Annotated in this window: 57 protein-coding genes and 1 other RNA gene; 20 read left to right on the forward strand and 38 right to left on the reverse strand. The window is 75.4% G+C overall.

Annotation, left to right across the window (positions count from 1 at the left end; translation table 11 throughout):
- Window positions 1-167 precede the first annotated feature (167 nt).
- On the forward strand, window positions 168-1,925 hold the full coding sequence (locus ACI79L_RS21215; RefSeq protein WP_456938688.1) for a class I adenylate-forming enzyme family protein: 1,758 nt from the start codon (window positions 168-170) through the stop codon (window positions 1,923-1,925).
- Between the two features lie 69 nt (window positions 1,926-1,994).
- The gene (locus ACI79L_RS21220; RefSeq protein ID WP_456938741.1) at window positions 1,995-3,047 is read left to right on the forward strand and encodes a potassium channel family protein; all 1,053 of its coding nucleotides are present in this window, start codon (window positions 1,995-1,997) and stop codon (window positions 3,045-3,047) included.
- Here the strand turns inward: ACI79L_RS21220 and ACI79L_RS21225 are convergent.
- Complete coding sequence (locus tag ACI79L_RS21225) at window positions 3,026-4,546, reverse strand: adenylate/guanylate cyclase domain-containing protein (protein WP_456938689.1); 1,521 nt, start codon at window positions 4,544-4,546, stop codon at window positions 3,026-3,028. The two genes, ACI79L_RS21220 and ACI79L_RS21225, sit on opposite strands and share 22 nt — an antisense overlap.
- A gap of 36 nt (window positions 4,547-4,582) precedes the next feature.
- On the reverse strand, window positions 4,583-4,759 hold the full coding sequence (locus tag ACI79L_RS21230; protein WP_456938690.1) for a hypothetical protein: 177 nt from the start codon (window positions 4,757-4,759) through the stop codon (window positions 4,583-4,585).
- Between the two features lie 95 nt (window positions 4,760-4,854).
- Between ACI79L_RS21230 and ACI79L_RS21235 the strand changes: the two genes are divergently transcribed.
- A complete protein-coding gene (locus tag ACI79L_RS21235) occupies window positions 4,855-5,232 on the forward strand; it encodes a YybH family protein (protein WP_456938691.1) in 378 nt (125 codons plus the stop codon).
- A gap of 52 nt (window positions 5,233-5,284) precedes the next feature.
- Here the strand turns inward: ACI79L_RS21235 and ACI79L_RS21240 are convergent, their stop codons facing one another.
- Window positions 5,285-6,142: an SDR family oxidoreductase gene (locus tag ACI79L_RS21240; RefSeq protein WP_456938692.1), complete on the reverse strand. Its 858-nt coding sequence runs from the start codon at window positions 6,140-6,142 to the stop codon at window positions 5,285-5,287.
- A gap of 235 nt (window positions 6,143-6,377) precedes the next feature.
- Between ACI79L_RS21240 and ACI79L_RS21245 the strand changes: the two genes are divergently transcribed.
- From ACI79L_RS21245 to ACI79L_RS21265, 5 genes are all read left to right on the forward strand, one after another.
- Window positions 6,378-8,255: a BCCT family transporter gene (locus ACI79L_RS21245; protein ID WP_456938693.1), complete on the forward strand. Its 1,878-nt coding sequence runs from the start codon at window positions 6,378-6,380 to the stop codon at window positions 8,253-8,255.
- 10 nt (window positions 8,256-8,265) lie between these two features.
- Entirely contained in the window at window positions 8,266-9,417 is a 1,152-nt protein-coding gene (locus tag ACI79L_RS21250) for an FUSC family protein (RefSeq protein WP_456938694.1), read from the forward strand.
- A 304-nt stretch (window positions 9,418-9,721) separates the two neighbouring features.
- On the forward strand, window positions 9,722-10,336 hold the full coding sequence (locus tag ACI79L_RS21255) for a hypothetical protein (RefSeq protein ID WP_456938695.1): 615 nt from the start codon (window positions 9,722-9,724) through the stop codon (window positions 10,334-10,336).
- Window positions 10,333-13,563, forward strand: coding sequence for a bifunctional cytochrome P450/NADPH--P450 reductase (locus ACI79L_RS21260; RefSeq protein ID WP_456938696.1), 3,231 nt, complete (start codon window positions 10,333-10,335; stop codon window positions 13,561-13,563). The genes ACI79L_RS21255 and ACI79L_RS21260 overlap by 4 nt, the downstream gene beginning before the upstream one ends.
- Window positions 13,564-13,628: 65 nt before the next feature.
- Entirely contained in the window at window positions 13,629-15,281 is a 1,653-nt protein-coding gene (locus ACI79L_RS21265) for an FAD-dependent oxidoreductase (RefSeq protein WP_456938697.1), read from the forward strand.
- Between the two features lie 15 nt (window positions 15,282-15,296).
- Here ACI79L_RS21265 and ACI79L_RS21270 read toward each other — a convergent pair whose 3' ends face one another.
- Complete coding sequence (locus tag ACI79L_RS21270) at window positions 15,297-15,983, reverse strand: TetR/AcrR family transcriptional regulator C-terminal domain-containing protein (RefSeq protein ID WP_456938698.1); 687 nt, start codon at window positions 15,981-15,983, stop codon at window positions 15,297-15,299.
- A 93-nt stretch (window positions 15,984-16,076) separates the two neighbouring features.
- Here ACI79L_RS21270 and ACI79L_RS21275 point away from each other — a divergent pair, with 93 nt between their 5' ends.
- Entirely contained in the window at window positions 16,077-16,778 is a 702-nt protein-coding gene (locus ACI79L_RS21275; protein WP_456938699.1) for a DUF4386 domain-containing protein, read from the forward strand.
- A 6-nt stretch (window positions 16,779-16,784) separates the two neighbouring features.
- Here the strand turns inward: ACI79L_RS21275 and ACI79L_RS21280 are convergent, their stop codons facing one another.
- The 5 genes from ACI79L_RS21280 to ACI79L_RS21300 all read right to left on the reverse strand — a co-directional run bounded on the left by ACI79L_RS21280 (window position 16,785) and on the right by ACI79L_RS21300 (window position 21,723).
- Entirely contained in the window at window positions 16,785-17,231 is a 447-nt protein-coding gene (locus ACI79L_RS21280; RefSeq protein WP_456938700.1) for an SRPBCC family protein, read from the reverse strand.
- Window positions 17,232-17,330: 99 nt separating this feature from the next.
- Entirely contained in the window at window positions 17,331-18,245 is a 915-nt protein-coding gene (locus tag ACI79L_RS21285) for an oxygen-binding di-iron domain-containing protein (protein ID WP_456938701.1), read from the reverse strand.
- Window positions 18,246-18,359: 114 nt separating this feature from the next.
- A complete protein-coding gene (locus ACI79L_RS21290; RefSeq protein ID WP_456938702.1) occupies window positions 18,360-19,514 on the reverse strand; it encodes an anti-sigma factor RsbA family regulatory protein in 1,155 nt (384 codons plus the stop codon).
- A gap of 20 nt (window positions 19,515-19,534) precedes the next feature.
- The gene (locus ACI79L_RS21295; protein ID WP_456938703.1) at window positions 19,535-20,383 is read right to left on the reverse strand and encodes an MEDS domain-containing protein; all 849 of its coding nucleotides are present in this window, start codon (window positions 20,381-20,383) and stop codon (window positions 19,535-19,537) included.
- Between the two features lie 212 nt (window positions 20,384-20,595).
- Window positions 20,596-21,723: a CapA family protein gene (locus tag ACI79L_RS21300; protein WP_456938704.1), complete on the reverse strand. Its 1,128-nt coding sequence runs from the start codon at window positions 21,721-21,723 to the stop codon at window positions 20,596-20,598.
- A 225-nt stretch (window positions 21,724-21,948) separates the two neighbouring features.
- Between ACI79L_RS21300 and ACI79L_RS21305 the strand changes: the two genes are divergently transcribed.
- The 3 genes from ACI79L_RS21305 (at window position 21,949) to ACI79L_RS21315 (ending at window position 24,329) form a co-directional block, all read left to right on the forward strand.
- The gene (locus ACI79L_RS21305) at window positions 21,949-22,839 is read left to right on the forward strand and encodes an SMP-30/gluconolactonase/LRE family protein (protein ID WP_456938705.1); all 891 of its coding nucleotides are present in this window, start codon (window positions 21,949-21,951) and stop codon (window positions 22,837-22,839) included.
- Window positions 22,840-22,901: 62 nt separating this feature from the next.
- Entirely contained in the window at window positions 22,902-23,912 is a 1,011-nt protein-coding gene (locus ACI79L_RS21310) for an LLM class flavin-dependent oxidoreductase (protein ID WP_456938706.1), read from the forward strand.
- Between the two features lie 6 nt (window positions 23,913-23,918).
- Window positions 23,919-24,329: a TIGR03668 family PPOX class F420-dependent oxidoreductase gene (locus ACI79L_RS21315; RefSeq protein ID WP_456938707.1), complete on the forward strand. Its 411-nt coding sequence runs from the start codon at window positions 23,919-23,921 to the stop codon at window positions 24,327-24,329.
- 91 nt (window positions 24,330-24,420) lie between these two features.
- Here the strand turns inward: ACI79L_RS21315 and ssrA are convergent.
- The 17 genes from ssrA to ACI79L_RS21400 form a co-directional block, all read right to left on the reverse strand.
- Window positions 24,421-24,794: a transfer-messenger RNA gene (gene ssrA / locus ACI79L_RS21320) on the reverse strand.
- Between the two features lie 153 nt (window positions 24,795-24,947).
- Entirely contained in the window at window positions 24,948-26,090 is a 1,143-nt protein-coding gene (locus ACI79L_RS21325) for a magnesium and cobalt transport protein CorA (protein WP_456938708.1), read from the reverse strand.
- 253 nt (window positions 26,091-26,343) lie between these two features.
- Entirely contained in the window at window positions 26,344-27,948 is a 1,605-nt protein-coding gene (locus ACI79L_RS21330) for an SLC13 family permease (protein ID WP_456938709.1), read from the reverse strand.
- Between the two features lie 48 nt (window positions 27,949-27,996).
- Window positions 27,997-28,530 carry a carboxymuconolactone decarboxylase family protein gene (locus tag ACI79L_RS21335; RefSeq protein ID WP_456938710.1) on the reverse strand — a complete coding sequence of 178 codons (534 nt, stop codon included), beginning with the start codon at window positions 28,528-28,530 and terminating at the stop codon, window positions 27,997-27,999.
- Complete coding sequence (locus tag ACI79L_RS21340; protein WP_456938711.1) at window positions 28,527-29,405, reverse strand: SCO6745 family protein; 879 nt, start codon at window positions 29,403-29,405, stop codon at window positions 28,527-28,529. Before ACI79L_RS21340 ends, ACI79L_RS21335 begins: the two co-directional genes overlap by 4 nt.
- A 10-nt stretch (window positions 29,406-29,415) precedes the next feature.
- Entirely contained in the window at window positions 29,416-29,859 is a 444-nt protein-coding gene (locus ACI79L_RS21345) for a GNAT family N-acetyltransferase (RefSeq protein WP_456938712.1), read from the reverse strand.
- Window positions 29,856-30,872 carry a GNAT family N-acetyltransferase gene (locus ACI79L_RS21350; protein WP_456938713.1) on the reverse strand — a complete coding sequence of 339 codons (1,017 nt, stop codon included), beginning with the start codon at window positions 30,870-30,872 and terminating at the stop codon, window positions 29,856-29,858. The genes ACI79L_RS21345 and ACI79L_RS21350 overlap by 4 nt, the downstream gene beginning before the upstream one ends.
- Before the next feature lie 45 nt (window positions 30,873-30,917).
- Complete coding sequence (locus ACI79L_RS21355) at window positions 30,918-31,289, reverse strand: VOC family protein (protein ID WP_456938714.1); 372 nt, start codon at window positions 31,287-31,289, stop codon at window positions 30,918-30,920.
- The gene (locus ACI79L_RS21360) at window positions 31,286-32,182 is read right to left on the reverse strand and encodes an amidohydrolase family protein (protein ID WP_456938715.1); all 897 of its coding nucleotides are present in this window, start codon (window positions 32,180-32,182) and stop codon (window positions 31,286-31,288) included. Before ACI79L_RS21360 ends, ACI79L_RS21355 begins: the two co-directional genes overlap by 4 nt.
- A 34-nt stretch (window positions 32,183-32,216) precedes the next feature.
- Complete coding sequence (locus ACI79L_RS21365) at window positions 32,217-33,374, reverse strand: serine hydrolase domain-containing protein (protein ID WP_456938716.1); 1,158 nt, start codon at window positions 33,372-33,374, stop codon at window positions 32,217-32,219.
- Between the two features lie 74 nt (window positions 33,375-33,448).
- Window positions 33,449-34,372, reverse strand: a complete 924-nt coding sequence (locus ACI79L_RS21370; protein WP_456938717.1) for an NADP-dependent oxidoreductase — start codon at window positions 34,370-34,372, stop codon at window positions 33,449-33,451.
- Window positions 34,373-34,382: 10 nt separating this feature from the next.
- Window positions 34,383-34,859, reverse strand: a complete 477-nt coding sequence (gene smpB / locus ACI79L_RS21375) for an SsrA-binding protein SmpB (RefSeq protein ID WP_456938718.1) — start codon at window positions 34,857-34,859, stop codon at window positions 34,383-34,385.
- A gap of 9 nt (window positions 34,860-34,868) precedes the next feature.
- Window positions 34,869-35,888, reverse strand: coding sequence for a hypothetical protein (locus tag ACI79L_RS21380; RefSeq protein ID WP_456938719.1), 1,020 nt, complete (start codon window positions 35,886-35,888; stop codon window positions 34,869-34,871).
- A gap of 108 nt (window positions 35,889-35,996) precedes the next feature.
- The gene (ftsX, locus tag ACI79L_RS21385) at window positions 35,997-36,881 is read right to left on the reverse strand and encodes a permease-like cell division protein FtsX (RefSeq protein ID WP_456938720.1); all 885 of its coding nucleotides are present in this window, start codon (window positions 36,879-36,881) and stop codon (window positions 35,997-35,999) included.
- Window positions 36,882-36,924: 43 nt separating this feature from the next.
- Window positions 36,925-37,614, reverse strand: a complete 690-nt coding sequence (gene ftsE, locus ACI79L_RS21390; protein WP_456938721.1) for a cell division ATP-binding protein FtsE — start codon at window positions 37,612-37,614, stop codon at window positions 36,925-36,927.
- Between the two features lie 138 nt (window positions 37,615-37,752).
- Window positions 37,753-38,865, reverse strand: coding sequence for a peptide chain release factor 2 (gene prfB / locus ACI79L_RS21395; protein WP_456938722.1), 1,113 nt, complete (start codon window positions 38,863-38,865; stop codon window positions 37,753-37,755).
- 48 nt (window positions 38,866-38,913) lie between these two features.
- Window positions 38,914-39,333: a hypothetical protein gene (locus tag ACI79L_RS21400; RefSeq protein WP_456938723.1), complete on the reverse strand. Its 420-nt coding sequence runs from the start codon at window positions 39,331-39,333 to the stop codon at window positions 38,914-38,916.
- Window positions 39,334-39,394: 61 nt separating this feature from the next.
- Between ACI79L_RS21400 and ACI79L_RS21405 the strand changes: the two genes are divergently transcribed.
- Window positions 39,395-39,682 (forward strand): DUF6343 family protein, encoded by a 288-nt coding sequence (locus ACI79L_RS21405; RefSeq protein WP_456938724.1) that lies wholly within the window; start codon window positions 39,395-39,397, stop codon window positions 39,680-39,682.
- 69 nt (window positions 39,683-39,751) lie between these two features.
- Window positions 39,752-40,651: an NADP-dependent oxidoreductase gene (locus ACI79L_RS21410; RefSeq protein WP_456938725.1), complete on the forward strand. Its 900-nt coding sequence runs from the start codon at window positions 39,752-39,754 to the stop codon at window positions 40,649-40,651.
- Here the strand turns inward: ACI79L_RS21410 and cutA are convergent.
- The gene (gene cutA, locus ACI79L_RS21415) at window positions 40,648-40,977 is read right to left on the reverse strand and encodes a divalent-cation tolerance protein CutA (RefSeq protein ID WP_456938726.1); all 330 of its coding nucleotides are present in this window, start codon (window positions 40,975-40,977) and stop codon (window positions 40,648-40,650) included. The two genes, ACI79L_RS21410 and cutA, sit on opposite strands and share 4 nt — an antisense overlap.
- 43 nt (window positions 40,978-41,020) lie before the next feature.
- Here cutA and ACI79L_RS21420 point away from each other — a divergent pair, with 43 nt between their 5' ends.
- Complete coding sequence (locus ACI79L_RS21420) at window positions 41,021-41,257, forward strand: hypothetical protein (RefSeq protein ID WP_456926190.1); 237 nt, start codon at window positions 41,021-41,023, stop codon at window positions 41,255-41,257.
- Window positions 41,258-41,301: 44 nt separating this feature from the next.
- On the opposite strand, the gene ACI79L_RS21425 is transcribed toward ACI79L_RS21420, so the two are convergent.
- Complete coding sequence (locus tag ACI79L_RS21425; protein ID WP_456938727.1) at window positions 41,302-42,333, reverse strand: lipase family alpha/beta hydrolase; 1,032 nt, start codon at window positions 42,331-42,333, stop codon at window positions 41,302-41,304.
- Between the two features lie 252 nt (window positions 42,334-42,585).
- On the opposite strand from ACI79L_RS21425, the gene ACI79L_RS21430 reads away from it, so the two are divergent.
- Together ACI79L_RS21430 and ACI79L_RS21435 are read left to right on the forward strand one after the other, a co-directional pair.
- Window positions 42,586-42,777, forward strand: coding sequence for a hypothetical protein (locus ACI79L_RS21430; RefSeq protein ID WP_456926192.1), 192 nt, complete (start codon window positions 42,586-42,588; stop codon window positions 42,775-42,777).
- A 113-nt stretch (window positions 42,778-42,890) separates the two neighbouring features.
- Window positions 42,891-43,145 carry a hypothetical protein gene (locus ACI79L_RS21435; RefSeq protein WP_456938728.1) on the forward strand — a complete coding sequence of 85 codons (255 nt, stop codon included), beginning with the start codon at window positions 42,891-42,893 and terminating at the stop codon, window positions 43,143-43,145.
- Window positions 43,146-43,151: 6 nt separating this feature from the next.
- Here the strand turns inward: ACI79L_RS21435 and ACI79L_RS21440 are convergent, their stop codons facing one another.
- Window positions 43,152-43,631, reverse strand: coding sequence for a MarR family winged helix-turn-helix transcriptional regulator (locus ACI79L_RS21440; RefSeq protein WP_456938729.1), 480 nt, complete (start codon window positions 43,629-43,631; stop codon window positions 43,152-43,154).
- 28 nt (window positions 43,632-43,659) lie between these two features.
- Here ACI79L_RS21440 and ACI79L_RS21445 point away from each other — a divergent pair, with 28 nt between their 5' ends.
- Window positions 43,660-44,079: a nuclear transport factor 2 family protein gene (locus tag ACI79L_RS21445; RefSeq protein WP_456938730.1), complete on the forward strand. Its 420-nt coding sequence runs from the start codon at window positions 43,660-43,662 to the stop codon at window positions 44,077-44,079.
- A gap of 5 nt (window positions 44,080-44,084) precedes the next feature.
- On the opposite strand, the gene ACI79L_RS21450 is transcribed toward ACI79L_RS21445, so the two are convergent.
- Window positions 44,085-44,483 carry a hypothetical protein gene (locus ACI79L_RS21450; protein WP_456938731.1) on the reverse strand — a complete coding sequence of 133 codons (399 nt, stop codon included), beginning with the start codon at window positions 44,481-44,483 and terminating at the stop codon, window positions 44,085-44,087.
- A complete protein-coding gene (locus tag ACI79L_RS21455; protein WP_456938732.1) occupies window positions 44,480-44,680 on the reverse strand; it encodes a hypothetical protein in 201 nt (66 codons plus the stop codon). The genes ACI79L_RS21450 and ACI79L_RS21455 overlap by 4 nt, the downstream gene beginning before the upstream one ends.
- 207 nt (window positions 44,681-44,887) lie before the next feature.
- Between ACI79L_RS21455 and ACI79L_RS21460 the strand changes: the two genes are divergently transcribed.
- On the forward strand, window positions 44,888-46,432 hold the full coding sequence (locus ACI79L_RS21460) for a hypothetical protein (protein WP_456938733.1): 1,545 nt from the start codon (window positions 44,888-44,890) through the stop codon (window positions 46,430-46,432).
- A 30-nt stretch (window positions 46,433-46,462) separates the two neighbouring features.
- Here ACI79L_RS21460 and ACI79L_RS21465 read toward each other — a convergent pair whose 3' ends face one another.
- Window positions 46,463-46,645 (reverse strand): hypothetical protein, encoded by a 183-nt coding sequence (locus tag ACI79L_RS21465; RefSeq protein WP_456926199.1) that lies wholly within the window; start codon window positions 46,643-46,645, stop codon window positions 46,463-46,465.
- A 158-nt stretch (window positions 46,646-46,803) separates the two neighbouring features.
- On the opposite strand from ACI79L_RS21465, the gene ACI79L_RS21470 reads away from it, so the two are divergent.
- Window positions 46,804-47,316 carry a DinB family protein gene (locus tag ACI79L_RS21470; RefSeq protein ID WP_456938734.1) on the forward strand — a complete coding sequence of 171 codons (513 nt, stop codon included), beginning with the start codon at window positions 46,804-46,806 and terminating at the stop codon, window positions 47,314-47,316.
- Window positions 47,317-47,348: 32 nt separating this feature from the next.
- Here ACI79L_RS21470 and ACI79L_RS21475 read toward each other — a convergent pair whose 3' ends face one another.
- From ACI79L_RS21475 to ACI79L_RS21500, 6 genes are all read right to left on the reverse strand, one after another.
- Window positions 47,349-47,807 carry a hypothetical protein gene (locus ACI79L_RS21475; RefSeq protein ID WP_456938735.1) on the reverse strand — a complete coding sequence of 153 codons (459 nt, stop codon included), beginning with the start codon at window positions 47,805-47,807 and terminating at the stop codon, window positions 47,349-47,351.
- Complete coding sequence (locus ACI79L_RS21480; RefSeq protein ID WP_456938736.1) at window positions 47,804-48,268, reverse strand: TadE/TadG family type IV pilus assembly protein; 465 nt, start codon at window positions 48,266-48,268, stop codon at window positions 47,804-47,806. Before ACI79L_RS21480 ends, ACI79L_RS21475 begins: the two co-directional genes overlap by 4 nt.
- Complete coding sequence (locus tag ACI79L_RS21485) at window positions 48,261-48,467, reverse strand: hypothetical protein (RefSeq protein WP_456938737.1); 207 nt, start codon at window positions 48,465-48,467, stop codon at window positions 48,261-48,263. The genes ACI79L_RS21480 and ACI79L_RS21485 overlap by 8 nt, the downstream gene beginning before the upstream one ends.
- A 30-nt stretch (window positions 48,468-48,497) precedes the next feature.
- Entirely contained in the window at window positions 48,498-49,433 is a 936-nt protein-coding gene (locus ACI79L_RS21490; RefSeq protein WP_456938738.1) for a type II secretion system F family protein, read from the reverse strand.
- Window positions 49,434-49,503: 70 nt separating this feature from the next.
- Window positions 49,504-50,367, reverse strand: a complete 864-nt coding sequence (locus tag ACI79L_RS21495; protein ID WP_456938739.1) for a type II secretion system F family protein — start codon at window positions 50,365-50,367, stop codon at window positions 49,504-49,506.
- Window positions 50,358-51,477, reverse strand: a 1,120-nt coding sequence (locus tag ACI79L_RS21500) for a CpaF family protein (protein ID WP_456938740.1), incomplete at its 5' end; no start/stop codon positions are given. The genes ACI79L_RS21495 and ACI79L_RS21500, both read right to left, overlap by 10 nt.

The raw sequence follows: 51,477 nt of genomic DNA on the forward strand, positions 1-51,477 counted from the left end.
CCCCCCCCCCCCCCCCCCCCCCCCCCCCCCCCCCCCCCCCCCCCCCCCCCCCCCCCCCCCCCCCCCCCCCCCCCCCCCCCCCCCCCCCCCCCCCCCCCCCCGCTGCGTGACAGCGGATGTGAGCTGTACCACGCTGACGAGGCCCTGTTCCGGACGGAAGGACACGCATGACCGCCACGCACCCTGCGCCCACTGACGCCGCGCAGGAGCCCGCCGCCAGCTGGCCGCCGGGCCTGCCCCGCTCGCTGGAGTACCCGCCGGTGCCGGTCGGGTCGATCCTGCGCGCGGCGGTGCGCCGCTGGGGCACGCGGACGGCGTTCGTCGACCACGACGTCGAGCTGACCTTCGAGGAGCTCGGCGCGCGGGCCGCCGCGGTCGCCAACTGGCTGGCCGACCACGGCGTGGGCCGCGGCGACGTCGTCGCGGTGCACATCCCGAACTGCCGCCAGTACCCGGCCGTCTACTACGGCGTGGTGATGGCCGGCGCCGTCTTCTCCCCCACCAACCCGCTGCTGCCCGCCGCCGACCTCGCCGCCCAGCTCACCGACGCCGGCGCCAAGGTCCTGGTCACCTGGGACCAGGTGCTGCCCTTCGTCCGCGGCGCGCTCGAGGCCACGCCGGTGCAGACCGTCGTCGTCACCGGGGAGGCGCACACCCTCGACTTCGCCGCCCGGCTCGAGGGCCTGCAGGCCACCGACGTCGACCTGGCCGACCTGCTGGCCGCCGACCCCACCGACCGGCACCTCGACGCCGGGCTCGACCCCGCCGCCGACCTCGCGCACCTCGCCTACACCGGCGGCACCACCGGGGTGAGCAAGGGCGTGGAGCTGCCGCACCGCAACGTGGTCACCAACGTGCTGCAGTCCTCGTGCTGGACCTCGGGCTCGCTGCCCGAGCTCGACGAGGCCGGGGACGTCACGATCCGCCAGGTGCTCGGCGAGGACGAGTGCCCGACCCGGCTCGGCGAGGCCGTGCTGATCAACCTGACGCCGTGGTTCCACGCCATGGGCGCGATCGGCTACCTCAACGGCATGGTCATGGGCGGCACCACCACCGTGATCCACATGCGCTTCGACCCGGTCAAGTACGTCGAGGACGCGCAGCGGTACCGGGTGACCAGCATCGGCGGCGCCCCGCCGGTGTTCGTGGCGCTGCTGCAGGTGCCCGGGTTCGCCGAGCAGGACTGGTCGCACGTCCGGGGCGTGTCCAGCGGTGCCGCGCCGCTGCCGGTGACGCTCATCGAGCGGCTGCAGGCGCTGCTGCCCAACGCCGTCATCGGCGAGGGCTACGGGCTGACCGAGGTCACCATGATGGCCACCGGCAACCCGACGTTCCGCTCCGGCACCCGCAAGGCCGGCACGGTCGGCGTGCCGATCTTCGACACCGAGATCACCATCCGGCCCCTGGGCGGCGGCGACCCGCTGCCCGCCGGCGAGCGCGGCGAGGTGTGCATCCGCGGCCCGCAGGTCATGCGCGGCTACGCGCACCGGCCCGAGGCCACCGCCGAGGCGATCGACGCCGACGGCTGGTTCCACAGCGGCGACGTCGGGATCCTCGACGAGGACGGCTTCCTGGCGATCGTCGACCGCACCAAGGACATGCTGCTCTACAAGGGCTACAACGTGTTCCCGCGCGAGCTGGAGGAGATCCTCTTCGGCGTGCCGGGCGTGGCCGGCGCCGCGGTCGTCGGCCGGCCCGACGAGGCGGCCGGGGAGCTGCCGGTGGCCTACGTCGTCCGCAAGGCCGACGACGCCGGCGCGGCGCTGACCGCCGAGTCGGTGATGGCCGCGGTCAACGACCGGGTCACCCACTACAAGCGGCTGCGCGACGTCGTGTTCATCGACGCCATCCCCGTGTCGGCGGCGGGCAAGGTCCTCAAGCGCGAGCTGGCCGCCCGCGAGCGCGAGGCGGTGGCCGGCGGCTGACCCGTTCGGGGCGGTGCGCGCCGGCATCCCGGTGCGCACCGCCCCTGCTCGCTATCGTCGCCGGACGTGATGGGCGGACACGGGCCGGGCGACGACCCGCACACCGGGGTGCAGATCGCGCACGTCGAGCAGTCCCCGGTCCGCCAGGTGTGGCAGCGGGTCGTGCTGGCGGCGTTCTTCCTCGCCCTGACCGTGTTCATCGTCTGGCTGGACCGCGACTCCTACCGCGACGGCGACGAGATCGGCATCTCGCTCCTCGACGCGATCTACTACTCCACGGTCACCCTCTCGACCACCGGCTACGGCGACATCACGCCGATCACCGAGGGCGCGCGGCTGGTGAACATCCTGTTCATCACGCCGCTGCGCGTCATGTTCCTGATCGTCCTCATCGGCACCACGCTCGAGGCGCTCACCGCGCGCTCGCGCGAGGAGTTCCGGATCCGACGCTGGAGGTCCCGCGTGCGTCAGCACGTCATCGTGTGCGGCTACGGCACCAAGGGCCGCAGCGCCGTCCGCTCGCTGCGGGCCACCGGCACGCCGCTGGAGAACATCGTCATCGTCGACGGCGACCAGCGGGCCATCGACGAGGCCAACTCGATCGGCCTCACCGGCATCGTCGGCGACGCCGGGCGCACCGACGTGCTGCGCCGGGCGCACGTCGAGCGGGCCCGCGCGGTGATCGTGGCGGCCAACCGCGACGACGCCTCGGTGCTCATCACCCTCACCGTCCGGCAGCTCAACCCGAGCGTGCCGATCACCACCTCCGTGCGCGAGGAGGAGAACGCGCAGCTGCTGCGCCAGTCCGGCGCCGACACCGTCATCACCACCTCGGCGACGTCGGGCCGGCTGCTGGGCCTGTCCACCGACAGCCCGCGGGTGGTCTCGGTGGTCGAGGACCTGCTCACCGGCGGGCAGGGGCTGGACCTCTCCCAGCGCGTGGTGTCCTCCGGCGAGGTCGGCCTGGGCCCGCGGGACCTGCGCGACATCGTGCTGTCGGTGACCCGCGGCGGGCGCACGCTGCGCTTCGACGACCCGCTGATCGGCACGCTGCAGAGCGAGGACGTGCTCGTCGTCGTCCGCTCGCACGGCCCCGACGGTCAGGTGTTCGCGCGCACGTAGGTGCGGGTCGGCTCGCCGCGGCCGCGCAGCTCCACCTCCGCGTCGGGCACCCAGTGCGCGGCCTCGCCGCCGCAGGCGGCCCGGACCGCGGCCTCGCTGGCCACCGCCCGCCCCGGCCGGTCCTTGGCCAGCTCGGTGAGCCGGGCGGCCTCGTTCACCGGGTCGCCGATGACGGTGTACTCCAGCCGGCTGGCGGTGCCCACCTGCCCGGCCCACGCCGGCCCGCAGGCCACGCCGACGCCGACGTCGACCTCGCCGGCGCGCGCGACGTCGTCGCAGATCCGGCGGGCGGCGCGCAGCGCGGCGCCGGAGGCGTCCGGGTGCCCGGTGGGCGCCCCGAACACGCACAGCGCGGCGTCGCCCTCGAACTTGTCCACCAGCCCGCCCTCGGCCTCGACCGCGTCGACGACGACGGCGAAGAACCGGTTGAGCAGGCCGACCATCCCCTCCGGGCCGGTGCGCCGCACCAGCGCGGTCGACCCGACGACGTCGACGAACAGCGCCGCCACCGGCCGCAGCTCCCCGCCCAGCGAGGCGCCCTCGGCCAGCGCCCGCGCGGCGACCGTCGTCCCGACGTGCCGGCCGAACAGGTCGCGCAGCCGCTCCCGCTCGGCGAGCCCGGCGGCCATCGTGTTGACGCCCTCCTGCAGCAGGCCGATCTCGCCGGCGTCGTCGACGGTGGCGCTCGCGGTGTAGTCCCCGGCGCCCACGCGCTGCACCACCTGCCGCAGGTCGCGCAGCGGCTGCCCGACCGCGCGGGCGGTGAGCAGGGTGGCCAGCCCGCCGACGAGCACGGCGACGACGGCGAGGAAGACGACGGCGGAGCGGCCGGGCCCGCCGGGGTTGCTCGGGTCGGCGAACAGCAGCACGACGCCGAGCAGCGGGACCGCGCTGGTCAGGCCCCAGGTGAGCAGCAGGCGCGGGCGGACGCCTAGGGCGAGCCGGCCGGCCGGCGGGTGCGCGGCCAGCGCGCGGGTGGTGAGCGCGCGGGCGGCGCGGGCGACGAGCAGGTAGACGACGCCGGCGGTGACCGCGCCGCCGAGCAGCGCGACGACGCCGACCCGCAGGCCGACCAGCGGGTCGGGGAAGGTGACCCCCGCGACGGCGCCGGCGAGGACCGCGCCGGCCAGCCACACGACGGCGGCGATCAGCGCGGCGTCCACCGGCAGCCGCAGCGCGCGGGCGGCCTCGGCCGGGGTGGGGGCGCGGCCGGCGAGCAGCCAGGCGGTGGTGGCCCGCTGGCGGCGCAGCCCGGCGAGGGTGGCGGTGGGCAGCGCGACGAGCAGGTAGGCCAGCGCGGCGAGCAGGGTGGGGCCGCGGCCGGCGTCGTCCCCGTCGTCGGAGACGCCGAGCAGCAGCAGGGTGACGGTGCCGACGCCGACCAGGTCGGCGACGACGACCAGCGCGACGATGAGCGGGACGGCGAGCCGGCCGCTCGGGGCCCAGGCCAGCACGTCCTCGGCGCGGCGGGCGGCCGTGCGGGCGCTGTCCGGGATCACGGGAGGCTCAACGACCCCGGCGGGGCCGGGACACGGTCAGACCGGCAGGGCGGCGAGCTCGGCGGCCAGGCGGGCGTCGGACAGGACGAGGTCGGCGGCGGTGGTGTGCCAGCCGGCCACCAGCAGCAGCGGCCAGGGGCGCTCGTCGTCGGCCGAGGCGGTGGCCGCGACCAGGCCGGCCTGCGCCACGGCGCGGCACGCGATCGGGTTCACGCCCCGGGGATCGGCACCGGCACGGACGGGGTGCAGCCGGGCGGCGGACCTCACCCCGGGGGATGAGATCGGCGGTCCCGGGCGGTCTGACCTGCATGGACTCCGACGAGGTGCAGGTCCGCCGGGTGCTGGCGGCGTGGGCGCAGGCCGTGCGGCGCGCCGACGTGGACGCGGTGACCGCGGTGCACACCGACGACGTCGTGCTGTTCGACGTCCCGCCGCCGATGGTGGTGACCGGGATCGGCGGCTACCTGCGGCAGTGGCGGCTGTTCTGGGACGCGCAGGGCGAGGGGCTGTTCGACGTCTCCGGGCTGACCGTGGTCGCCGGGGACGGCGTCGCCTTCGCGCACGGCCTGCTGCGGGTCGGCGCGGCCGGCACCGAGGGCTTCGACGTGCGGCTGACCGTGGGCCTGCGCCGGGTGGACGGGCGCTGGCTGGTCACCCACGAGCACCACTCGGTGCCCGCGGACTGAGTCGTCGCCGCTCCCGGCGGCCGCCCGGGGCCGACCCGGGCGGCCGCGGGGCTCAGGCGCGGGCGGCGCGGACGGCGTCGGCGAGCGGGGTCACCGGCCGCCCGAGCAGGGCGGCGAGGTCGGCGTCGCCGGTGTCGAGCTCGCCGGCGGCGATCGAGGTGTCGATGGCGGCGACGAACCCGGCGGTGCCGGCGTCGAGGCCGGCGCCCTGCAGGGCCCCGACGAGCTCGTCGGCCGGCAGGTCGCGGTAGCGGACCGTCGTCCCGGTGGCCTCGGTGACGGCGGCCGCGAGCTCGGCGAGGGTCACGCCGGGCCCGCCGACCTCCAGGACGACGGTCCCCTCCTCGTCGGCCAGCAGCGCGGCCGCGGCGGCGACGGCGTAGTCGTCCCGCGGGGCGATCGACACCCGGCCCTCTCCCGCGGCGCCGACGATCTCCCCGGTGGCGAGGTACCGGTCGAGCTGCGCGGTGTAGTTCTCGAGGTACCAGCTGTTGCGCAGGACGGTCGCCGGGACGTCCGCCTTGAGCAGCACCTCCTCGGTCCCGCGGTGCTCGGGGGCGAGCGGGTTGGCCGAGGTGTCGGCGTGCGCGATCGACGTGTAGACGACCCGCTGCACGCCGGCGGCCACCGCCGCGTCGATGACGGCCTGGTGCTGGGCGACCCGCTGCCCCGGCTCGCTGCCGGAGACCAGCAGCAGCCGGTCGACGCCGGCCAGGGCCGCGGGCAGGGTGTCCGGCCGCGAGTAGTCGCCGTGGCGGACCTGCACGCCGCGGCCGGCCAGCTCGGCGGCGGCCTCGGGCCGGCGGACGACGGCGACGACGTCGGACGCCGGGACGCCGCGGTCGAGCAGCTCCTCGACGGCGCGGCGGCCGAGGTGGCCGGTGGCTCCGGTGACGGCGTAGGTGGTCATGCGCGCGCTCTCCTCGTGCAGGGACGATGTGCTTGCAGGTTCAACAACCCGGGGGCGCGTCCGCGTCATCCCGCCCGGCGGCGCCGGTCCCGGATTGCGACTCCGGCGGGCTGCCCCGAGGCTGGGGACCGCGGGCCTGCGTGCTGACCGTGCGCGCACTCCTCCCCGCCGGGGACAGGGTCCCTCAGCAGCCGACCGAACGGAGGGACGTCCGCGCCTGCGCGGACACAGACCAGTGATCCCCACCGCACCGCCCGGACACACCGACGGGAAGGCCGGACCGGCCCTCGTCCCGTCCCCCGCAGACCCGCACCCCGCCATCGCCGAGCCCCCTCCCCCGGCGGCCGACGCGCACGGCCGGCTCGACCGCGTCGTCTTCACCGTCGCCGCGGTCCTGGCGCTGGCGTTCGTCGCCTGGGGGTTCGTCAGCCCGGCCGGCCTGGGCTCGGCCAGCAGCAGCGCGCTGGTCTGGATCGAGTCCAACCTCGGCTGGCTGTTCGTGACGCTGGCCTCGGCGTTCGTCGTCTTCGTGCTGTGGCTGGCGGCCAGCCGGTACGGCCGCATCCCGCTCGGCCGCGACGACGAGACGCCGGAGTTCCGCACCGTCTCGTGGATCGCGATGATGTTCAGCGCCGGGATGGGCATCGGGCTGATGTTCTACGGCGTCGCCGAGCCGCTCGCGCACTACGTCACCCCGCCACCGCGCACGGTGGCCGCGGAGACCCCCGAGGCCGTGCAGGCCGCCATGGCCACGACGCTGTTCCACTGGACCCTGCACCCCTGGGCGATCTACGCCGTGGTGGGGCTGGCCATCGCCTACGGCACGTTCCGCCGCGGCCGCCGGCAGCTGGTCAGCGCGGCGTTCGAGCCCCTGTTCGGCCGGCGCCGCACCGAGGGCTGGGCCGGCCGGGTCGTCGACGTCCTGGCCATCTTCGCCACGCTGTTCGGCTCGGCGGCCTCGCTGGGTCTGGGCGCGCTGCAGATCGGCAGCGGCGTGGAGATCCTGGGCTGGGCCGGGGAGGTCGGCAACGGCGTCCTGGTCGGGATCATCGCCGTGCTGACCGCCGCGTTCGTCGCGTCCGCGGTCTCCGGCGTCGCCCGGGGCATCCAGTGGCTGTCCAACGTCAACATGGTGCTCGCCGTCGTCCTCGCCCTGTTCGTGTTCGTGGCCGGGCCGACCGTGCTGATCCTCAACCTGGTTCCCGGCGCGGTCGGCAGCTACGTCGCCGACCTCGCCCGGATGGCCGCCCGCACCGAGGCCAGCGGCGGCCCGGCGACGGCGGAGTGGCTGCGCGGCTGGACGGTCTTCTACTGGGCCTGGTGGATCTCGTGGACGCCGTTCGTCGGCCTGTTCCTCGCCCGGATCAGCCGCGGCCGCACCATCCGCCAGTTCGTCTCCGGCGTCCTGCTGGTGCCGAGCGCAGTGAGCCTCGTGTGGTTCGTCGTCTTCGGCGGGGCCGGCATCGCCGCGCAGCGGTCCGGCGCGGACGTCGCCGGGCAGGCCACCTCCGAGGGGCAGCTGTTCGGCGTGCTCGAGCAGTACCCGCTGGCCACCGCCACGACGGTGCTGGTCATGGTGCTGGTGGCGGTCTTCTTCGTCTCCGGGGCCGACGCCGCCTCGATCGTCATGGGCTCGCTGTCGGAGCGGGGCACGCTGCGGCCGCGCCGCGGGACGGTGGTGTTCTGGGGCGTGGTCATGGGCGCCGTCGCGGCGGTGATGCTGCTGGTCGGCGGCGGCGAGGCGCTCACCGGCCTGCAGAACCTGACGATCATCGCGGCGCTGCCCTTCGCGCTGGTCATGGTCGGCCTGGCCGTCTCGCTCGCCAAGGACGTGCGCACCGACCCCATGGTGCTGCGCCGCACCTACGCCGTGGAGGCGGTCGAGCAGGCCGTCGTCGACGGCATCAGCCGGCACGGCGAGGACTTCGCCCTGGTCGTGGAGGCCGGCGGGGACGACACGCCGGGGGTCCCGTCGGTGCGGGTCACCGGGAACACGGCCGGGCCCGCGCCCGCGGGCGACACGGCCGGGCCCGCGCCCGCGGGCGACACGGCCGGGCCCGCGCCCGCGGGCGACGGCGCGGGACCCGCCGCCCGGGCGCGGCCGGGCGGGTAGCCGCACCGCGGTGCGAATCCGGGGGACGGGGGCCCGGACGGGCGAGCTGCTGCTGCGGCCCTGGGTGCAGCGTGCGGTGCGGGCGGCGCTGGCCGCCGCGCTCGCGTGGCAGGTGGCGGTCCTGCTGCCGCCGCCGTTCGCCCAGTACGCGTACTACGCGCCGCTCGGCGCGGTCATCGCGGTGCACCCGACGGTCGCCGACTCCGCGGCCGCGGCCTGGCGGACGGTGCTGGCCATCCTGCTGGGCTTCGGCCTCGGCGTCACGGTGCACCAGCTCACCGCCGAGGCGCTGCCCGGCGCGCTGACCATCGCGCTGATCGTCGCGCTGGCGGTGGGCGTCGAGCAGTGGCGGGTGCTGCAGGAGCACGCGAGCTGGGTGAGCTTCGCCGCCGTCCTGATGCTCACCGTCGGGACGGCGGCCGACCCCGCGCGCTACGCCGTCGCCTACGCCGGGTTGACGCTGCTCGGCGCGGCGACCGGCGTCCTCGTCACCACCCTGCTGTTCCCGCCGATGCAGCTCACCGCGGCCGTCCGGGCGATCGCGACCACCCGGGCGCTGCTGGCCCGGCACCTGCACGACATCGCCGGCGGGCTGCGGCACGGCGAGCTGCCCGCGCCAGGGGCGTGGGTGCGGCCCCGGCGGGACCTGGACGCCGCGCTGGACCGGATGCGCGCGGCCGAGGCCGTCGTCGAGCGCGCCCGGCGGGCCAACCCGCGGGCCCGGCGCTGGGGCGACACCGCCGCCCGGGTCCGGGACCAGTCGCGGGCCCTGGACCGGGTCGCCGTCCTCGTCGACGACCTGACCACACTCGTGGCCCACCTGCCCCCGGACCGCCGCGGCATCGACCGCATCGACGGCGGGACCGGCTGGCTGCTCGCCGACGCGCTCGACGGCCTCGCCCTGGTGGTGAGCACGGCCGCCACTCCCGCGGGGGCCGGGGACGACGACGCGGTCCGCGAGGCCGGCGCCGCGCTGCGGCGGCTCACCGCGCTGCTCCGCGAGTCGGCGGCGGCCGACGACGAGGGGTTCGTCGCGCTCGGCGCGGTCGCCGTCGGCATGTACCGGTCGCTGGACACGCTGCAGGCCGGCCCCCGGCGGGACGGACCGGTGCGCTCCCCGCGGACGCCCGGCGCCGGGCAGCGGGTGCCCGGCGACGCCTGACCGGCGGCCCGCGGGACCGGGCGCGCAGGCGCGCGGACGGGACGTCACGACAGGCGCGACGGTCCCGGCCGTATCCCCGGCCGGGCGGAGGCCCCTGGCCGGGCCGGGTCCGGGGGTGTAGGCACGGGCGATCCGCGGCTTCCCCCCGAGCCGGCGGCACACCGTCGACCGGCAGCCGCGGTCGCCGGAGGCGACCATGCGGGTCCACACACGACCACGGGGCGCACCAGGGACGGCGGACACCGACGGCGGCACGGGCACCCCCGCCCGGTCGCCCTACCTCCGCAAGGCAGGGCTGTCGGGCGTGGTGTTCGCCCTGCTGCTCGTGGCGTCGGTGCTGCTGGTCAGCAGGGTGCCCGGGCTCACCGCCTCCGACCGGGAGTACCAGGACTTCTACGCCGGCGGTGCCGACGAGATGGTCGCGGTCGGCCTCTACCTGGTCCCGTTCGCGGGGATCGCGGCGCTGTGGCACATGACCTCCACGCGGATGCTGCTGCAGATGCGGCGGGCGGACTGGTGGGCCGACGTCGCCCACTGGCTGCACCTGGCGGCCTGCGTGCTGTTCGTGGCGATGCTCTTCGCCGGCGCCGCCGCGGCCGGCGCCCCGGCCCTGGTGGTCCAGTTCTCCGGCGCCGCCGCGCTGGACCCGGAGGTGGCCCGCGGCCTGGCGGCCACCGGCTACACGCTGGTGTTCGTCTACGGGGTGCGCGCCGCCGGCATGTACATGATCACCACGACCGCCCTGGCCCGGCGCGCCGGCACGCTCGCGCGCTGGCAGGTCCTCGTGAGCTACCTGGCCGCCACCGCCCTGCTGGTGAGCACCACCTTCCACCCCGCCGTCCTGCTGGTGTTCCCCGTCTGGGTGCTGCTGCTGAGCACCCGGCTGCTGGTGCGCCGGCCGACTGGAGCGACGTCATGACCGCCACCGTCAGCATCGACGAGATCCCCGGCCCGCACCGTCTGCCGCTGCTGGGCAACGCCCTGGACATCGACAGCGCCAGCCCGTTCGAGAGCCTGCTCGACATGGCCCGGGAGTACGGGCCGATCTTCCGGCTCACCACGCCCGGCGCGACGCGGCTGGTCCTCTCCGGGCCGGACCTGGTCGCCGAGGTCTGCGACGACACGCGGTTCGACAAGCTGGTCGGCGGGGGCGTGGCCCAGCTGCGCGACGAGGGCGCCGGGTCGGGGCTGTTCTCCGCGGACACCGACGACCCCCTCTGGCGCCGCGCCCACGAGATCCTGATGGCCCCGTTCAGCATGCAGGCGATGCGCGACTACGTGCCCCGGATGCTCGACGTCGCCGACCAGCTGGTGGACAAGTGGGCCCGGCTCAACCCGGGCGAGGACGTCGACGTACCGGCCGACACGACCCGGCTGACCCTGGACACGATCGCGCTGTGCGGGTTCGGCTACCGGTTCAACTCCTTCTACCGCGACACCCCGCACCCCTTCGTGCAGGCCATGGTGCGCGTGCTCACCGAGTCCCAGGCCCGCGTGCGCCAGCTCCCCGTCCAGACCCGGCTGCGGATCCGCGCCCAGCGGCAGCTGGACGAGGACACCGCCTTCATGAACGACCTGGTCGACCGGCTCATCGCCGAGCGCCGGGCCCAGGGGGACGCCGCGGACACGACCGACCTGCTCGGCCGGATGCTCACCGGCGTCGACCGGCACGGGGAGCGACTGCCGGACGAGAACATCCGGCAGCAGTGCATCACCTTCCTGATCGCCGGACACGAGACGACCTCCGGGCTGCTGTCGTTCGCGCTGTACTTCCTGGTGAAGGACCCGCAGGCCATGGACCGGGCCCGCGCCGAGGTCGACGCGGTGCTGGGCAGCACGGCCGCACCCACCTTCGAGCAGGTCCAGCGGCTGCGCTACGTCCGCCAGGTGCTGGACGAGACGCTGCGGCTGTGGCCCACCGCGCCGGCGTTCAACCGCTACCCGTACGAGGACACCGTCATCGGGGGCCGCTACGCCGTCCCGGCGCACACGGCCCTCACCGTGCTGACGCCGGCGCTGCACCGGCAGACCTCGGTCTGGGGCCCGGACGCCGACCGGTTCGACCCGGAGCACATGGCCCCCGAGCGGGTCGCCGCGCTCCCGCCCGACGTCTACAAGCCCTTCGGCACGGGGCAGCGCGCCTGCATCGGCCGGCAGTTCGCCCTGCAGGAGGCGACGCTGGTGCTCGGGATGCTGCTGCAGCGGTTCACCTTCGTCGACCACCTCGACTACCGGCTGCACCTCCAGACCACGCTCACCGTCAAGCCGGCCGACTTCCGCCTGCAGGTCCTGCCCCGGACCGATGTGCACCTCGACCACCCCGCGGCGACGGCCGCGGCGGCTCCACCGACCACCGCGGCGCCGGCCGCCGCGCCGAGGCCCGCGGTGCCCCACCACGGCACGCGGCTGACCGTCCTGTTCGGCTCCAACCTCGGGACCGCCGAGTCGCTCGCCACCCGGCTGGCCCAGGAGGGCGGCGAGCGGGGCTTCGACGTGACGCTCGGCCCGCTCGACGACCACGTCGACGACCTGCCGCACGGCGGCGCGCTGTTCGTCGTCTGCTCCTCCTACAACGGGACCCCGCCGGACAACGCGGCGGCGTTCACCCGCTGGATCCGCACCGCGGACGCGGGCGCGGCCGCGGACGTCTCCTTCGCCGTCTTCGGCTGCGGAGACACCGGCTGGGCCTCGACGTACCAGGCGGTGCCCACGCTGCTCGACGCCCAGCTGGAGGCGCACGGGGGCCGGCGCGTCCACGACCGCGGCGCGGGCGACGCCGCCGGGGACTTCGACGCGGCCTACCGCGGCTGGCACGGGGACCTGTGGTCCGACGTCGCCACCGCCCTCGACCTGCCGGCCGGCGTGGCCGCGACCGCGCCGGCCGGCCCGCGGCTGTCGATCACGCTGACCAACCGGCAGGTGACCAACCCGGTGGTCGTCTCCTACCGGGCGCGGGCGGCCCGCGTCCGGGCCAACCGGGAGCTGGTCACCGCCGCCCCGGACGGCTCCCCGGCCCGGTCGACCCGGCACGTGGAGATCGCGCTGCCCGCGGACACGACCTACCGGACCGGCGACCACCTCGGGGTGCTGCCGCGCAACTCGTTCGAGGTCATCCGCCGGGTGATCACCCGCTTCGGCCTCGACGCCGGGCAGTACCTCACGATCATCCCGAACAGCGGCACGCACACCCACCTGCCGATCGACGAGCCGGCGCCGCTGCTCGGCGTCCTGGCCAGCTGCGTCGAGCTGCAGGACGCCGCCACCCGGCACGACGTCGAGGTCCTCGCCCGCCACACCGACGACCCGGAGCAGCGGGCCGCGCTGGAGGCCATGACCGGGGACGACGAGGAGTCGCAGGCCCGGTACCGGGACCACGTGCACGAGCCCAACCGGTCGGTCCTCGACCTGCTCGAGGAGTTCCCGGCCTGCCGGCTGCCGTTCGAGGTCTACCTGGACCTGCAGCCACCGCTGCGGCCGCGCTACTACTCGGTCTCGTCGTCGTCGCTGGTGTCACCGGAGGTCTGCAGCATCACCGTGGGCGTGCTGCAGGGCCCGGCCCGCTCCGGGCGCGGCACCTTCCGCGGGGTCGGGTCCACCCACCTCGCGTCGCTGCCCGAGGACGGGACGGTGTTCGTGTTCGTACGGGAGCCGGGCATCGCCTTCCGCCCGCCGGAGGACCCCGGGGTGCCCATGCTGATGGTGGGCGCGGGCACCGGGCTGGCCCCGTTCCGGGGGTTCCTGCAGGAGCGCGCCGCCCAGCAGGAGCAGGGCCGCACCGTGGCGCCGTCGCTGCTGTTCTTCGGCTGCCGCCGGTCCGACTCCGACCTGCTCTACGCCGGCGAGCTGCGGGAGTACCAGCGCCGGGGGCTGGTCCGGGTGGAGAACGCCTTCTCCCGGGAGCCCGGCCAGCCCTGCCGCTACGTGCAGGCGGCGGTGCTCGACCGCGCCGATGAGGTGTGGGACCTGCTGCAGCGCGGCGCGGTGGTGCTGGTGTGCGGCAACGCCCGCACGATCGCCCCGGGGGTGCGGGCGTCGCTGACGCGCGTCTTCCAGGAGCACACGTCCGCCTCCGAGGCCGACGCCCGCGCCTGGCTGGACGGGCTGCGCGCGGCCGACCGGCTGGTCGAGGACATCTGGGGCGGCTGAGGCCGCGCGGGCCGGGTCCCTCGACCCTGGGCCGCGCGGGTGCCGGCTCCCTACGCTGCGCGCGCATGAGCGGTCCGGTGCTGATCGCCGTCGACGACCCGGCCCTGCTGGGCGCCGTCGAGCGGGAGCTGTGCAGCCGGTACGAGCGGGACTACCGCGTGCTGTGCCGGGGGTCGGCGGGCGAGGCGCTCGCCCTGCTCGACGAGCTCGCGGGCGCGGGGGATGAGGTCGCCCTGGTGCTCGCGGGCGAGACGGTCGGGGACGCCTCCGGCACGGAGTTGCTGGCGGAGGTGCGCGGCCGGTTCCCGCACGCCGAGCGCGCCCTGCTCGTGCCGTGGGCGCACGTCGGGGACCCGGGGACCGGGGACGCGGTGCTCGAGGCGATCGCCCGCGGGCGCATCGACCACTACCTGGTGCGCCCGTCGCCGCCGCCGGACGAGCAGTTCCACCAGGCGGTGTCGGGCTTCCTGCTCGCGTGGGCGCAGGCGCGGCGCCGCGCGCCGCACACCATCGACGTCGTCGGCGAGACCTGGACCGGCCGGGCGTACGAGCTGCGGGAAGTGCTCGGCCGCTGCGCCATGCCGCACCGCTTCTGCCTGGCCGACTCCGCGGAGGGCCGCGTCCTGCTCGCCGACGCACGGGAGCGCCGGCTGCCGCTGCTGGTCATGCCCGACGGGAGGGTCCTCGAGGACCCCACCGACCTCGACATCGCGCGGTCGGCGGGGACGGCGATCGACCCGTCCGGCGACCGGTACGACCTGGTGATCGTCGGGTGCGGGCCCGCCGGCCTGTCCGCCGGCGTCTACGGCGCCTCCGAGGGCCTGCGCACGATCGTCGTCGACTCGGGCAGCATCGGCGGCCAGGCCACCTCCAGCTCGGCGATCCGCAACTACCTGGGCTTCCCCCGCGGCGTAACCGGCGGGGAGCTGGCGCGCCGCGCCTACGAGCAGGCCTGGCTGTTCGGCGCCCGGTTCGCCTTCATGCAGGAGGTCACCGACCTGGCGCGGGAGTCCGACGGCATCGTCGTCTCGCTCGCCACCGGCGGGGTCGTGGTGGCCCGCGCGGTGGTCCTCGCGCCCGGCGCCAGCTACCGCCGCCTCGGGGTGGAGTCGCTGGAGGCGCTGCGCGGGGCCGGCGTCTCCTACGGCGCCGCGGCGTCGGAGGCCCCGCTGGTGGCGGGCGAGGAGGTCTACGTCGTCGGGGGCGCCAACTCGGCCGGGCAGGCGGCCCTGCACCTGGCGCGGTTCGCGAAGCGGGTCACGCTCGTGGTGCGGGCGGCGTCGCTGGACGCCGGGATGTCGCACTACCTCGTGCGCCAGGTCGAGGGGACGCCCGGCGTCGAGGTGCGGACCGGCACGGAGGTCGTCGGCGGGGGCGGCGACGGCCGGCTGGACCACCTCGTGCTGCGGGACCGCGCGAGCGGCGCGGAGGAGACGGTGGACGCCCAGGCGCTGTTCCTCATGATCGGCGCCCGGCCGCACACCGACTGGCTGCCGCCGGCCGTCGAGCGCGACCCCGCGGGCTTCGTCATGACCGGGCCGGACGTGAGCGCCGGCGCCGTCCGCGCCCTCGGCCGTCCCCCGCTGCCGCTGGAGACCAGCCTCCCCGGCGTCCTCGCGGCCGGCGACGCCCGGCACGGGTCGGTCAAGCGCGTGGCCTCCGCCGTCGGCGAGGGCTCGATCGCGATCCGGCTGGTCCACCAGCTGCTCGCCGTCTGAGCCGCCGCGCACCCGTCAGGACGGCGAGCTGCGCCAGCCGCGCGCGTGCAGCCGCTCGGCGCCGTCGAGCAGCAGGTCCAGGGCGAAGGCGAACTCGAAGTCCTCGTCGCAGCCCTGGCCGACGCCGGACAGGTCGCCGCCGGTGGCCGCCGTGGCGATCTCCAGCACGTGCGGGAACCGCCGCGCGAACTCGGCCGCCATCGCCTGCCGCTCCTCCGGCGTGGGCTCGGGTGCGGCGTCCTCGCGCGGCTCCTCGAACAGCTCGGGGCTGAAGCCCCAGATGCGGTTGCCGAGGGCGTGCATGAGGTGGTGGGTGAGGTCGACGGAGAACCCGCCGGCGCGGAAGGTGCCGGCGACGGCGTCCATGTGGCCGAGGACGGCGGGTGTCCGGTGGGTGCGCGACTCGATCGCCTGCCGCGCCCAGGCGTGCCGCAGCACGGCCCGGCGGGCGGAGAGCAGCCGCTGCCGGACCGCGGTCCGCCAGTCCGCGCCCGGGGCAGGCTCCTCGAACTCCCCGATGACGACGTCGACCATCCCGTCGAGCAGCTCGTCCTTGTCGGCGACGTGCTTGTACAGCGCCATGGGGACGACGCCGAGGTCCTGGGCCAGCCGCCGCATGCTCACCGCGCCCAGGCCGGCCTCGTCGGCCAGCGCCACCGCGGCCGCGAGGACCCGCGCCCGGTTGAGCGGCTCCCGCGCCATCCGATCCTCCCTGCTTGACGGGTGTACGCCGTACACCTTACCGTCCCCGCCCTGGGTGTACGCCGTACACCACCATCGGAGGGAGCAGCAGTCATGAGGGAGTCCCGCGGAGCCGCCGTCGTCACGGGCGTGTTCTTCCTGGTCGCCGCGGTCACCGCGGTCGCGGCGCTGGCGCTGTACCGGCCGCTGCTCGGCGACCCCGGGTACGTGCTGGGCGCGGGCGCGGACACGCAGGTGCGCTGGGGCGCGCTGCTGGAGGTCGTGCTCGCCGCGTCCTGCATCGGCACCGCGGTCGCGGCGTACCCGGTCGTCGAGCGGCACGGCCGGGCGCTGGCCCTCGGCTACGTCTGCGGGCGGCTGCTCGAGGCGGCGGTGATCGTCGTGGGGATCGTCAGCGTGCTGGCGGTGGTCGCGCTCAGGTCGGCCGACGACGACGCGTCGCCGCTCGCCGTCGCCCGCGGGCTGGTGGCGCTGCACGACGCGACGTTCCTCGTCGGCCCCGGCCTGGTCATCGGCGTCAACACGCTGCTGCTGGCCGTGCTGGTGTACCGGGGCGGCCTGGCGCCGAGGTGGATCGCGGGAACCGGCCTGGTCGGCGGGCCGCTGGTGTTCCTCTCGTCGACCGCCGTGCTGTTCGGCGTCTACGAGCAGGTCTCGGTGTGGGGGTTCCTCGGCGCCGTCCCGGTGACGGTCTGGGAGATGGGTCTCGCGGTGTACCTGGTCGCCCGCGGCTTCCGGCAGCCGGCGTCCCCCGCGCGGCCCGGGTCCGCCCTGCCGGTGCCGGTCCCGGCCTGACGCCGGTCAGCGCGCCTCCAGCACCGCCCGCAGCCGGGCGAGGTCGGCGCGGTTGGCCCGGCGGACGGCGCCGGCCACGAGCAGCGCCGCCCAGCGGGAGAACCCGTGCGGCCGGCCGCGGTTGCGCAGCGTCATCCGGGTCCGGCCGTCGTCCAGCGCCTCCCAGGTGTAGGTCGTCTCCATGGGGAAGGGCCCCTGCGCCGTCCGCATGACCAGCCGCTCGCCGGGCACGAGCTCGGTGACCTCGTAGGTGTAGGCGAGCCGGCGGCCGAGGAAGCGGGCGACGAAGTCCACCCGGGACCCGACCGCCACCGGTGGCGCGGTCCGCCACTCGACCGAGTCGATGTTCGCGTACCACCCGGGGGCGTTCGCGGGGTCCCCGGCGTAGGCGGCCACCTCCGCCCGGGGACGGCCGATGACCGTCTCGGTACGGACGTCCACCTCCCGGCCCACGCTCCGCATGGTCCCGCCGCACCGGGCCGGGCGCGAGGGACCCGGCCGCCGGCCGGAGCCGCCCGGGGGTCCCGCGGCCACGGGATCCCCGGGGTGCGGCTACGGGCTCGGGACGGTCTCGCCCGCCGGCGAACTGGGCCGTCGCGGCGTCGGCGGGGACACGCCCGGCCCGTGCGGGCCGGCCGCCGCCGGGGTCGCGGGGACCTGCTCGCCGGCGCGCTGCGCCTCCGCCATCGCCTTGATCATGTCGGCGAACTGCTCGGAGTCCGGTGGCACGAACCGCTCGGCGGTGGGGACCCGCGCCAGCACCCGGAGGAACTCCTCCAGCTCCGTCCCGCTGGCGACGGGCAGGTGCGAGGAGAAGATCCGCCGGGGCTCGATCTGCCGGACGCGGTCGAGGACCCGGCCGAACTCGGCCTCGTCCGTGATGTGCACCCAGGGCGAGTCCGACGTGGCCCAGCCGATCATGCCGCCGGCGAGGACCTCCGGGGACACGTCGGCCGCGTCCTGCGTGGGCTCGGGCAGCAGCGCCCCGAAGGCGTCGACGGTGAACAGCGCCCCGGTGGAGCGGTCCAGGACGCCGAGGGACGTCGGGTTGTCGAACAGCGGCGGGGCGACCGCGGTGAGCGTGCGGTCCCCCACGTGGATCTCGTCGCCGGCCCGGATGGCGTGCACCCGCTCCATCGGGACGGGCCACCAGGTCGACATGCGCAGGGCGGAGAACGCGTGCGTGACCAGCGTCGCGTCCGGCGCCGCCTCCATGACCCGCTGGAGGTTGCCGGTGTGGTCGGCGTCGTCGTGGGTGAGCCAGATCCACCTCAGGGTCCGCGGGTCGATGATCGAGCTCACCGCGTCGAGGAACTGGTCGGCGTCGACGGCGAGGCCGCTGTCGACGAGGACCGGCTCCTCGGACGTGATCAGGTAGGCGTTGATCGGGAGGACGCCGATCCCCGGCAGGGAGATGTTGGTGGGCAGGACGTGGACGTCGGCCTGACCTCGGTAGGGGCTGTCCATGGGACGCCTCCTCGGCCGCGCTCGGTGGCCGCCTCCTCGGCCGCCCCGAACGTAGGGCGGCGCCCCGGCACCCACCAGGGACCTTGTCCCCCGGGCGCGGCCGGACGAGGCCGGCTAGACGAGGCCGTGGTGGTCCAGCAGCAGCTCGCACTGCCGGCACCGCTCGCCGGGCGGCACCTCGGACCAGGAGCGGTCGCCGACCGGGTCGAGCCGGGTTGCGGGGACGTCCCCCCAGAACGACGAGCCGTCGCCGTCGACGGCGTGGACGGCGCCCGGGCCAGCGGGTCTCCCGCGCACGGTGCCGGGGCGCAGGACCGGCACGCCCTCGGCCTGCGGCGCGGCGGCCGGCGGCGGGCCGGTGCGCAGCCGGACGGTGCACCCGTCGGTGGTGAGGAGCGCGACGTCGACCTCGGCGAGCCGGCAGCTGAGCCACAGGCCGAGCCCGGCGCCGGCCGCGCTGTCGGGGGCGGGGACGAGACCGGTCAGGGGGTCGGCGGGCCCGGGGCCGGTGTCGTGCACGTGCACGAGGACGCGGCCGCCCCCGGTCCAGGCCCGGACGGTGGTGGGCGGCCGGCCGTACAGCTGCGCGTTGACGACGGCCTCGGACAGCGCGAACAGCAGCTCGTCGAGCGCCGTGGCGCCGACCAGGCCCTGCGCGGCGTCGCGGACGCGGCGCCGGGTCTGCTTCAGCGAGACGTCGGTCAGGTCGACGACCGGCGTCGTCCGCTCGAGCGGGTCGGCGGCCGGCGGCAGTCCCTCGAACTCGGCGGCGTCCTGGTACCGCGGGCTGGCGCCGGCGCCGCCGTCCGGGGTGACCAGGCGGGGGTGGGTGCGGCCGACGACCTCGCGCACGGCGTCCGGCACGGTGGTGGCGTCGTACAGGCAGCGGCTCCACACCGGGTAGTCCTGCCAGACGACGTTGACCGCCGACTCGTACCGGTCCCAGCCCTCGAACCGCCCGCCGTTGCCCTCGTGCGGGACGTCACCGGCGATCCGCACCTGCCCCGCGCCGGCGGCCACGTGCCGCTCGAACTGCTGGCGGTACGCCTCGATGGCGCGCGCGGGCGAGGCGTAGAGGCTCGCGTCCTCGATGAAGGTGACCCCGTCCGGCCGGGGCAGCGCCGCCCGGAGCAGGTCGCACTTGCGGCTGTCGTACCCGATGACGACCGGCTCGCCGACGGCGGTCCCCTGGCTCACGAAGGGCACGATGAGCGCCAGGAAGTCCTCGTCCGACGAGTAGAAGCCGGCCTCGTGGAAGTTCCCGGTCACGCCCCGTGCGGCACCCGTTCTCATGACTCCGCTCCCACGTCTGCGGGCCGCAGGTAGGACGCCGGCAACAGGTCCATCAGCCGGGCCGCGAACGGCGGGGTCGATCTGATGGTCAGTCCTACCCCGTTCCTCCGGACGTAGTCGTCGAGGGTCCGCAGCAACCGGTGGTCGACGTACTCGACGTCGCTCATGTCGACGACCAGCGTCCCGGTGTCGGCCCCCGCCCCCAGGCGGGCCAGCACCCGCCCGAGCGCGGTGACGGCGACCGGGTCGGACTCCCCGGTGAGGCCGAGCGCGCCGTCGGGATGGGCGGAGACCCCCAGGGCCGGCTGCCCGGACGGATCGGGGTCGTGCAGTGCGGCGAACTCGCTCACGAGGTCGATCCCGAGCTCGGTCGAGAACCCGCACAGGGCCGACATCGGGTGGCCGGCCATGTAGCGCCCCACGAGGAACTCGTACCGGGCGAAGGCGTCCCGCTGGTGCGGGGGGCGGAGCAGCTCGGAGCCCTCCGCGCTGACCCGCAGCCCCCGGAAGCCGTCGGCCAGGGCCCGCTCGGTCGCCGCCGCCCAGTGCCGCACCACCTCGTCGGCCCGCACCGGACCGCCGGATCCGTACACGTCGCCGAGCGTCAGGACCTGGAGGGTGCCGTCGCGCTGCAGCCGGTCGAGGTCCCCGAGCCCGGCGAGGTCCTCCGCCGCTCCCTCGGGGGACCCGGAGCCGACGTAGACCACGCGCAGGCCCTCGCGCAGCCCCTCGGCGAAGAAGGCGACGACGCGGCGGCGGTACTCCGCGACGTCGTCGTGGAGGACGCAGACGTGACCTCGTGCACCACGGCTCCGGACGGAGCCGGCGTGACCCGATCCGGGCACGCGTCCACGCTACGCCGCACGACCCCGGCCGGCCTCCCGGGTCGGGGCGTGCAGCGGGATCGCCTGCGCGATGGCGGCCGTGCCGGCGTCGTCAGGGTGCAGGCGGTCGCCGCACTCCCCGCTCGTGCGGATCCGGTCGTCGACCGCTCGGCGCTCGGCCTCGTCCTCGAACTCCCGGGGCACCGGACCCTGGGGACAGCGCGCCGCGGCCGTCAGGGCACCGGCCCTGGTCCGCCGACCGGCCCGAGTTCGAGTGCGCCGTCGTCGGTGACCACGACCGGGGGGGCCGCTCCCTCGCTGACCCGGGTGAGGACGTCGGCCAGCCACGCGGTGTCGGCCGGCCCGGCGCGCTGCAGCCGCAGGTGTCTGGTCTGCAGCGGGACCATGCGCAGCGCGATCAGCCGGCCGGTGCCGGCCTCGAGTCGCACGAGGTGGAGCAGGCGCAGGTCGGGGCGGTGGCGCTCGTGGCCGCCGATGCCCTCGTAGTCGTCGACGAGATCACCGCAGCCGTAGAGCACCAGCCGGCCGCGGTAGACCTCGAGCGCGCGCGGATGATGCGAGGAGTGCCCGTGCACCACGTCGACCCCGGCGTCGATCAGCCGGTGCGCGAAGCGGCGGTGCCGGTCCGGCACGTCGTCGCCCCAGTTCGACCCCCAGTGGATCGACACGACGACGGTGTCCTCCGGGCCGCGGACCCGGTGCACCGCGGCGACGAGGTCGGCGGCCGCCGCGTCCGTGAGCTCGGTGAGCGCGACACCGGGACGGGAGACCGTGGCCGCCCAGTCCGGGGGGATGCCGCTGGACTCGGTGCCGACGGCGAGCACGAGGACGCGGTGGCCGTCCCCGAGCGGGAACTCCGCCGGCCGCCAGGCCCCGGCCGCGTCCCGGCCCGCCCCCGCCGTGCGCAGCCCGGCCCGGCCCAGGACGTCCAGGGTCTCGAGCAGGCCGCGGGAGCCGAAGTCGCCGACGTGGTTGTTCGCCAGCACGCAGACGTCCGGCCGCACGACCGACAGTGCCGGCACGTTGGCGGGGTGCATCCGGTAGTGCACCTGCTTGCCCGCGACGAAGTCGTCGCTGGTGGTGACGCTGGTCTCGAGGTTGACGATCCGCACGTCCGGCGCCGCCTCGTCGAGGAGGGCCAGGGCGTCCCCCCACGGCCAGGTGGGGTCGACCGGTCGCGGCACCGGCCCGTGGACCCGCTCGGCCAGCCGGACGTAGTCGCGCGCGTCGCGGAGCACCGACTCGGCGAGGGTCGGGTCGCCGGGGTGCGGCAGCAGCTGGTCGATCCCACGGCCGAGCATCACGTCACCGCTGACGAACAGCGAGATCTCCCCGCGCATGCGGTCCTCCCTCGCGCCCGCCGTCCCGGCCGGGGACGGCCTCCCCCTGAGCCTCCCGCCCCCGACCGGCGCGCACGAGGGGGCAACGGACCCTCGGGGCAGGACCCGTGACCGGTCGCGTCGCAGCCCGTCCGGCACACCGGCGGATGCCGACGTCGCGCTCCGCGCCCGGAGGGGCGGGACCGGGGCTATGCTCCCGGCCCACCGACGGCGGCGAGGTGAGCCATGCGGGAGATCAACACCGTCCTGGAGGGCCTGTCCTACCTCGAGTGCCCGCGCTGGCACGAGGGTCGGATCTGGGTGTCGGACTTCTACACCCACCAGGTGCTCTCGGCCCGTGAGGACGGCAGCGACCTCCGGGTCGAGGCGGAGGTGCCGGGCCAGCCGTCCGGACTGGGATGGCTGCCCGACGGCCGGCTGCTGGTCGTCTCCCAGCACGACGCCCGGCTGCTGCGCCGCGAGCCCGACGGATCGCTGGTGACCCACGCGGACCTGTCCGCGCACGTCACCGGCGAGCCCAACGACATGGTCGTCGACGAGCAGGGCCGCGCGTTCGTCGGCAACTTCGGCTTCGACCTGATGGCCGGCGCACCGGTCGAGCCGGCCGTCCTGCTGCGCGTCGACCCCGATGGGGCGGTGACCCAGGTGGCCGACGACGTGTGGTTCCCCAACGGCAGCGTGATCACCGACGACGGCGTCCTGCTGGTGGACGAGACGTTCGGCAACCGGGTCACCGCGTTCGACGTCGGCGCCGACGGCTCGTTGGGGAACCGGCGGGTGTGGGCGTCGTTCGGTGAGCTGCCGACCGATCGCGCCCTGCAGGCGGCACTCGGGCAGCTGGCTGTCGCGCCGGACGGTTGCGGCCTGGACGCCGAGGGAGCGCTGTGGGTCGCCGACGCGCTCGCCGGGCGGGTGCTGCGCATCCGGGAAGGCGGCGAGATCCTGGAGGAACTGCCCGTCGGCACCGGCGTGTTCGCCTGCATGCTCGGCGGGGACGACGGCCGCACGCTGTTCCTCTGCACCGCGCCGGACTTCGACCGCACCGCGCGGAGTGCCGCGCGCGAGGCGCAGCTGCGCTCCTGCCGGGTCGAGGTGCCGCACGCCGGCCGCCCGTAGTCGGAGCACCCGTTCCAGACCTCGGAAGTCCGCGACACCGTCGTCAGCACAGGGGGAAGAGCATGGACGTCTCGGTCGCCTTTCCGACCGCGTTGGACTCACACGAGAACATCGCCCTCGCGGAGGAGCTCGGCTACGCGCGGGCGTGGCTGTACGACACCCCGCAGAACAGTCCCGACGTGTGGATGTGCCTGGCGCTCGCCGCGGAGCGCACCACCCGCATCGGCCTCGGGCCCGGCGTCCTGGTCCCCTCGCTGCGGCATCCCATGGTGAACGCCGCAGCCACGGCGATGCTCGCGGCGCTGGCGCCCGGCCGGGTCGAGGTCGCCTTCGGGACCGGGTTCTCGGGGCGTCGGGCCATGGGCTACGGGGCCGTCACGTGGTCGTTCATGGCGGAGTACATCCGGGCCTACCAGGGGCTGCTGCGCGGGGAGGTCGTCGAGTGGGAGGGCGCCCGGATGCAGATGCTCCACCCGGCCGGTCACGCGCCGGCGCGACCGATCGACGTGCCCGTCCTGATCAGCGCCCTGGGCCCGAAGGGCGCCGGGGTCGCCCGGGAGCTGGCCGACGGCCTGTACGCCACACTGCAGCTCCCCGACTTCGCGCGGGAGTTCTCGAGGGTCTCGTACCTGGCCTGGGGCACCGTCCTCGACGAGGGCGAGGACCCGACCTCCGAACGGGTCCGCCTCGCGGGCGGTCCCGGCACCGCGCTCGCGTGGCACGGCGCGTACGAGTTCGGCGGACAGGCGGCCGTGGCCGGGCTGGCAGGCGGGGAAGCCTGGAACGAGGTGGTGGACCGGACCCCGGAGGAGCTCCGGCACATCGCCGTGCACACGGGTCACTGCGTCGAGCTCAACGAGGCCGACCAGGCGGCGTGGGACGCGGGGGGCTCCTCGTTGCTCGGGTCGACCACGCTCAGCGGGACGCGGGAGGAGGTCCGCGGCAAGCTCGGCGAGCTCGCCGAGCGCGGCGTCACCGAGATCGTCTTCCAGCCGTGCGGACCGGACGTCCGCCGTGAGCTCGAGACGTTCTTCGAGGTCGCCAGCCGCGCCACGACCGCCGTCGGTACCTGACGACCGGTGGGGACGGCGGAGCTCCGCGAGCGTTTCGCCTCCGCCGCTGTCGCCCGCCTGGCGACGGTCCGCCCGGACGGTGCTCCTCACCTCGTCCCGGTCGTGTTCGCGACGTCCGGCGACACCGTCTGGCTGGCCGTCGACGCCAAACCCAAGCGGACGACGCGGCTGCAGCGGCTGACCAACCTGCGCCACGAGCCGCGCTGCGCCCTGCTGGTCGACCACTACGAGGAGGAGTGGAGCCGGCTGTGGTGGGTGCGCGCCGACGGTGTCGGCGTCGTCGTCGACGATCCGGGCACCGGCCACCCGGGCCTGGCCGCACTCGTGGAGCGGCATCCCCGGTACCGTGCCCAGCCACCGGCCGGCCCGCTGGTCGTCGTCAGCGTCGAACGCTGGAGCGGGTGGTCGAGTACGTGAGAAGCGACGAGGCCGAGGGCCACCGCTGTCGCGGTGGCCCTCGGCCTCGTCGTCGACCGGAGTCCCGGCTGCTCGCCAGGGCCTCGGGGGTGGGTGGAGGTGGCGGGAATCGAACCCGCGTCCTTCGACGCAGAACCAGGGCTTCTCCGAGCGCAGTCCGCTGCGTCTCTGCTCGGCCCCACCGATCCCACGGACGGGTCGGTGTGACGGGCCCAGTCACTGTTCGGTGTCCCGTGCGCGCCCGTGACCGGCGCACACGGTGAGTCATCTAGCTGATGCCAGGATCCGGGCCGATGACGAACCCGGGCTGACAGACTCGCCTAGCTGCTGTCAGGCAGCGAGAGCGAAGTCAGTGCGCTTATCAGCGGCACTTGTGAGTCGCAACGCATGGTTAACGAGGTCATCGTTGCCTTCCTCGGCTCGCTTCCCCTGGTCGAACGACCGAAGTCGAGACCATTCACCCCCTGTGTAGTTGTGCACCCATCGTAACCGCGCCGGCCACCGGGTTGTTCCCTCGGCGTCCTGGCGCGTTGACCATCGGGTGCCTGCCGCTCGACACGCCGGGCGACGGCGTGTCGTCGTGCAGGCAGCCGATGATCGACAGGCCGGCCCGGGCCGCTAGATCCAGTCGCGGCGCTTGAAGACGGCGTACAGCGTCAGGCTCACGCCCAGCATCAGCACCAGCGCGAACGGGTAGCCCAGGTGCCACGACAGCTCGGGCATGTCGTCGAAGTTCATCCCGTAGACCGTGCCCACCAGCGTCGGCGCGAACAGGATGGCCGCCCACGCGGAGATCTTCTTGACCTCCTCGCCCTGCGCGATCGAGGCCTCGGTGAGCTCGCGGATCTCGTCGTTCTGCCGCTGCGCCACCAGGGTCGCGTTCACGGTGAGGATGTCGCGCAGCTGCAGCCGGAACGCCTCGATGCGCTCGTTGACCTGGGTGACGTGGTCGGCGACGTCGCGCAGGTAGCTGCGCAGCTCCTCGTCGACGCCGTACTTGTCGAACCCGGCGGTGATGGCGGCGAGGATCCCGGTCAGCGGCTGCGCGGCGCGCTGGAACTCCAGGACCTCCTGCGACAGCTCGTAGATGCGCCGCGAGACGCCGGGGTCCCCGCGGAAGACCTCGGTCTCGATCTCGTCGATGTCGTTGGCCAGGCCCGCGACCACCGGCGAGTACCCGTCGACGACGGCGTCGAGGATCGCGTACAGCACCGCCTCGCTGCCCTTGGCCAGCAGCGCCGGCTCGCTCTCCAGCCGCCGCCGCACGCGGGCCAGGTCCGGCGACTCGGCGTGCCGGACGGTGATCGCGAACTGCCGGCCGAGGAACAGGTGCAGCTCGCCGAACTCGACCTCCTCGGCCGCGTCCAGGTACCGCGCGGCCTTGAGGACGACGAACAGCGTGTCGCCGTAGCGCTCGAACTTGGGCCGCTGGTGGGCCTGGATGGCGTCCTCGACGGCGAGCTCGGGCAGGTCGTACTGCTCGGCCAGCTCCCCCAGCTCGGCGGGCACGGGCCGGTAGAGGCCCAGCCACACCAGCCGGTCGTCGAAGCCCTCGGTCAGCCAGTCGTGGCTCTCCTCCGCCGACGGCGGGGTGGCGATGCGCCGGCCGCTCGCGTAGACGGCGTTGTCGACCAGGCGCGACTGGCGCTCGGGCTGCGGCGGCGCCGGCGGCGGGGTCGGCACCGGCCGGAGCACCTGCGGCCGCGGACGGCGGCCGAGGGTGGACAGGGCGGTGAGGGGCGCGAGGCGACGGTCGGCCATGACGGGCTCCCGGGGGACGCTGGGTGGCGGGACTCAGCGGAGGCCCTCCACGCGAGCGCTGCCCCGGCGCGCGCGGCGCGACCGGGACCTAGGCGGGGAGGGCCTCGGGACTGGGACTGGGGGGCTCGCTGCGCACGGCTCGCCCTCCTCCCCGTCGACCGGCACCCGCCAGCACGCGGGCCGTCGTCCATCGTGACACGTCCCCGCGTGCCCGGGCTCGCCGGAGAGGGAGACTTCCCTCTCCGTTCACCCGTCAGACGTTGAGGACGAGGTCCACCATCACCGGCAGCAGGACCACGATCAGCAGTGCGCCCAGCACGTCGAAGGAGATCCCCGAGCGGATCATCTTGGTGATCGGCACGACGCCGGAGCCGTAGACGATGGCGTTCTGCGGCGTCGACACCGGCAGCATGAACCCGAAGGACGCCGCGAAGGTCGCCGCCAGGGCGGGCACGAACGGGTTGATGCCGGCGGCCACCGCCACCGGGATGATGATCGGCACGACGACCGCGGCCGAGGCGGTGTTCGACGTCGTCTCGCTGATGACGATCGCCAGGATCACCGCGAAGACCGTGATCGCGAACGTGCTGGTCAGGCCGAGCCAGTCGGCGGAGCTGTTGCCGATCGTCTCGGCCAGGCCGGTGTCGGCGAGCAGCGAGCCGAAGATGATCCCGGTGCCGAACAGCAGGATCGTGCCCCAGTCGATCTTCGCGGCGTCGGACCAGTTGAGGGTGAACTCCCGCCGCTTCCAGTCGGTGGGGAGCAGGAACAGCAGCGACGCCCCGAGGACGGCGATGACGCCCTCGTCCATCCGGTCGCTGATCGTCGTGTAGAGGTCGGAGTCCGTGCCGGCGGTCAGCGCGATGACGCCGGGGAAGATCCAGCACGCGACGGTGATGCCGAAGGCGGTCAGCGTGTTCTTCTCCGCCCGCGAGACGGGGCCGAGCTGCGCCCGCTCCTGCCGCACGTACTCGTGCACGCCCTCGATCCGCTTGATCTCGGGGCGGTTGAGCAGCAGCAGGACCGCGGCCAGCGCGACGAACATGAGCGCGCAGATCGGCAGCGCCATGAGCATCCAGTCGAGGAACCCGATCCGCTCCCCCGTCGCCTCCTCGATCAGCCCGCGGCCGATCAGGTTCGGCGGCGTGCCGACCGGGGTGATCAGCCCGCCGACGCTCGCGCCGTAGGCCAGCATGAGCATCAGCGCGACGCCGACCCGCAGCCGCAGCGGGTCGAAGTCCGGCCGGACCAGCCCCTTGTCCTGCATGAGCTTGGCGATCACCGAGAGGATGCCGATCGCCGTGGGCAGCAGCATCGCCACGGTGGCGGTGTTGGAGACGAACGCCGACAGCAGCGCGGTGATCAGCCCGAACGCGATGATCACCCGCGCCGTGGAGGCGCCGACCCACTGCATCGACAGGATCGCCATCGCGAACCGCCGGGCGACGCCGTGCTTGAGCATCGCGGCGGCCAGGATGAACGCGCCGATGAAGGTGAACACCGTCGTCGAGCCGAGCGGCGCCACCGCGTCGTCGGCCGGCACCACCCCGAGGACGACGATCGCGCCCACGCCGATGAGGCCGCCCACCGGGATGGGCACCGGCTCGGTGATCCACAGGACGATGACGCCGAGCAGGACCGCGGCGAGCAGGTGCTGGTCCCGGGGCAGGTCCAGCGGCAGGAACGCGAAGACGATCGTCACGACCGGGGCGAGGAACAGCCCGACGGTCCGGCGGCCCTTCTCGAAGCGCTCCTCGGCGGGGCTCAGTTCCTGCTCGCCGAGGCTGCGGTAGGTGGCGTGGCCGCGGAAGGCGGCGTCGACGTCGGTGCGCTGCGGAGGACGGTCGGTCGTGGTCATGACAGCTCCCGAGGATGTGACCTAGGGCACACCATAGGGAGAACCGGGTCAGCCCGGAACCTCCCCGTCCGGCGGCGGCACCTGCAGCGCGACGAGGAACCGGGCGACCATCGCGTAGCCGGCCACCAGGGCGGTGAGCTCGACGACCCCGCGGTCGTCGAGGTGGGCGCGCACCGCGGCGAACACCGGGTCGGGGACGGTGACGGCGCGGGCCGAGGCGTCGGTGAACGCCAGCACGGCGGCCTGCGCCGGCGTCCACACCGGCTCGGCGGTGGCGTCCTCGGCGCGCAGCACGCGCAGGTGCAGGTCGGTCAGCCCGGCGCGGCGGGCGATCGGCTCGTGCGCGGCCCACTCGAACGTCGCGCCGGCGAGGACGGCGACCCGCAGGACCACCAGCTCCCGCAGGTCGGCGGGGAGCGTGGTGCCGCCGCGCAGCGCGCCGAGCAGCGCGTTCCAGCCCTCGGCCACCGGCGGGCTGTGCAGCAGCAGCCGGTCGAGGGTGGACAGGACGCCGCCGCGCCGGGCGCGCAGCAGGTCCGCGGTCGGCCCCTCGCCGGGCGCCTCGGGCAGCCTCGGGGTCACCGGCCGGCGAAGACGCCGGAGGGGTAGGCGCCGTTGGCGACGAGCGTGGCCGACATCCGCTTGCCCAGCTCGACCACCCGCGCCGTCCGCTCCGGGCCCAGGTGCGCCCACGGCGTGGTCCCCAGGGCGTCGGTCTCGGCCTCGAGGTCGGCGCGCAGCCGCTGCCCGGCCTCGGTGAGCCGGTCGCCGTCGAGCAGGCCGCGGTCGGCCAGCCGCGCGGCGGCGGCGGCCCAGTCCTCGTCGCTCCAGCCGCGGGTGGCCTTCGCCGACGCGGGCAGGAACCCGCGGCCGGTGGCGGTGTGGGTGACCAGCGCCTCCAGGCCCGACAGGCCGTGGCGGAGCAGGACGGCGACGTGCCCGTCGCCGCGCCACTCGCGCAGCAGCGACGCGGCGTGCCAGAGCCGGGTGACCGGGTCCTCCGGCCAGGGCAGGTCGGCGTGGCCGGCGTACAGCGGGCGCCCCTCGGCGGGGAGCACCGAGCAGGCGTCGGCGAGCAGGTCGCCGAGCTCGGTGACCTCCGGGGCGGCCGCGGCCTCCTCGCCGCCGAGCAGCCGGGTCAGCGAGGCGCGGGCGGAGGCGAACCGGGCCTCCACCACCTGCGCGGGCGAGGCCAGCGTCCAGGCCCGCGGGATGTGGCGGGCCACGATCGCCGGGGAGAAGTTGGAGAAGGTCGCCGTCACCACGCCCGGGCCGACGGCGCCCATCGGGGCCGCCCGGCCGGCGAAGTAGACCATCCGCCCGGGCCGCAGGCCGATCGCCGTCAGGTGCTGTTCGGTCTCCGGCACGAAGTACACGTGGTTGTGCAGCGGCTCGACGGCGCGGTGCGCGCGGCCGACGAGGGCGGGGTCCAGGACGGGCTGATCGGCGGTGACCATGCCGGCGACCCTAGCGAGCGGTCCGGGCCGCCCGGCGGTAGAGCAGGTACTCGCCGTCCTCCCCCGCCGGCGCGAAACCCGCGGCCTCGTACAGGGCGCGGGCGGGGTTGTCCCGGTGCACGCCGAGCCGGACCTCGGCGTGCCCGGCGGCCGCGGCGTCGGCGGCGCACGCCTCGAGCAGCCGCCGTCCGTGGCCGCGCCGGCGGAACGGCGGCAGCACCTGCACGGTCACCACCAGCGCGGCCCCGTCGTCGGGGGTCCACATGACGAACCCGGCGGGCTCCCCGTCCACCTCGAGCACGGTGGTGCGGGCCAGGTCGGCCCGCCACAGCGCCCGGTTGCGGTCCAGCGCGGCGGTCCAGGCCGCCTCCTGCGCCGGCTCGACGTCCCGGACGTACGCCCGCTCGGCCGCCTCGACCAGCGGCAGGTCCGCCTCCCGCGCCGGGCGCGTCACCCGGCGACCGGCGGGACCGGGAACGCCCAGGCGTGGTGGGTGCGGGCGACCCGGAAGCCGACCCGCTCATAGAGGGCGAACGCGCCGGTGGTGTTCTCGGTGTCGACGTCGAGGCGGGCCGCGCGGCAGCCGTCGGCCGCGGCGCGGTCGAGCGCCGCGGCGATGGCCGTGCCCGCCACGCCGCGCCCGCGGGCGCCGGGCAGCACGCCGATCTGGCCGAGGTGGACGGTGGGGATGCCGGTGGCGCGGGTGTCGGCCTCGTAGACGTAGGCGAGGACGTACCCGGCGACGGCGCCGTCGCCGTCCAGCGCGAGCACCGAGAGGTCGGGCCGGAACGCCTTCACGCCGGTGAACCAGGTGCGCCAGGCGGTCTCGTCGCGCTCGGTGGAGCCGTGGTGCTCGGTGAACGCGGCGTTGTGCGCGCGGCGCACCTCGTCGTCGCGGTCCCAGGTGAAGGGCGCCAGCTCGATCCCGGCGGGCACGTCGACGGCGGGCAGCCCGTCGAGCGGGCGCTCCATGGTGGCGAACAGCCGCTCGACCGCGAAGCCCCGGCGCTCCAGCAGCCGCTCCAGCGAGGTCATCGCGGGCCAGGCGCCGGCGACGAGCCGGCCGGGCAGCCCGGGCGGGGCGAACGCCGCGTGCTGCGCGGTGCCGCGGCGCACCTGCCAGTCGACCAGCGCCCGGCCGATGCCGCGCCCGCGCCAGTCCGGGTGCACCCGGCCCTCGGTCCAGACGCGCAGCGCCTCGCGGCCGCCGCGCTGGGAGATCGACGTCGCCCAGGCCACCAGCCGCCCGTCCCCGGTGACCACGGCCCGGCCGTCGGAGGGCAGGTCGACCAGCTCGCGGCCCCACCACTCGGCCAGGTCGCCGGCGTCCTCGTGCTCGCCGGTGTCGTCGACGGCCTCGGCGGCCGCGAGCAGGTCGGCCGCGGCGGGGGCGTCGTCGAGGCTGAGCGGGCGGGCGGTCAGCCCGCCGGGCAGGCCGGTCACGTCGGCGGGGAGCACGTCGGTCACGGGCGGTCAGGCTAGGCGGGCTCCCCCGCCGCGGGCGACCGGGTTTCAGACCCGCACGAACAGGCAGAACGGGTGGCCGGCGGGGTCGGCGTAGACGCGCACCCGCTCGTGCGGGTCGTCGTAGCCGCCGATCCGGCGGGCGCCGGCCTCCTCGGCGAGCGCGCAGGCCGCGTCGAGGTCGTCGACCTCCAGGTCGAGGTGGACCTGCATCTGCTGGGTGCCCGGCTCCGGCGGCCACACCGGCGGCACGTGGTCGCGCTCGAGCTGGAAGGACAGGCCGGTGCTCCCGTCGTCGGGGCGCAACGTGGCCCACTCGGCCTCGTCGTCGCGGACCGGCCAGCCGAGCAGCCGCTGGTAGAAGCGGGCCAGCCCGCGCGGGTCCGGCGTGCCGAGGACGGGGGCGGTCAGCCGGATCACCGGGCACCGATCCCGAACAGCCGGGCGCCGTTGTCGTGCAGCACCGCGCGCAGCCAGTCGTCGCCGAGGTCGAGGCGGGCCAGCGCGGCCAGCTGCTCGGCGTAGGGATACGGGATGGACGGGAAGTCGCTGCCGAGCAGCACCTTGTCCCGCAGCGCGGCCAGCCGCGGCAGGTCGGCGCGGTCGAAGGGCATGAGCCGCTCGGTGAAGGCGGTGGCGAACATCGTGGTGTCCAGGTGCACCCGCTCGTACCGCTCGGCGAGGTCGAGGAAGTCCCGGTACTCGGGCATGCCCAGGTGCGCGATGACCAGCTGCAGCCGCGGGTGGCGCTCGAGCAGGCCGGCCGCGGGCCCGGGGCCGGTGTGCTCGCCGCGCAGCGGGCCGGAGCCGCAGTGGATGACCACCGGCGTCCCGGTCTCCTCCAGCCGCGTCCACACCGCGTCCAGCAGCGGGTCCCGCGGGTCGAAGGCGCCCACCTGCACGTGCACCTTGAACACCCGCACCCCGCGGTCGAGCGCCTCGGCGACGTAGTGCGGCGCCTCCGGCTCGGGGAAGAACGTGGCCGAGCGCAGCACCTGCGGGTGGGCGTCGGCGAACTCCGACGACCAGTCGTTGAGCCAGGTGGCCATCCCCGGCTTGTGCGGGTACGGCAGCGTCGGGAACGCCCGCACGCCGAGCCGCTCCAGGACCGCGAGCCGCTCGACCTTGCGCAGCCGGTAGTGCACCGGCCAGCCGGTGCCGTAGTGCGTGTCCGCCGCCTCGAAGTACGCCCACACCTTGGCCTGCACCCGTGGCGGCAGGAAGTGCACGTGCACGTCCACCAGGCCGGGCAGGCCGAGCTCGCGCCAGAACCGCGGGACGTCGTCGTCGTCGACCGGTGGATCGCAGCTCACCCGAGCGAACGTAGCGCCGGCCAGGGAACCGGGCTCACCGGTGTCCGGCGACGGCCGCGCAGGTCGCCAGCTGGTAGACCTCCCGGAGCTGCTCGAACAGCTCCGGCGCGGTGTCCGGGGTGAGCTGCCCGGTGACCGAGACGGTGACCGTCCGGGCGCCGTCGGCGGTGGCGGCGGCGAACTGGGTGTAGCCGGCGGTGTTGCCGGTGTGGCCGTAGACGGTGCCGCAGCGGGTGTCGTACCGGAACAGCCCGAGCCCGGCGGAGTTGCGGCCCGGGCCGGGCGGCTCCGACGACCCCGGCCGGAAGGTGAACTGCTCGACCCGGGTGGCCGGGTCGGTGAGGTCGCCGCGGACGTGGGCGCCGACGAAGCGGGCGAGGTCGGCGGGGGTGGACACGACGCCACCGGAGGCCCACGACCAGCCGGCGGCGATCGCGGTGCTCACGTCCTCGGGCGGCTGCTCGGAGACGTCGTAGCCGTGCAGGTACGGGCTCGGGAGGTCCGACCCGACGGGGAGGCCCGTGGCGGTCAGGCCGGCGGGCCGGAGCACCAGCGCGGCCAGCACGTCGGCGTAGGGGCGGCCGGTGGCCGCCTCGACCACCAGGCCGGCGAGGACGTTGTCGGAGTTGGAGTACCGGTACTCCGTGCCGGGGGCGAACAGCAGGGGCTCGTCCTCGACGTACGAGAGGAGCTCCCGGGGCGGCGGCGGGTCCTGCAGCGACGCCAGCAGCGCGTCGACGAAGGCCTCGCTCCGGCTGAAGTCCGGGATGCCGCTGGTGTGCCCCAGCAGCTGGCGCAGGGTGACCGCCTGCCAGGCCTGCGGCAGGTCCGGCCGCCAGGTGCCGACGGGCTCGTCCAGGGAGAGGACGCCCCGGGACACCAGGGCCAGCACCGTGGCGGCGTCGTACGCCTTGGCCACGCTGGCGACCCGCATGGCGTCCCCGGCCGCGGGCGGGCGCCCGGTGGCGAGGTCGGCCACGCCGGCGGCGAGGACGTCGAGGTCCCCGTCGCGGCCCAGCGTCACGACCGCCCCGGGCGGGCCGCCGGGCTGCTGCACGAGGTCGGTGAGCGTGGCCTGCAGCTCCCCGGCGTCCGGCGCCGTGCCGGCGGCCGCCGTCGCCGGGACGCCGGCCAGCGCCACCGCCGTGACCAGCGGGACCAGCAGGGACAGGAGATGCCTGGTCCGGGGCATGCGCGCAGGCTTCCCCGCGTCCGTGCTCCCCGGAAGGCCGCTGCCCGGGGAGCCGGCCGCCACGCCGGGTGCGCTCAGCGGAGCGTGACCACGACCTTGCCCCGCACGTGCCCGCCGGCCACCAGGTCGTGGGCCTCCGCGGTGCGCTCGAGCGGGAACGCCCTGGCGATGGAGACCCGCAGCTGGCCGGCGTCGGCCATCCGGCCGAGTTCCTCGAGGTCGTGCCGCTCGGGCCGGACGAACACGTACCGCCCGCCCATCTCGTTGACCGCCGGGTCGACCACGCCGGCGATCCGGGCGACGTCGCGCACCTGCTTCGGGGCGTCGGTGAGCGCGTCACCGCCGTTGAGGTCGAGCACGGCGTCGACCGGCTCGGACAGCTGCGCGCTGATCGGCCCGGCCGAGTAGTCGAGCACCGCGGCGGCGCCGGCGTCGCGGAGGAAGCCGTGGTTGCGCGGGCCGGCGGTGCCGATGACGTGCGCGCCGAGCGCGACGGCGATCTGGACGGCGAAGAAGCCGACCCCGCCCGCCGCGCGGTGCACCAGGACGCGGTCCCCCTCGCCGACGTCGAGCGCCTCGGTGAGCGCCTGGTAGGCGGTCAGCCCGGCGAGCGGGAGCGCCCCGGCCTCGGCGAACGACAGCGACTCCGGCTTGCGCGCCACGCAGCGCTGCGGCGCGGGCACCAGCTCGGCGGCGGTCCCCCACTGCACGTCGTCGCGGCGCAGGTAGCCGAACACCTCGTCGCCGGGGGCGAGGTCGTGGACCGCGGGCCCGACCGCCTCGACGGTCCCGGCCAGGTCCCAGCCCGGCACGATCGGGAAGTGGTGCGGGAAGGCCCCGGCCAGGTGCCCCTCGCGGATGCCGACGTCGACCGGGTTGACCCCCGCGGCGTGCGTGCGGACGAGCACGGTGTCCGGGCCGACCGGCGGCTCGGGCAGGTCGTCGCGCAGGGTCAGGACGTCGGAGCCCCCGAACCGGTCGTAGGCGATCCCCCTCAACGCATGCCCCTCAACGGCGTCCCTTCACGTAGCGGCCGAACGCCTTCTGGATCTCCCGGCGCGAGTCGCGCTCGGCCAGGTCCTGGCGCTTGTCGTAGGCCTTCTTGCCCTTGGCCAGCGCGAGGGTGGCCTTGACCTTCCCGTCCTTGAAGTACAGGTCCAGCGGCACGAGCGTCAGGCCGCCCTCGCGGGTCTTGCCGATCAGCTTGTCGATCTCCGCGCGGTGCATGAGCACCTTGCGCTTGCGGCGCGGGGCGTGGTTGGTCCAGGTCCCCTGCGTGTACTCGGGGATGTGCACGTGCTGGAGCCACACCTCGCCGTCGTCGACGGTGGCGAAGCCGTCGACCAGCGACGCCCGGCCGGCGCGGAGGCTCTTCACCTCGGTGCCGGTGAGCACCAGGCCGACCTCGTAGGTGTCGAGGATCGAGTAGTCGTGCCGCGCCTTCTTGTTCTGGGCGATGAGCTTGCGCCCCTGTTCCCGCGGCATGTCCCCAGGTTACTGCCGGTGCCCGGCCAGGGTGATCTCGCGGCGGAGCTGCGCGTACGTGGGCGCCTGCACCGGCAGGAACGCCACCTCCCGCACCCGCCGGGCGGTGTCGCTGGCGGCCAGGTAGCCCGGCCCGCCGCTGACGGCCGACTCCAGCCGCACCGCCTCGGCGGCGGCGTCGAGGGCGGCCAGCCGCAGCCGGGCGAGGTCGCCGGGGCCCACGCCCACCCGGTCGCCGGCGAGGTCCTCCAGCCGCCGGGCGGCGTCGTCGCGGCGCTCGGACAGCGCGTCGGCGTCGGCCCGCAGGACGCCGGGGACGTGCTCGGCCGCCGCGGCCAGCGCGGCGTCGGCGACGCCGAGGGCGAGCGCGGTCTGCAGCAGCAGCATCGCCGGCCGGCACACCGCCATGAAGGAGGCGAGGTCGTCGGTGAGCACCCGTCCCGGCCCGACGGCGACGCCGGCGAGGTGCAGCCCGCCGGTGCCGGTGCCGTTGAGGCCCAGCAGGTCGTAGTGCCCGGTCGGCGTCACGCCGGGGTCGGTCAGCCGGAACAGCACGACGACGCGGCCCTCGTCCGGGGTGCGCGCCGGGGCGACGACGACGGCGTCGTCGAAGAGGTTGGACGCCCAGCCGACGGTGCCCGACAGCCGCCAGCCGGCGCCGTCGCGGGTGGCGGTGACCGGCAGCGTGCCGGTGCCGGCGAGGTCGGCGACCGCCGGGGCGAGCGCGGTGGCCCCCGGGACGGTGCCCGCCCGCAGCCCCGCGACCAGGTCGGGCTGCGGCTCCGGCGGCGGGCAGGAGCGCAGGTACTCGAGCACCATCCGCTGCGACCAGGCGGCGAACGCGGTGGCCAGCGACACCGACGCGAGCTCGCGGACCATCCGCACCGAGGCCAGCAGCGCCTCGGTCGGGTCGTCGTCGTCCCGCTCGAACGCGCCGATCGCGCCCAGCCGCCGCAGCGCGGGCCGCACGTCGGCCCGTCCGGCGTCGACATCCGCGGCCCGCCCCAGCGCCTCGCCCGTCGTCGTCATGGCCCGTCCCTACCCGCCACCGGCCCGCGACGCGCGAGATGCCGCCATCTCGTACGCCCCGGGGTCCGCGGGCGGGCGAGACGGCGGCATCTCGACGGAGGGTGGGCGCTACAGCCGGACGTACAGGCGCAGCGTCACGTAGGCGGCGATCGCGGCGAGGCCGACGCCGGCGGCGGCGATGATCGGGCTGATCGTGGCGATCGCGCCCCAGTCGACCGGCGGGATGATCCCGGCCTTGATCGGGCCGGCCAGCGTCTTGTCGACGAACAGCACCTTGGTCAGCACCAGGCCGCCGACGGCGAGCAGCGCGCCGATGAGCCCGGCCAGCGCCGCCTCGAGGATGAACGGCAGCTGGGTGTACCAGCGGGAGGCGCCGACCAGCCGCATGATGTTGGTCTCGTTGCGGCGGTTGAACGCGGCCAGCTGGATCGTGTTGGAGATCAGCAGCAGCGCCGCCAGCGCCTGGACCACCGCCACGGCGATCGTGGCGTTGCGGGCGCCGTTGAGCAGGCTGAACAGGCGGTCGAGGAAGTCGCCCTCGTCGCGCACCTGGTCGACGCCGTTCTGCCCGTTCGGGAACTCCGCGGCGATGACCTCGTAGCGCTCGGGGTTGACCAGCTCCACCCGGAAGCTCTCCGGCAGCGCGTCCGGCGGGGTGTTCTCGACCAGCTCGGGCTGCTGGGAGAACTGCTGCCGGAAGCGCTCGTAGGCCTCCTCCTTGGACTCGTAGATGAAGCTCTGCACCTCCGACGAGCCCGACAGCTGCTGCTCGATCGCGCTGCGCTGCTCGTCGGTGACGCCGTCGGCCAGGAAGATGGAGACCTGCACCTTGTCGTAGTAGATCTCCTTCATGTCGGAGATCATCCCGGCGATGAGCAGGCCGGTGCCCATGAGACCGAGCGAGATGGCCGTGGTCAGGATCATCGCGACCGTCATGGTCAGGTTGCGACGCAGCCCGGTGGCCACCTCGGAGAGGACGAAGTTGACGCGCATGGGTTCCCTGTCGTGAGGTGCAGGTCGTAGAGGGGGACGACCGTCAGCGGCCGACGCCGTAGACGCCGCGCGACTGGTCGCGGGTGATCTGGCCCCCGTTGAGCTCGATGACGCGACGGCGCATGGAGTCGACGATGTGGTAGTCGTGCGTCGCCATGATCACGGTGGTGCCGGTGCGGTTGATCCGCTCCAGCAGCAGCATGATCCCCTCGCTGGTCTCCGGGTCGAGGTTGCCGGTGGGCTCGTCGGCGAGCAGCACCAGCGGCCGGTTGACGAACGCGCGGGCGATCGCGACCCGCTGCTGCTCACCACCGGAGAGCTCGTGCGGCAGCCGGTTGGCCTTGCCGTCGAGGCCGACCATCTCCAGCACCTCGGGCACGACCCGCTTGATCGTGCGGTGCGGCTTGTTGATCACCTCGAGGGCGAAGGCCACGTTCTCGGCCACGGTGCGGTTGCGCAGGAGCCGGAAGTCCTGGAAGACGCAGCCCATGGTGCGGCGGAGCTTGGGCACCTGCCACTTGCTCATGCCGTTGAGGGTCTTGCCGTTGACGGTGACCGTGCCGCGGGTGGGGTCGTCCTCCTTGAGCAGCAGCCGGAGGAACGTCGACTTGCCGGAGCCGGACGAGCCGATGAGGAAGACGAACTCGCCCTTGTCGATCTCCGTCGACACGTCATCGAGGGCCGGCCGGGAGCTGGCCGGGTAGAGCTTGGTGACGTGTTGCAATTCGATCACGAGGCGCCACGGTACCTGCCCGGCGACCCACCATGGTCGGTTCGCGCGGAGACGCACCGGGAGCAGTTTCCCTGATCCGCTGCCCTACCCAGCGGGATCGCCCGGCGAACCGCTCCGCGGTGTGACCGACCTGACGCCTCAGCCGGCGGCGACGGTCTCCTGCTGGCGGCGCCAGCGGATGCCGGCCTCGATGAACGAGTCGATGTCGCCGTCGAGCACCGCCGAGGTGTTGCCGGTCTCCTGCTCGGTGCGCAGGTCCTTGACCATCTGGTACGGGTGCAGCACGTAGGAGCGCATCTGGTTGCCCCAGCTGGAGCCCTCGCCCTTGAGCGCGTCCATGGCGGCGCGCTGCTCCTCCTGCCGCCTGGCCAGCAGTCGCGCCTGGAGCACGCGCATGGCCGCCGCCCGGTTCTGGATCTGCGACTTCTCGTTCTGGCAGGACACCACGATGCCGGTGGGCAGGTGGGTGATCCGGACGGCGGAGTCGGTGGTGTTCACGCTCTGCCCGCCGGGGCCCGAGGACCGGAAGACGTCGATGCGGATCTCGTTCTCCGGGATGTCGACGTGGTCGGTCTGCTCGACGACCGGCAGCACCTCGACGCCGGCGAACGACGTCTGCCGGCGGCCCTGGTTGTCGAACGGCGAGATCCGCACCAGCCGGTGGGTGCCCTGCTCGACCGAGAGCGTGCCGTAGGCGTAGGGCTGCTTGACCGCGAAGGTGGCCGACTTGATCCCGGCCTCCTCGGCGTAGGAGGTGTCGTAGACCTCGACCGGGTAGCGGTGCCGCTCCGCCCAGCGCAGGTACATCCGCATGAGCATCTCGGCGAAGTCCGCGGCGTCGACGCCGCCGGCCTCCGAGCGGATGGTCACCAGCGCCTCGCGGGCGTCGTACTCGCCGTTGAGCAGCGTGCGGACCTCGAGCTCGTCGATCTCCTTGCGCAGCGCGGCCAGCTCGCGCTCGGCCTCGGCCGCGGTGGCCTCGTCGGACTCCTCCTCGGCCATCTCGTGCAGCACGCCGACGTCGTCGAGCCGGCGGCGCAGCTCCTCGACCCGGCGCAGGTCGCCCTGCAGGTAGGACAGCCGGGAGGTCAGCGCCTGGGCCGCCTCGACGTCGTTCCAGAGGTCCGGCGCGGCGGCCTGCTCCTCGAGCTCGGCCACCTCGCGGCGGAGCCGGTCGACGTCGAGGACGGACTCGATGCTCGAGAGGGTCGTGTCGAGTTCGTCGAGGACGACGGAGAAGTCAGCGGCCACGTCGATCCAGGGTAGTGCGCCGCCCGCGCGGTGGCGCCGGGCGCGCGGTCAGCCGATCCGCTCGGCCATCCACCGGGGGACGGCGTCCGGCGGCCGGGGGTGGTCGCGCAGCTCGGCGACCAGCGCCTCCCGCGGCAGCGGCGGGCCGTCGGGCTCGGCCTCGGCGTTGAAGATCGGCAGCAGCCGGCTCGTGGCCCGGTCGAGGGTCATGTCGGTCTGCAGCCAGGTGCCGCGCTCCGGCGTCCACATGACCCGCTTGAGCTCCTCGACGGCGGTCCGGACGGCGGCGGTCGCCGGCACCGGCACCGGCTCCCCGTCGGCGGACCCGGCGGTGAGCAGGTCGCGCCGGACGTCGCCGACCACCGTGGCGCGGTAGCGGACGCGGGCCGCGTCGGCCGGCACGGCGGCGAGCAGGGCGGCGCCGAGGTCGCGGAGGACGGCGGTGGTGTCGCGGGCGGGCGGGGTCACGCCCGCCATCCTCGCAGCGGCCGCCCGGGTGACCGGTCCGGCACCGGGTACCTCCCCTCGCATGAGCGAGCCGCGGCGCCGGCGCACCCGCGAGGAGTACGCGCGGGGCCTGCCCGACCACCACGACCCGACGGCGGGCATCGGCGGCGCGGCCCCGGCGCGGTCGGCGCTCACCCTCCGGCTGGTGCTGGCCGCCTTCGGGCTGGTCACCTGCACGGTGTTCGGCGTCCTGTGGTGGCGCACCGACCTGCCCACCTGGCCCGCGGTGGTGCTGTTCGTCCTCGCCGCGGTCGCGCTGGTCGACCTGGTGGTCGTCGCCCGCCGCAAGCTCCGGGGGGAGCCCGGCTGACGGCGGGAACGTGCGCGCGGTCACGGCGGTTGCAGCGCGACGTCGACCGCCGAGCGGGAGGAGCGCGGGATGCGCGCCGTCGTCTACGAGGAGTACGGGGAGCCCGAGGTCCTGCACGTCGCCGAGGTGGAGGAGCCGCACGCCGGGCCGGGGCAGGTGCGGGTCGCCGTCCGCGCGGCGGGCGTGAACCCGATCGACTGGAAGCTGGTCACCGGGCTGCTGGCCCGCGGCGACCGGCCGGCGGGGCCGACCGTGCCCGGCGCGGACGCCGCCGGGGTGGTGGACGAGGTCGGCGAGGGCGTGACCGGGGTGCAGGTCGGCGACGCGGTGTTCGGCCTGGGCCGGCGGACCGCCGCCGCGCACGCCGTCCTCACCGCGTGGGCGCCCAGGCCGCCGGAGGTGTCGTTCGAGGTCGCCGCCGGGCTCGGCGTGTCCGGGGAGACCGCCGTCCGGGTGCTCGACCTGCTCGGGCTGGACGCCGGCCGCACGGTGGTCGTCGACGGCGCGAGCGGCGGCGTCGGCATCGCCACCGTGCAGGTCGCCGTCAGCCGCGGGCTCGGCGTCATCGGGACGTCGTCGCCGGCCAACGCCGACTTCGTCCGCTCGCTCGGCGCGCTGCCCACCACCTACGGCCCCGGCCTGGCCGACCGCGTGCGCGAGCTCGCCCCCGGCGGCGTGGACGGCGCGGTCGACACCGCCGGGCGGGGGTCGGTGCGCGAGCTGGTCGCGGTCACCGGCGACCCCGGCAAGGTGGTCACCATCGCCGACTTCGGCGCCGGTGGGCTCGGCGTGCACGTGACGACGTCCAGCGCCGGCGCCGCGCCCCGGCTGGCCCAGGTGGCCGAGTTGGTGCGGCAGGGCCGGCTGCAGCTGCCGGTCGCCGGCGCCTACCCGTTCGAGCGGGCGGCCGAGGCGTACCGGCGCAGCCGCGAGGGCCACGTCCGCGGCAAGCTCGTCCTCGTGCCCTAGGGCTCGCGGGTCTCGGCGACCACCCAGCGCAGGTAGTCGGGGCCGCCGCCGAGCAGCGGCAGCGCGATGACGCACGGGACGTCGTAGGGGTGCAGCTCGGCGGTGCGGGCGACGATCGCCGGCACCAGGGAGGCGCGGGTGTGCAGCGCGACCCGGGCCTCCGGGTCGTCGTGCACCTCCCCCGCCCAGCGGTAGACCGACCGGATCGCGGCGAGCTGGTGCCCGCAGGCGGCCAGCCGCTCCTCCACCAGCGTCCGCGTGTAGCCGGCCAGCCAGTCGGCGTCCGGCCCGGTGACGACCACCTCGACGACGTCCACGGCGGCCATCCTCCGGGTGCGTGCGCCGCCGCGCGCCGGGTAGGGCCCGCCCATGAGCGACGACCTGACACTCCGGATCGACAGCGAGACGTACGTGCTGCGGCAGGGCGAGGAGGGGCTGCAGGTGGGCCGCCGCAACGGCGACGACGTCAGCTGGCTCGACGACGTGGACGCGGCCCTGCTGCCCGAGGACGCCCGCGCCGCGCTCGCCGAGGGCGACACCTCCAACGAGGCGCTGCGCACCGCGATCGGCGGCATCGTCCAGGCGGAGGTCGAGCGCGGCGGCTGACCCCGTGCGGGGCGGCCGCCCGGTCCCCCGGGCGGCCGTCCCGGTCAGCGGTACGCGTAGGGCGCGAGCGCCGGCTCCTCCGGCACGTCGGGCGCGTTGCCCGCGCCGTCGGCGGCGTAGGCCAGGAAGCGGGCGTGGTCGGTCGGGAAGGTGAGCGGGTCGACGCCGGGCTGGAACGGCTGCAGGCAGGTGGTCAGCGGGATCCGCGCGCGCACCGCCGGCCCGTCGTGGGTGAGCGCGTCGGCGACGATCGCGTAGCCGACGGCGTCGTAGCTGCCGATGGCGAAGTGGTCGGCCGCGTCCGCCGGGCAGACCTCCTGGACGGCGATGTTCGCGATGGCGCCGTCGCCGGTGCGCAGCGCCGAGCTCGGCGCGAGGAGGTTGGGGACGACGACCTCGTCGGCCAGCGTGTAGGCGACGGTGTAGTCGACGCCGGCGAAGGTCTCCGCGCCGCTGTTGAGCGCCTGCAGGAAGCGCGAGCCGATCGCCTGCTGGTGGAACGCCGGGTTGCAGTCCCCGCAGGTGACGCCGGAGAGCACGGTGCCGTGGTTGGACGGCGACAGGCCGACGACGTCGTCGACGAGGGCGCGGGTGTCGGGCCAGAACCGCAGCGCCCAGCGCGGCACCATCCCGCCCTGGCTCCAGCCGACGACGTCGACGTCGCGGCGTGACTGCTGGGCCACCGTGCGGATGGCGTGCACCAGGTACTCGCCGGCGACCTGGACGTCGCCGGTGGCGTCGAAGGGCAGCGTGACCGCGCACCAGCGCCAGCCGTTGCGGTCGAAGGCGCGGGTGTAGTTCCAGCCGAAGCCGACCTGCGGGTCCATGGTCGTGCCGGGCACCAGCAGGATCGGGTCCCGCGCCAGGCCGCGCAGGGAGCCGTTGCAGGACAGGCTCGCGTCGAGGTCGGCCCTCGGCACCGACAGCGGCGGGCCGGGCCGGTCGAGCGGGGCGAACCCGCCGGTGTCGACGGCGGGTGCGGACGCGGGGGCGGCGCTCGCGGTGCCGGTGCCCAGCAGGACGGCGGCGGTGGCGAGCGCCGCGGTCAGGGCGGTCAGCAGTCGGGACCTCGTCATCGACGGTCGCGTCTCCTCGCGGTTCGGGCGCGCACCGGTCACGCGCTCCTGGAACCCAACGAGCGGCCGTGCCAGGGGATGTGGCCCCCTGCCCGCGGCCCGTTGCGGGCCTGATGCGTTCCGGGTCCTCGGGCCCGCGGGATCGGGACCTCCGCCCCCGGTCCCGCCGTACCGGCCCGACCGAGTATCGGGACGGGCACCACCCGAGGCGCCCGGGCACCGGCCCCGCAGCCGGCCGACCGGAGAGTGGTCATGAGCGTCCTGGCGCAGGAGCGTCCCGTCGTCGCCGAGCAGCAGGCCCGGCCCGCGGCCCGCACCCCCGAGGTCTCCTTCTGGGAGCGCGGCTCGGTGTGGGCGCTGCTGGTCGTCCTGTTCGGCGCGGTCGTCTTCGGCGCCATGGTCGTGCTCACCGAGCTGGCCGGCGGTCCGGGCTACCCGTACTGACCGAAGGGGGCCCGCAGCAGGGCCCAAGGACCCTCCGCGGCGCCGGGTGGCGGTCCTAGCGTCGGTCCGGACGCCGATCACGCGGCGCCCGAGGCGCACCCCTGGGAGTCGCCATGACCGCCCCCGTCGAGCGACCGCCCGCCGCGGTCGAGCAGCCCGCCGTCGCCGGACCGCCCGCCGCGGCCGAGGAGGCCCAGCGGCCCTCCGACGACCGGGCCACCCCGCTCACCCCGGAGAAGCGCGGCATCGAGGAGCGCGGCTGGCTGCTGTTCGCGATCGTGATCACCTTCATCGCGCTCGCCTTCGCCGGGATGATCGTGCTCACCGCGCTGGGGGGCGGCACCGACTACGCGCCCTGGGGCGGCTGACCGCCCTCACCCCCACAGCGCGCCGTCGGGCGGCCGCACCGCCCGGCGGCGCACCTGCTCGCCCAGGCCGAGGACGTCGAGCGCGTCGAGCAGCACGTCCCGGCAGGCCGCGAACCGCTCGTCGCCGACCGCCGCACGCACCCGCGCGTCGACGTCGGCGCGGGTCTCCCGGGCCACCTGCACCACCCGCCGGCCGGCCGGCGTCAGCGCCACCGGGCGACGCCGCCGGTCGCTCGCGTCCTCCGCCGGCGCGACGTGGCCCAAGGCGGCCAGCTCCCCCAGCGTCTTCGACACCGCCTGCTGGCTGACGCCGAGCTCGGCGGCCATCTCCGTCGCGGTGGCCGGCCCGGCCAGCAGGCGCTGCACGAGGTAGCCGTGCCCGCGGCGCAGCCCGGTTCCGGCGAGCGCCCGCAGGACGGCGTCGTCGACGGCCGCGCCGAGCAGCGAGAGGACGGAGGCGAGGTCGGGCTCCGGGGGCCTGGACACACAACCATGGTTGTGCAACCTTGCGGCCATGACAACCACGACCCCGGACACGGACGTCGCCACGGTCGTCCGCCGCTACTACGCCACCGTCGCCGACCTCACCGCGACCGAGGACGACCTGCGCCCGCTGCTCCACGCGCGGCTGCGGGTGGTGGAGCACCCGAACGCCGTCACGCCGCGCGGCGCGGTCCGCGACCTGGAGGGGACGCTCGCCGGGTTCCGCGCCGGCAGGCAGCTGCTGCGGGAGCAGGTCTTCGACGTGCACGAGGTGCTGACCGTCGGCGACCGCGCCGCCGTCCGGGCCACCTGGCGCGGCACCGTCGGCGTCGACGCCGGCCCCTACCGCGCCGGCCAGGAGCTGCTCGCGCACGTGGCCGCGCTGCTCACCGTCCGGGACGGCCGGGTCGTCGACCACGAGACCTTCGACTGCTACGAGCCCCCGGCGTAGTCCGGTCAGTCCATCTGCCAGCCGGCCAGCGCCTCCGCCGTCGGGCCGAGGAACCACGCCAGGACGGCGACGCACGCCACGGCGACGGCGGCGTACGCGAGCGCCGTGCGCGGTGCCGAGCGGAGCGTCCGCCCGACGCCGAAGCCGCACGCCACCAGCACGCACGCCAGGGTCAGCGGCACGAGGGCCACGGACAGCACCCCGGCCAGGCGGATCCACCCGCCGACGTAGGGCACCGTCGCCGGCCACAGGTCCTTCGGGTCGTGGTGGCCGGCCGCGACCTCGGCCAGCGGCAGGTGGTGCAGGCCGTTGACGACGTACGGGACGACGCCGCCGAGCACGAAGACGAGGACGGCGCCGAGCGCGACGGCCCCCAGGCGGACGGCGCCGCGCGTCGTCGTCACCGCTCCTCGCCCTCCGCCCTCCTGCGGGGCGACAGGTCGAGCGTCTCGAGCAGGCGGAGCAGACGCGGCGAGATCGGGACCTCGGAGCCCTCGACGTACCGCGTGTACCGCCGGTCCAGCTCGTCCAGCACGCGGCGCTCCTCGCGGGCGTCGGCCATGTCCTGGCGGTCCCGATCCGTGAACCAGACGATCGCCACGGGTCCCCCTCGACCGGACGGCGGTTGCTGCCCAGGAGTAGACACCCGACGCCGGGCGGCAGCGATCCCGACGACGGCCGGCGTGGTCGCGACGGGGTCCTCGGGCCCTGTCCACCGGCGGGCCGGCCGGGACAGGGTGCTCGTGATGCGGTCGGCGCCGTCGGGGGCCGCCGGCCGACGCTCCCCCGGGGGACGAGAGGTCGCCGGATGCCGGATCTCCCAGCGGAACTCCTGGACCCGGACACGCCGCCGGACGTCGTCGTCGGCGACCGTCGTCAGGAGGCGGACGCCGATCCCACCCTGGGCATCGAGGTGCCCCAGCCGGTGGCCGGGCCACCGCCCGGCGAGCCGGCCCACGCCCTCGTCACGATCGGGGACTCACTCACCCACGGCATGATCAGCGGGGCCGTGCACCGGACCGAGCTGTCCTGGCCCGCCCTCGTCGCCCGGTGCCTGGCCACCCGGGTGACGGTGCCCTCCTACGGCGGCCCGCTGGGCGGGCTGCCGTTCAACATCGAGGGCGCACTGCGCCTGCTCGAGCGGCGGTTCGGCCGGCACGTCAACGGTCTGGAGGTGGTGGCCCTCCCGCTCGCGCTGCAGCGGCTCGCCGACCAGAACGAGGAGTGGTGGGAGAGCGGCCCGGGCAGCCGGCCACCGCGCACGGACCTCCGCTACGAGAACGTCGGCATCTACGGCTGGGACCTCCGGGACTGCCTGTCGTACACGGCCAGGCGCGCCACCGAGCGCATCGCGGCCCGCCCGCCGCGCGACGAGCTGCTCGGCGCCGTCCCCTCCAACGACAACGACATCGCGGCCCGGTCGGTCCTCGCGCCGTTCGGGGCCACGGCCACCCAGATCGACGCCGCGGCCGAGCACGGGCGGCGCGGCGGCATCGGCACGCTCGTCGTCGCGCTCGGCTCGAACAACGCCCTCCGGTCGGTGGTCGACAAGCAGGTCCGCTGGTCGGGCGCGGGCTTCGACGACGTCGGGAGGAAGGGTCCCTACAACGTCTGGCGGCCGGAGCACTTCGCCGAGGAGTACGGCCGCCTGGTCCGGAGGATCGAGGCGATCAGCGCCCGCCGCGTCGTCCTCGCGAACGTCCCGCACGTGACGATCAGCCCGATCGCCAAGGGGGTCAACCCGCGGGCACCCGGGCAGAAGTGGCGCCCCGGCTCGCGCTACTTCCCCTACTACACCGACCCCTGGGTCGACGAGGAGGACTTCCGGCCGGCGAAGCACCGCCACCTGACCCACCAGCAGGCACGGGCCGTCGACGCGGCGATCGACCAGTACAACGGCACGATCGCCGACGCCGTCCGCGCCGCACGCGGGCAGGGCCGGGACTGGTTCCTCCTCGACCTGTGCGGGATCCTCGACGGTCTCGCCTTCCGTCGCTTCGTGACCGACGACGACGCGGCCGCCCGCAACGACTGGCGCCCGTACCCCCTGCCGGCGCCCATCGCCCACCTCGACACCCGGTGGTTCCGCTCCGACGCCACCGGACGGCTGCAGGGCGGTCTGTTCGGGCTCGACGGCGTGCACCCGACGACCTCCGGCTACGGCATCATCGCGACGGAGGTCCTCGCGATCCTCGCCCGGGCCGGCCTCCCCACCCAGCCCGTCGACTTCGCCGGACTCCTGGCGGAGGACACGCTCAACGCGCAGCCGCCGGCCCTGATGACCACGGTGTTCGACCTCGCCGCGCCCTTCCTCACCCAGCTGGTCTCCCGGCCGACGGGGGCCACGCCCTGACCTCCCGCAGCGGGGCCGCGTCGCGGCAGGTCACTGCTGGGCCGCGAACCGCTCGTCGAGCAGGCGGTTGACGCAGGCCTCCGCCTCGTCGACGGCGCGGGCGTTCTCCCCGCTCGGGCACCGGTCCCACGAGGTGCGGGCGACGCCGAGCGCGATGTAGGCGACCGAGATGTCGAGGTCGATCTGGTCGATGCTGGTGATGGTCGGGCTCATCGCGACCTCCGCGTCCTGTGCCTGTGAGCTGCACGTTAGGTCGCAGGTGTGACAGTTCGGTTGCCCCGAGGACGCCGGCAGATGCCGATCCGTCCCATCCGGCGCCCCCTCCCCCTAGCGTCGCCACCGACCCCCGGAGGACGACGGAAGGCGATCCCATGACCGGTTCGACCACCCTCACGCGCGAGCGGGCCGACCTGATCGAGTCGCTGCGGCGGCACCGGGCCTTCCTGCGGTTCACCGTCCGCGGCCTGACCGACGAGCAGGCGACCCGGCGGCCGACCGTCAGCGCGCTGGACCTGGCCGGGCTCATCAAGCACGTGGCGGGCACGGAGGCGTCGTGGGTGCGCTTCGCCGAGGGCGGGGCCGAGGCGATGCTCCGCAACTGGGGGCCGGACGTCGTCAGCCGCCACTGGCACCTCGAGCGCGGGGAGACGCTGGAGAGCGTGCTGGCGGGTTACGAGGAGGTGGCGCGGCACACCGACGAGGTGATCGCCTCGATGCCCGACCTGGACGTCGACCACGAGCTGCCGCAGGCACCCTGGTTCGAGCCGGGCGCCCGCTGGTCGGCCCGGCGGGTGTTCCTGCACGTCATCGCCGAGACCGCACAGCACGCCGGCCACGCCGACATCCTGCGCGAGTCGATCGACGGCCAGAAGACGATGGGCTGACCCGCCCTCCCTCGAGACGACCGGGGCGGTCCTCAGCGGTCGACGTAGCGGTCGGTCTCGACGACGAACCGGCCGGTGGCGGTGTTGGCGTCGACGAACTCCGGCAGCAGCGGGATCCGCACGGTGACCGTGGCGCAGACGGAGAACTCCTCCCCCGGTGCGAGGGTGGGCGCGTAGGTAGCCGCCCCGCACTCGGCGCCCGCGGGGGCGAAGGACAGCCGCACGTCGGTGGCGTCCACCGACTGGTCGGCCACCGCCAACTGCGCGGCCCGCTCCGCCCGCGCCAGCCCGGTGGACACGTCGGGGGCGGTGGCCAGCGCGCGGCCGGCCTCCCGCGCGGCCGCGGTCGCGGCGAACACCCCGCGCTGCACCGCGGAGAACCCGGCGACGACGTAGACCAGCGGCACGAACACCACCAGCGCGACGAAGACGAACTCCACGACCGCCGACCCGCGCTCCCCCGACCCGAGCCGGGCGCGCAGCCGCCTCACGCGGCCTCCTCAACCGCGCGGCCGGTGACGTCCAGCGGCAGCAGGTCACCGAGACCGGCGAGCAGCGTCGGCACCGCGCCGCTGCAGCGCACGCTCACCAGCACCAGCCCGGTGTCGTCGACCTCCTCGGCCGCGGTGCACACCAGCCCCTCGGCGGTGCCGGCCGTCGTCGCCCGAGCCACCGCCTCCAGCGCCCGGCCGGTCGCGGCGTCGGCGGGCACGTCGGCGTTGGCCGCGTACCGGGCGCCCTCCTGCGCGCTCGCCGTCACCACGTTGCGGACGTGCACGTAGACGGCCACCTGCAGCACCGCCAGCAGCAGCACGACGACGAGCACCGACACCAGCACGAAGTCGACGACGGCGCTGCCGCGCTCCCCAGCAACCGGCTGGAACGGCCCCGCTGCAGGGGCCCGCCGCGGGCGTGCGAGCGGTGGGGGGCAGCGAGGTCCTTCCTCAGCCACCGTTCGTGACGGAGGCCAGCGCGTTCTGCACCGCCGACACGATCGCCTCGCGGAACGGCACGAGGATGGCCAGCACCAGCGCCGCCGTCATCACGGTGATCATCACCCAGCCGGGGACGTCGCCCCGCTCGGGATCCTGGTCCCGCAACCGCGCGGCCACCGCCGCCGTCAGGGTGAGCAGCCAGGCCAGCGCCCGCATCCGTCGTCCTCCTCCGTTGTGCACCGGCGCTCACCGCGCCAGCGAGACGATGCTGATCAGCCCCGGGAACAGGGCGAACAGGACGGTGACCGGCAGCACCAGGAAGACGACCGGCACCATCATGGCGATCTCCTTGCGGCCGCCCGCCTCGAGCAGCCGGCGCTTGCCGGCCTCGCGGACGTCGGCCGCCTGTGCGCGCAGCACCTCGGCCAGCGGGGTGCCGCGCTCGATGGCCACGAGCAGGCCGTCGACGAAGCGGGCCAGCGCGTCGACCGAGGTCCGGTCGGCCACCTGCTGCAGCGCCGCCGTCAGCGGGGCGCCGGCCCGCGCCCGCCCGAGCGCGCCCCCGAGCTCCCGGGCCAGCTCGCCGCCCGACAGCCGGGTGACCCGGGCGATCGCCGCGGCCGGCCCCTCCCCCGCCGTCACGGCCAGCGCGAGCAGCTCCGCGACGACCGGGAACTCGGCCAGCAGCAGGTCCTCGCGCCGGCGCACCTGCTGGGTCAGCCACCAGTCGCGGCCGAGCACCCCGCCGAGCAGCCCGGCCAGGCACAGCAGCGCCACCGTCAGCACGTTGACGCTGCCGGCCAGCAGCGCGCCGAGCGCCGCGAGCAGCGCCGCACCGAGCAGGCCGAGCCCGCCCCAGACGACCTGCTCGACGCGCAGGTCCTCCACCGTCTGGTCGCTGCCGAGCGCGTCGAGCCGGCGCCGGACGGCGGAGCGGCCGCCGAGCACGCGGTCGACGAACCGGGCGCCGTCGGTCACCACCGGGCCGAACACCCGGCGCGCGGCGGTGAGCAGGCCCGGCTCGGTCGCCGTCCCGAGCAGCCGCGACGGCGGCGGGGTGTCGTGCACGTAGGGCGCCAGCCGGTCGACCAGCCGGACCGAGCGGAACGGCGGCGCGAAGGTGACGACGAGCAGCACGCCGGCGGCGGCCGCACCGCCCAGCAGCATCCCGAGCAGCGTCACTGCGCCACCCCGCCGCTCCGCGGCCCGTTCGCTCCGCTCCTCGCTCGCGGGCGCTCGCTGCGGTGCTCGCTCACTGCAGCACCCGCACGTCCTGCGGCAGCCGCCCGATCCGCATCATCAGCCGGTAGGCCACCAGGCAGACCACGCCCCCGCCGAGCAGCAGCGCGGTGCCCAGCGGTGAGTCGTAGGCGGCCAGCGTCGTCGACTGGGTGGCCAGCAGCAGGAGCACCGCCCACGGCGCGGCGACGGCGAGCCGCGCGGCCTGCACGACCCAGCCCTGCCGGGTCTCCAGCTCGGCCCGGGCGCGGGCGTCCTCACGGAGGAAGCCGGCCAGCGTGCGCAGCACCCGGCCGAGGTCGCTGCCGCCGACCTCCCGGGCCACCCGCAGCGTCTCGACGATCCGGTCGCCCACCGGGTCGGCGAGGTCGGCCTTGAGCCGGTCGAGGCTCTCGCCGAAGCGGCCGGTGGAGCGGTGGTCGGCGGCGAACCGGGCGAACGGCGGGCGCAGCACCTCCGGGCCGCGGGTGGCCAGTGCCGCCAGCGACTCCGGCAGCGACAGCCCCGCCCGCACGGCCGAGGCCAGGTTGTCGACCACCTCGGGCCACACCTCGCGCAGGTCGGCCCGGCGGCGGGTGGCCAGCCGGCGCACCTGCACGTGCGGCAGGGCGGCGGCGAAGACGCCGAACGCGAGGCTGACCGTCACCGTGCCGGTGGTCAGCAGCACGACGACGAGCGCCAGCAGCCCGAGGCCGGCCTGCAGCGCGGCCAGTTGCGCCGGGTTGATCCCGGTGAGGCCCGCCTCGGCCAGCAGCCGCGCCCGCCGCCCGGGCCGGCGGGGCGTCGTCCTCCGCTGCGGCGCCCGCGGCCCGCTGCGCCAGACGAGCAGCAGGCCGACGCCGAGCAGCAGCCCGAGCAGCGCGCCGGTCAGCTCCACGCCGGCGTCCCGAGGAGCGCGGCCAGGTCGTACCCGGCGGCGGCGAACCGCTCGGCGTGGGGCGGGAAGCCCTCGGCGCGGACCAGCCGCCCGTCGCGGGTGGTGAAGACGTCGGCCAGCTCGATCACGCCGTCCTCGGCGCGGCCGGGCACCGCCACGACCTCCCGCACCCGGCGCTGGCCGGAGGCCTCGGTGGCCACGTGCACCACCAGGTCGACGCTGGCCGCGACCGTGGGGACGACGAAGGCGTGCCCGATGTTGTCCCCGGCCAGCAGCGGCAGCGTGCACATCTTCACCACGGCCTCGCGGGCGCTGTTGGCGTGCAGCGTGCACATCCCGGGCAGGCCGGAGTTGAGCGCGATGAGCAGGTCCAGGCACTCCTCCTGCCGCACCTCGCCGACGACGATCCGCGAGGGCCGCATCCGCAGCGCCTCCTTGACCAGCCGGCGCAGCGGGATCTCCCCGGCGCCCTCGAGGTTGGGCTGGCGGGTCTGCATCGCCACGACGTCGGGGAGTGGCACGCGGAGCTCGAAGACCTCCTCGCAGGTGATCACCCGCTCGCGCGCCGGGATCGCCGCGCACAGGCAGTTGAGCAGGGTGGTCTTCCCCGCCTGGGTGCCGCCGGAGACCAGCACGTTCAGGCCCGCGGCGACGGCGGCCTCGAGGAACCGGGCGGCCTGCGTCGTCAGCGTCCCGGCGGCGACCAGCTCGTCGAGGCCGTGCGCGCGCAGCACGAACTTGCGGATGTTGACCGCCATGTGCCGCCGGGTGATGTCCGGGATGACCACGTGCAGCCGGGAGCCGTCGGGCAGCACCGCGTCGACGAACGGCTGGCTCATGTCGATCCGCCGCCCGGAGCTGCGCAGCATCCGCTCGACCAGGTCGGCCAGCTCGCCGGCGCCGAGGATCGTCGTGGTCAGCTCGCTGCGGCCGCGCCGGGCCACGAACACCCGGCCCGGCTCGTTGACCCAGATCTCCTCGACCTCGGGGTCGTCCAGGTGCCGCTGCAGCGGCCCGAACCCGGCCACCCGGTCGAGCACGTCGCGCACCACCGACTCGGGGTCACCGATCGGCGGCAGCGCCGAGGACAGCGACCGCTCGGAGTAGTCG

This window comes from Geodermatophilus sp. SYSU D00684 (assembly GCF_054050455.1).

Excerpts from the sequence above, each read along its gene's own strand:
- ACI79L_RS21260 (WP_456938696.1), top strand. The coding sequence starts at position 10,333 with ATGACCGCCACCGTCAGCATCGACGAGATCCCCGGCCCGCACCGTCTG.
- ACI79L_RS21430 (WP_456926192.1), top strand. The coding sequence starts at position 42,586 with ATGAGCGTCCTGGCGCAGGAGCGTCCCGTCGTCGCCGAGCAGCAGGCC.
- ACI79L_RS21405 (WP_456938724.1), top strand. The coding sequence starts at position 39,395 with ATGAGCGAGCCGCGGCGCCGGCGCACCCGCGAGGAGTACGCGCGGGGC.
- ACI79L_RS21380 (WP_456938719.1), bottom strand. The coding sequence starts at position 35,888 with ATGACGACGACGGGCGAGGCGCTGGGGCGGGCCGCGGATGTCGACGCC.
- ACI79L_RS21425 (WP_456938727.1), bottom strand. The coding sequence starts at position 42,333 with ATGACGAGGTCCCGACTGCTGACCGCCCTGACCGCGGCGCTCGCCACC.
- ACI79L_RS21340 (WP_456938711.1), bottom strand. The coding sequence starts at position 29,405 with ATGGTCACCGCCGATCAGCCCGTCCTGGACCCCGCCCTCGTCGGCCGC.
- ACI79L_RS21310 (WP_456938706.1), top strand. The coding sequence starts at position 22,902 with ATGGACGTCTCGGTCGCCTTTCCGACCGCGTTGGACTCACACGAGAAC.
- ACI79L_RS21270 (WP_456938698.1), bottom strand. The coding sequence starts at position 15,983 with ATGGCGCGGGAGCCGCTCAACCGGGCGCGGGTCCTCGCGGCCGCGGTG.
- ACI79L_RS21275 (WP_456938699.1), top strand. The coding sequence starts at position 16,077 with ATGAGGGAGTCCCGCGGAGCCGCCGTCGTCACGGGCGTGTTCTTCCTG.
- ACI79L_RS21420 (WP_456926190.1), top strand. The coding sequence starts at position 41,021 with ATGAGCGACGACCTGACACTCCGGATCGACAGCGAGACGTACGTGCTG.
- ACI79L_RS21240 (WP_456938692.1), bottom strand. The coding sequence starts at position 6,142 with ATGACCACCTACGCCGTCACCGGAGCCACCGGCCACCTCGGCCGCCGC.
- ACI79L_RS21215 (WP_456938688.1), top strand. The coding sequence starts at position 168 with ATGACCGCCACGCACCCTGCGCCCACTGACGCCGCGCAGGAGCCCGCC.
- ACI79L_RS21300 (WP_456938704.1), bottom strand. The coding sequence starts at position 21,723 with ATGCGCGGGGAGATCTCGCTGTTCGTCAGCGGTGACGTGATGCTCGGC.
- ACI79L_RS21330 (WP_456938709.1), bottom strand. The coding sequence starts at position 27,948 with ATGACCACGACCGACCGTCCTCCGCAGCGCACCGACGTCGACGCCGCC.
- ACI79L_RS21470 (WP_456938734.1), top strand. The coding sequence starts at position 46,804 with ATGACCGGTTCGACCACCCTCACGCGCGAGCGGGCCGACCTGATCGAG.
- ACI79L_RS21235 (WP_456938691.1), top strand. The coding sequence starts at position 4,855 with ATGGACTCCGACGAGGTGCAGGTCCGCCGGGTGCTGGCGGCGTGGGCG.
- cutA (WP_456938726.1), bottom strand. The coding sequence starts at position 40,977 with ATGGCCGCCGTGGACGTCGTCGAGGTGGTCGTCACCGGGCCGGACGCC.
- ACI79L_RS21265 (WP_456938697.1), top strand. The coding sequence starts at position 13,629 with ATGAGCGGTCCGGTGCTGATCGCCGTCGACGACCCGGCCCTGCTGGGC.
- ACI79L_RS21305 (WP_456938705.1), top strand. The coding sequence starts at position 21,949 with ATGCGGGAGATCAACACCGTCCTGGAGGGCCTGTCCTACCTCGAGTGC.
- ACI79L_RS21445 (WP_456938730.1), top strand. The coding sequence starts at position 43,660 with ATGACAACCACGACCCCGGACACGGACGTCGCCACGGTCGTCCGCCGC.
- ACI79L_RS21325 (WP_456938708.1), bottom strand. The coding sequence starts at position 26,090 with ATGGCCGACCGTCGCCTCGCGCCCCTCACCGCCCTGTCCACCCTCGGC.
- ACI79L_RS21485 (WP_456938737.1), bottom strand. The coding sequence starts at position 48,467 with ATGCGGGCGCTGGCCTGGCTGCTCACCCTGACGGCGGCGGTGGCCGCG.
- ACI79L_RS21365 (WP_456938716.1), bottom strand. The coding sequence starts at position 33,374 with ATGCCCCGGACCAGGCATCTCCTGTCCCTGCTGGTCCCGCTGGTCACG.
- ACI79L_RS21435 (WP_456938728.1), top strand. The coding sequence starts at position 42,891 with ATGACCGCCCCCGTCGAGCGACCGCCCGCCGCGGTCGAGCAGCCCGCC.
- ACI79L_RS21410 (WP_456938725.1), top strand. The coding sequence starts at position 39,752 with ATGCGCGCCGTCGTCTACGAGGAGTACGGGGAGCCCGAGGTCCTGCAC.
- smpB (WP_456938718.1), bottom strand. The coding sequence starts at position 34,859 with ATGCCGCGGGAACAGGGGCGCAAGCTCATCGCCCAGAACAAGAAGGCG.
- ACI79L_RS21220 (WP_456938741.1), top strand. The coding sequence starts at position 1,995 with ATGGGCGGACACGGGCCGGGCGACGACCCGCACACCGGGGTGCAGATC.
- ACI79L_RS21460 (WP_456938733.1), top strand. The coding sequence starts at position 44,888 with ATGCCGGATCTCCCAGCGGAACTCCTGGACCCGGACACGCCGCCGGAC.
- ACI79L_RS21465 (WP_456926199.1), bottom strand. The coding sequence starts at position 46,645 with ATGAGCCCGACCATCACCAGCATCGACCAGATCGACCTCGACATCTCG.
- ACI79L_RS21285 (WP_456938701.1), bottom strand. The coding sequence starts at position 18,245 with ATGGACAGCCCCTACCGAGGTCAGGCCGACGTCCACGTCCTGCCCACC.
- ftsX (WP_456938720.1), bottom strand. The coding sequence starts at position 36,881 with ATGCGCGTCAACTTCGTCCTCTCCGAGGTGGCCACCGGGCTGCGTCGC.